51 protein-coding genes and 1 tRNA gene (2 of these 52 running past the window's edge) are annotated in these 56954 nt (G+C 71.5%); 24 read left to right on the top strand and 28 right to left on the bottom strand.

Annotation, left to right across the window (positions count from 1 at the left end):
- The 6 genes in view from LY12_RS08710 to LY12_RS08685 are tightly spaced (at most 30 nt apart) and all read right to left on the bottom strand, a layout consistent with a single transcriptional unit that may run on beyond the window.
- On the bottom strand, positions 1-733 hold the 5' portion of the coding sequence (locus LY12_RS08710; protein ID WP_253854661.1) for an ABC transporter permease. It extends 224 nt beyond the left edge of the window; 733 of the gene's 957 nt are visible here — the first part of the coding sequence; its start codon is at positions 731-733; its stop codon lies beyond the left edge, outside the window.
- A gap of 15 nt (positions 734-748) precedes the next feature.
- The gene (locus LY12_RS08705; protein ID WP_253854659.1) at positions 749-2314 is read right to left on the bottom strand and encodes an ABC transporter substrate-binding protein; all 1566 of its coding nucleotides are present in this window, start codon (positions 2312-2314) and stop codon (positions 749-751) included.
- 30 nt (positions 2315-2344) lie between these two features.
- Positions 2345-2782: a thioesterase family protein gene (locus LY12_RS08700; protein WP_253854657.1), complete on the bottom strand. Its 438-nt coding sequence runs from the start codon at positions 2780-2782 to the stop codon at positions 2345-2347.
- Positions 2775-3746, bottom strand: a complete 972-nt coding sequence (locus LY12_RS08695; protein ID WP_253854655.1) for a 3-hydroxyacyl-CoA dehydrogenase NAD-binding domain-containing protein — start codon at positions 3744-3746, stop codon at positions 2775-2777. Before LY12_RS08695 ends, LY12_RS08700 begins: the two co-directional genes overlap by 8 nt.
- On the bottom strand, positions 3739-4632 hold the full coding sequence (locus tag LY12_RS08690) for a beta-keto acid cleavage family enzyme (protein WP_253854653.1): 894 nt from the start codon (positions 4630-4632) through the stop codon (positions 3739-3741). The genes LY12_RS08695 and LY12_RS08690 overlap by 8 nt, the downstream gene beginning before the upstream one ends.
- Positions 4633-4640: 8 nt before the next feature.
- Positions 4641-5495: a TetR/AcrR family transcriptional regulator gene (locus tag LY12_RS08685; RefSeq protein ID WP_253854651.1), complete on the bottom strand. Its 855-nt coding sequence runs from the start codon at positions 5493-5495 to the stop codon at positions 4641-4643.
- 201 nt (positions 5496-5696) lie between these two features.
- Between LY12_RS08685 and LY12_RS08680 the strand changes: the two genes are divergently transcribed.
- Positions 5697-7259, top strand: coding sequence for a deoxyguanosinetriphosphate triphosphohydrolase family protein (locus LY12_RS08680; protein ID WP_253854649.1), 1563 nt, complete (start codon positions 5697-5699; stop codon positions 7257-7259).
- 163 nt (positions 7260-7422) lie between these two features.
- Here the strand turns inward: LY12_RS08680 and LY12_RS08675 are convergent, their stop codons facing one another.
- Positions 7423-8238, bottom strand: a complete 816-nt coding sequence (locus LY12_RS08675) for a hypothetical protein (RefSeq protein ID WP_253854647.1) — start codon at positions 8236-8238, stop codon at positions 7423-7425.
- Positions 8239-8799: 561 nt separating this feature from the next.
- Here LY12_RS08675 and LY12_RS08670 point away from each other — a divergent pair.
- The 3 genes from LY12_RS08670 to LY12_RS08660 all read left to right on the top strand — a co-directional run bounded on the left by LY12_RS08670 (position 8800) and on the right by LY12_RS08660 (position 11743).
- Complete coding sequence (locus tag LY12_RS08670) at positions 8800-9465, top strand: acVLRF1 family peptidyl-tRNA hydrolase (RefSeq protein WP_253854645.1); 666 nt, start codon at positions 8800-8802, stop codon at positions 9463-9465.
- Between the two features lie 194 nt (positions 9466-9659).
- A complete protein-coding gene (locus LY12_RS08665; protein WP_253854643.1) occupies positions 9660-11288 on the top strand; it encodes an ABC-F family ATP-binding cassette domain-containing protein in 1629 nt (542 codons plus the stop codon).
- A gap of 245 nt (positions 11289-11533) precedes the next feature.
- The gene (locus LY12_RS08660) at positions 11534-11743 is read left to right on the top strand and encodes a helix-turn-helix domain-containing protein (protein WP_030530550.1); all 210 of its coding nucleotides are present in this window, start codon (positions 11534-11536) and stop codon (positions 11741-11743) included.
- Between the two features lie 21 nt (positions 11744-11764).
- Here the strand turns inward: LY12_RS08660 and LY12_RS08655 are convergent, their stop codons facing one another.
- Positions 11765-13135: a glycosyltransferase 87 family protein gene (locus tag LY12_RS08655; protein WP_253854641.1), complete on the bottom strand. Its 1371-nt coding sequence runs from the start codon at positions 13133-13135 to the stop codon at positions 11765-11767.
- Between the two features lie 170 nt (positions 13136-13305).
- Here LY12_RS08655 and LY12_RS08650 point away from each other — a divergent pair, with 170 nt between their 5' ends.
- The 3 genes from LY12_RS08650 to LY12_RS08640 all read left to right on the top strand — a co-directional run bounded on the left by LY12_RS08650 (position 13306) and on the right by LY12_RS08640 (position 17417).
- On the top strand, positions 13306-15225 hold the full coding sequence (locus LY12_RS08650; protein WP_253855010.1) for an ABC transporter ATP-binding protein: 1920 nt from the start codon (positions 13306-13308) through the stop codon (positions 15223-15225).
- Positions 15222-15953 (top strand): alpha/beta hydrolase, encoded by a 732-nt coding sequence (locus LY12_RS08645; RefSeq protein WP_372493464.1) that lies wholly within the window; start codon positions 15222-15224, stop codon positions 15951-15953. The genes LY12_RS08650 and LY12_RS08645 overlap by 4 nt, the downstream gene beginning before the upstream one ends.
- Positions 15954-16340: 387 nt before the next feature.
- Positions 16341-17417 carry an LCP family protein gene (locus tag LY12_RS08640; RefSeq protein ID WP_253854639.1) on the top strand — a complete coding sequence of 359 codons (1077 nt, stop codon included), beginning with the start codon at positions 16341-16343 and terminating at the stop codon, positions 17415-17417.
- A 78-nt stretch (positions 17418-17495) separates the two neighbouring features.
- Here the strand turns inward: LY12_RS08640 and LY12_RS08635 are convergent, their stop codons facing one another.
- The 4 genes from LY12_RS08635 to LY12_RS08620 form a co-directional block, all read right to left on the bottom strand.
- Complete coding sequence (locus LY12_RS08635) at positions 17496-17948, bottom strand: peroxiredoxin (RefSeq protein ID WP_253854637.1); 453 nt, start codon at positions 17946-17948, stop codon at positions 17496-17498.
- Positions 17945-19813 carry a diguanylate cyclase domain-containing protein gene (locus LY12_RS08630; protein ID WP_253854636.1) on the bottom strand — a complete coding sequence of 623 codons (1869 nt, stop codon included), beginning with the start codon at positions 19811-19813 and terminating at the stop codon, positions 17945-17947. The genes LY12_RS08635 and LY12_RS08630 overlap by 4 nt, the downstream gene beginning before the upstream one ends.
- Positions 19814-20084: 271 nt before the next feature.
- A complete protein-coding gene (locus LY12_RS08625; protein ID WP_372493485.1) occupies positions 20085-21485 on the bottom strand; it encodes a cytochrome P450 in 1401 nt (466 codons plus the stop codon).
- A gap of 278 nt (positions 21486-21763) precedes the next feature.
- Positions 21764-23275, bottom strand: coding sequence for a flavin-containing monooxygenase (locus tag LY12_RS08620; RefSeq protein ID WP_253854634.1), 1512 nt, complete (start codon positions 23273-23275; stop codon positions 21764-21766).
- Between the two features lie 90 nt (positions 23276-23365).
- Here LY12_RS08620 and LY12_RS08615 point away from each other — a divergent pair, with 90 nt between their 5' ends.
- Positions 23366-24403, top strand: a complete 1038-nt coding sequence (locus LY12_RS08615; RefSeq protein WP_253854633.1) for an AraC family transcriptional regulator — start codon at positions 23366-23368, stop codon at positions 24401-24403.
- Here the strand turns inward: LY12_RS08615 and LY12_RS08610 are convergent.
- Together LY12_RS08610 and LY12_RS08605 are read right to left on the bottom strand one after the other, a co-directional pair.
- Positions 24360-25046 carry an acetoacetate decarboxylase family protein gene (locus tag LY12_RS08610; protein WP_253854632.1) on the bottom strand — a complete coding sequence of 229 codons (687 nt, stop codon included), beginning with the start codon at positions 25044-25046 and terminating at the stop codon, positions 24360-24362. The genes LY12_RS08615 and LY12_RS08610 overlap by 44 nt on opposite strands.
- Complete coding sequence (locus tag LY12_RS08605) at positions 25046-25894, bottom strand: enoyl-CoA hydratase-related protein (protein ID WP_253854631.1); 849 nt, start codon at positions 25892-25894, stop codon at positions 25046-25048. Before LY12_RS08605 ends, LY12_RS08610 begins: the two co-directional genes overlap by 1 nt.
- Positions 25895-26176: 282 nt before the next feature.
- On the opposite strand from LY12_RS08605, the gene LY12_RS08600 reads away from it, so the two are divergent.
- From LY12_RS08600 to LY12_RS08585, 4 genes are all read left to right on the top strand, one after another.
- Positions 26177-27019 (top strand): TIGR03084 family metal-binding protein, encoded by an 843-nt coding sequence (locus tag LY12_RS08600; RefSeq protein ID WP_253854630.1) that lies wholly within the window; start codon positions 26177-26179, stop codon positions 27017-27019.
- Positions 27020-27021: 2 nt separating this feature from the next.
- The gene (locus LY12_RS08595; protein ID WP_253854628.1) at positions 27022-28170 is read left to right on the top strand and encodes an acyl-CoA dehydrogenase family protein; all 1149 of its coding nucleotides are present in this window, start codon (positions 27022-27024) and stop codon (positions 28168-28170) included.
- Positions 28171-28261: 91 nt separating this feature from the next.
- Positions 28262-29422, top strand: coding sequence for an acyl-CoA dehydrogenase family protein (locus LY12_RS08590; protein ID WP_253854626.1), 1161 nt, complete (start codon positions 28262-28264; stop codon positions 29420-29422).
- Between the two features lie 43 nt (positions 29423-29465).
- A complete protein-coding gene (locus LY12_RS08585) occupies positions 29466-30134 on the top strand; it encodes a TetR/AcrR family transcriptional regulator (RefSeq protein WP_253854624.1) in 669 nt (222 codons plus the stop codon).
- 173 nt (positions 30135-30307) lie between these two features.
- Here LY12_RS08585 and LY12_RS08580 read toward each other — a convergent pair whose 3' ends face one another.
- From LY12_RS08580 to LY12_RS08565, 4 genes are all read right to left on the bottom strand, one after another.
- Entirely contained in the window at positions 30308-31936 is a 1629-nt protein-coding gene (locus LY12_RS08580; protein ID WP_253854622.1) for a response regulator transcription factor, read from the bottom strand.
- Positions 31937-32126: 190 nt separating this feature from the next.
- Positions 32127-33227, bottom strand: coding sequence for a flavin-containing monooxygenase (locus tag LY12_RS08575; protein WP_253854620.1), 1101 nt, complete (start codon positions 33225-33227; stop codon positions 32127-32129).
- 227 nt (positions 33228-33454) lie between these two features.
- Positions 33455-33952: a nucleoside deaminase gene (locus LY12_RS08570; RefSeq protein ID WP_253854618.1), complete on the bottom strand. Its 498-nt coding sequence runs from the start codon at positions 33950-33952 to the stop codon at positions 33455-33457.
- Between the two features lie 227 nt (positions 33953-34179).
- A complete protein-coding gene (locus LY12_RS08565; protein ID WP_253854615.1) occupies positions 34180-34818 on the bottom strand; it encodes a TetR/AcrR family transcriptional regulator in 639 nt (212 codons plus the stop codon).
- 46 nt (positions 34819-34864) lie between these two features.
- Here LY12_RS08565 and LY12_RS08560 point away from each other — a divergent pair, with 46 nt between their 5' ends.
- The 3 genes from LY12_RS08560 to cutA all read left to right on the top strand — a co-directional run bounded on the left by LY12_RS08560 (position 34865) and on the right by cutA (position 36884).
- Positions 34865-35635 carry an SDR family oxidoreductase gene (locus tag LY12_RS08560; RefSeq protein WP_253854614.1) on the top strand — a complete coding sequence of 257 codons (771 nt, stop codon included), beginning with the start codon at positions 34865-34867 and terminating at the stop codon, positions 35633-35635.
- Positions 35632-36426 carry an SDR family oxidoreductase gene (locus tag LY12_RS08555; RefSeq protein ID WP_253854612.1) on the top strand — a complete coding sequence of 265 codons (795 nt, stop codon included), beginning with the start codon at positions 35632-35634 and terminating at the stop codon, positions 36424-36426. The genes LY12_RS08560 and LY12_RS08555 overlap by 4 nt, the downstream gene beginning before the upstream one ends.
- A gap of 137 nt (positions 36427-36563) precedes the next feature.
- The gene (cutA, locus tag LY12_RS08550; protein WP_253854609.1) at positions 36564-36884 is read left to right on the top strand and encodes a divalent-cation tolerance protein CutA; all 321 of its coding nucleotides are present in this window, start codon (positions 36564-36566) and stop codon (positions 36882-36884) included.
- 66 nt (positions 36885-36950) lie between these two features.
- Here cutA and LY12_RS08545 read toward each other — a convergent pair whose 3' ends face one another.
- From LY12_RS08545 to LY12_RS08515, 7 genes are all read right to left on the bottom strand, one after another.
- On the bottom strand, positions 36951-38069 hold the full coding sequence (locus tag LY12_RS08545) for an acyl-CoA dehydrogenase family protein (protein WP_253854607.1): 1119 nt from the start codon (positions 38067-38069) through the stop codon (positions 36951-36953).
- Complete coding sequence (locus LY12_RS08540; protein ID WP_253854605.1) at positions 38066-39265, bottom strand: acyl-CoA dehydrogenase family protein; 1200 nt, start codon at positions 39263-39265, stop codon at positions 38066-38068. Before LY12_RS08540 ends, LY12_RS08545 begins: the two co-directional genes overlap by 4 nt.
- The gene (locus tag LY12_RS08535; RefSeq protein ID WP_253854603.1) at positions 39262-40473 is read right to left on the bottom strand and encodes an acyl-CoA dehydrogenase family protein; all 1212 of its coding nucleotides are present in this window, start codon (positions 40471-40473) and stop codon (positions 39262-39264) included. The genes LY12_RS08540 and LY12_RS08535 overlap by 4 nt, the downstream gene beginning before the upstream one ends.
- Entirely contained in the window at positions 40473-41495 is a 1023-nt protein-coding gene (locus LY12_RS08530; RefSeq protein WP_253854601.1) for a phosphotransferase family protein, read from the bottom strand. The genes LY12_RS08535 and LY12_RS08530 overlap by 1 nt, the downstream gene beginning before the upstream one ends.
- A gap of 66 nt (positions 41496-41561) precedes the next feature.
- A complete protein-coding gene (locus LY12_RS08525; RefSeq protein WP_308292086.1) occupies positions 41562-42047 on the bottom strand; it encodes a MaoC family dehydratase in 486 nt (161 codons plus the stop codon).
- The gene (gene fabG, locus LY12_RS08520; protein ID WP_253854599.1) at positions 42044-42838 is read right to left on the bottom strand and encodes a 3-oxoacyl-ACP reductase FabG; all 795 of its coding nucleotides are present in this window, start codon (positions 42836-42838) and stop codon (positions 42044-42046) included. Before fabG ends, LY12_RS08525 begins: the two co-directional genes overlap by 4 nt.
- Before the next feature lie 264 nt (positions 42839-43102).
- The gene (locus tag LY12_RS08515; protein WP_308292085.1) at positions 43103-44293 is read right to left on the bottom strand and encodes a DnaJ domain-containing protein; all 1191 of its coding nucleotides are present in this window, start codon (positions 44291-44293) and stop codon (positions 43103-43105) included.
- A 195-nt stretch (positions 44294-44488) separates the two neighbouring features.
- On the opposite strand from LY12_RS08515, the gene mmuM reads away from it, so the two are divergent.
- Complete coding sequence (mmuM, locus tag LY12_RS08510; protein WP_253854597.1) at positions 44489-45406, top strand: homocysteine S-methyltransferase; 918 nt, start codon at positions 44489-44491, stop codon at positions 45404-45406.
- 86 nt (positions 45407-45492) lie between these two features.
- Complete coding sequence (locus LY12_RS08505; protein WP_253854595.1) at positions 45493-46323, top strand: mechanosensitive ion channel family protein; 831 nt, start codon at positions 45493-45495, stop codon at positions 46321-46323.
- Between the two features lie 187 nt (positions 46324-46510).
- On the opposite strand, the gene LY12_RS08500 is transcribed toward LY12_RS08505, so the two are convergent.
- Positions 46511-46876, bottom strand: a complete 366-nt coding sequence (locus tag LY12_RS08500; protein WP_253854593.1) for a DUF6401 family natural product biosynthesis protein — start codon at positions 46874-46876, stop codon at positions 46511-46513.
- 223 nt (positions 46877-47099) lie between these two features.
- Between LY12_RS08500 and LY12_RS08495 the strand changes: the two genes are divergently transcribed.
- Positions 47100-48713, top strand: a complete 1614-nt coding sequence (locus LY12_RS08495) for a serine/threonine-protein kinase (RefSeq protein WP_253854591.1) — start codon at positions 47100-47102, stop codon at positions 48711-48713.
- A 172-nt stretch (positions 48714-48885) separates the two neighbouring features.
- The gene (locus LY12_RS08490; protein ID WP_253854588.1) at positions 48886-51429 is read left to right on the top strand and encodes a VanW family protein; all 2544 of its coding nucleotides are present in this window, start codon (positions 48886-48888) and stop codon (positions 51427-51429) included.
- 46 nt (positions 51430-51475) lie between these two features.
- Here LY12_RS08490 and selD read toward each other — a convergent pair whose 3' ends face one another.
- Complete coding sequence (selD, locus tag LY12_RS08485) at positions 51476-52468, bottom strand: selenide, water dikinase SelD (protein WP_253854586.1); 993 nt, start codon at positions 52466-52468, stop codon at positions 51476-51478.
- A 77-nt stretch (positions 52469-52545) separates the two neighbouring features.
- On the opposite strand from selD, the gene LY12_RS08480 reads away from it, so the two are divergent.
- From LY12_RS08480 to LY12_RS08470, 3 genes are all read left to right on the top strand, one after another.
- Positions 52546-52637: transfer RNA gene (locus tag LY12_RS08480), tRNA-Sec, on the top strand.
- A 24-nt stretch (positions 52638-52661) separates the two neighbouring features.
- Positions 52662-53966: an L-seryl-tRNA(Sec) selenium transferase gene (selA, locus tag LY12_RS08475; protein ID WP_253854584.1), complete on the top strand. Its 1305-nt coding sequence runs from the start codon at positions 52662-52664 to the stop codon at positions 53964-53966.
- A complete protein-coding gene (locus LY12_RS08470; RefSeq protein WP_253854583.1) occupies positions 53954-55741 on the top strand; it encodes a SelB domain-containing protein in 1788 nt (595 codons plus the stop codon). The genes selA and LY12_RS08470 overlap by 13 nt, the downstream gene beginning before the upstream one ends.
- Before the next feature lie 41 nt (positions 55742-55782).
- Here LY12_RS08470 and LY12_RS08465 read toward each other — a convergent pair whose 3' ends face one another.
- Entirely contained in the window at positions 55783-56490 is a 708-nt protein-coding gene (locus LY12_RS08465) for an alpha-ketoglutarate-dependent dioxygenase AlkB (protein WP_253854582.1), read from the bottom strand.
- Between the two features lie 112 nt (positions 56491-56602).
- Between LY12_RS08465 and LY12_RS08460 the strand changes: the two genes are divergently transcribed.
- Both LY12_RS08460 and LY12_RS08455 read left to right on the top strand, forming a co-directional pair.
- Positions 56603-56878 carry a PASTA domain-containing protein gene (locus tag LY12_RS08460; RefSeq protein ID WP_253854581.1) on the top strand — a complete coding sequence of 92 codons (276 nt, stop codon included), beginning with the start codon at positions 56603-56605 and terminating at the stop codon, positions 56876-56878.
- Positions 56875-56954, top strand: partial view of an NUDIX hydrolase gene (locus LY12_RS08455; RefSeq protein ID WP_253854580.1) — the start only. 394 nt of this gene lie beyond the right edge of the window; 80 of the gene's 474 nt are visible here — the first part of the coding sequence; it begins with the start codon at positions 56875-56877; its stop codon lies off the right edge, out of view. Before LY12_RS08460 ends, LY12_RS08455 begins: the two co-directional genes overlap by 4 nt.

The following is a 56954-nucleotide window of genomic DNA, read 5'->3' as shown; positions in this document are numbered from 1 at the left end:
CGATCACCTGCGCCACGGGGCCGATCGCGTGCGGCACGGCGTGGCGAGTGATGACGACGCGCTCGGGCAGGCCTTTGAGGCGGGCCATCTCGACGTAGCCGCTGTCGAGCACCTCGCTCATCGTCGCGCGCATCATGCGCGTGATGTACGGGGTGACGACGAGGGTCAGCGTGAGTATCGGCAGCACCAGTTGGATCGGCTGGGACCACACCGGTTCACCGGGCGGCGCCAACGTCACGGAGGGAAACAGCGGCAGCACCGTCGTCGACAGCACGACGATCAACGCGACACCGATGACGAACTCGGGCAACGCGGCGACGACCAGGCTGAGTCCGGACACGGTGTGGTCGACGGCGCGACCGCGCCGCAACGCCGACCACGTGCCGAGCGCGAGGCCACCGGCCGTGCTGATCACGGCGGCGCCGACGAGCAGCACCAGGGAGGCGCCGATGCGCCCTCCCAGCAGCTCGGTCACCGGCCCCTGGGAGGCGGCCGACGTGCCCAGATCCCCGGTGAAGACACCGCCGAGCCAGTCGAGGTAGCGCTGCCACACGGGCGCGTCGAGGCCGAGCTGGTCGTTGAGCGCGGCGATGCGCTCGGGGGTGGCCTGCTGGCCGAGGATGGCGCGGGCCGGGTCGCCCGGCAGCAGCAGGGTCGCGACGAACACGAGCAGTGTCACCAGCCACAGCACGGCGACGCTGATCGCGAGCCTGCGCAGAATCAGTCGAAACACGAAATCCTCACCTCCTCAGCCGAGCCAGACCTGGCCGAACGAATAACCGGACAGGGGAAGGCCGGTGCGGTCCGGGACGAGCCCGGCGACGTAGACCTGATGTGCGTCGACCTGGTTGACGAAGCCCCAGATGATCAGACCGCCGCGTTCGTGCTCGATGCGCTGCGCCCGCTTGAGCAGGCGAGTGCGCCTGCCGGTGTCGCTCGTGCGGTTGGCGGTCTGGACGAGCCGGACGAACTCCGGGTCCTGCCAGTGGGTCTCGTTGTAGGGCGAGTCCGGCAGTGAGCCGTTCGCGGCCTGCGGCAGATAGTTGCGCGTGTACCAGAAGTCCTGGGCGAAGTCCCACTTCAGGTAGTTGTCGCCGTAGAAGGTGGTGGTGTCGACGCGGCGGAGGCGGACGTTCACGCCCGCGGCCTTCGCCTGTTGCTGGAACACTTGCGCGGCCTCGACCGCACCGGCCTGGATCGGCGCGGTGACGAGTTCGACGTCGAGGTTCGGCTTGCCCGCCTCGGCCAGCAGCCTGCGCGCCTCGGCGATGTTCTGCGTGCGCTGCGGCAGTTCGGAGGCGTACGCCGGGTCGAACGGTGCGTAGAGGTCGTTGCCGACCCGGCCCTGACCGGACAGCACCTGGTTGATCATCTGTTCGCGGTCGACGACGAGGCGAAGGGCCTGCCTGACGCGCACGTCGTCGAACGGCGGGCGGTCGACGCGCATGGTGAACGGCAGCCACGTGCCCGTCTCGGACGAGAGGATGCGCATTCGTTCGTCGCTGCGCAGCACGTCGACGAGCGCGACGGGCACCTGGTCGATCGCGTCGACCTGGGAGGCCAGCAGCGCGTTGATCCGCGCATCGTCCTCGGTGAAGTTGATGAGGACGAGCTCGTCGAGATACGGCCGCCCGGACCGCCAGTAGTGCGGGTTGCGCACGAATCGGCTCTGCAGGCCCGCGGTGAACGACTCGGCACGGAACGGGCCGGTGCCGACCGGGTTCTCGAGGTCGAAGTCGGCGGGCACGATCCCGAGCGAGTACTGGCCGAGGTAGTCGGCGAACACCGCCGAGGGTTCGCTGAGGTGGAACTCGACCTGCCGGTCGCCTGCCGCTGTCACCTCGTCGAGCATGGAGAGGCTGGCCGCACCGGACTTCGGGTCGTCGGGGTCCATGATGCGGCGGAACGTCGCGACGACATCTGCGGGGGTCACCGGCCTGCCGTCGTGGAACCGGATGCCGTCGCGGAGGGTCGCGGTCCAGGTCGTCGCGTCCGCCGAGGGTTCGAGCTTCTCGGCGACGAGGTAGGAGACCTCGAAGTCGTGATCGCGGTAGACCAGCGGTTCGTAGAGGTTGCGCACCCGCGCGATGTCCGGGTTGGTGACGGGCGAATGCGGGTCGAGCGAGTCGGAGGCGCCACCGCCGGTGACGCCGACGCGAAGCGTGCCGCCGCGCTTCGGGGGTCCGGTCGGGGCTGCGGCGGCGTCGCTGCGCCCGCCGCAGGCCGACAGGAACGGGACGGCGCCGGCCAGTGCGGCGCTACCGAGCAGGAACTTCCTTCGAGAGATGCGAGTGTCGTGGTTGTCGAGGGACATGAAGGGCTTTCTGTCGGGGACAGGGGCGGGTCATGAGCGGATCGCTCTCCCCGCGTACTCCGGCGCCGGCTGGAGCAGGCGGCGGAGCTTGTCCGCCACGTGGTCCGGGAACGGCGCGGCCCCCTCGTCGGCGACGTGGATCGCCGTCAGCTCCTCGGTCGCCACGAGTTCTCCGCCGACGCGGAGTTCGTGGCACAGCACGGCCTTCTTGGCGGCGACCGAGGTCACGAACGTGGTGACGTGGAGGTCGGCGCGGGGGCCGACCTCACGCAGGTACCGCACGTGCGCCTCGACGGTGTAGAGCGAGCACCCGGTGTCGGTGCGGTACGTCTCGTCGAGACCGACGTGGTCCATCAGGTTCGTCGTGGCGAAGCCGAACACCATGACGTAGAACGGCTCGCTGAGGTGGCCGTTGTAGTCGATCCAGTCGTCACGGACCCGGTCGCGGTATTCGAGAACGTCAGCCATCGGTGCGTCCCCGTGATTCGGCGACGGCGCGTTGCACGGCGATGACCGCGCGGTCCCGCTCGGCGACGAGCTCGGCGATGCTCCGGCCGTCGGCCTCGGACTCGCAGCCGTCGACCATGTCGTCGCGCAGCTGCGTCGTGAGTTCGGGTGCGGTCAGCCGTGTCCAGGGCGCCTCGAGGGACGGTCCGAAGTGGTCCAGCATGTGCGCCATGCCGCCCTCGCCGCCCGCGAGGTGGAAGGTCAGGCACGGGCCGTGGACCGGCCAGCGCAGGCCGGGACCGTCGGTGATGGCGGTGTCGATCTGCTCGACGGTCGCCTCGCCCTCGGCCACCATGTGCAGCGCCTCGCGCCAGAGCGCCTCCTGCAGGCGGTTCGCGATGAACCCCGGCAGTTCCTGGTCCATGGTGATGACGGACTTGCCCACGTGCCGGTAGAACGCGCTCGCGTGTTCGACGGCCCAGCGTTCGGATTTCTCCCCGCCGACCACCTCGACGAGCGGGATGAGGTAGGGCGGGTTGAACGGGTGGCCGACGACGAGCCGTGTCGGGTCTGCGGCCGAGGTGGCCATGTCGGTCATCGGAAAGCCCGATGTGGACGATGCGATGACGACGTCCGGTGGTGTGACGGCGTCGATGTCGGCCAGCAGCGTCCGCTTGAGGTCGAGGTCCTCGGGTGCGCTCTCCTGCACGAACCCGGCGCCGTCGACGGCGCCGGCCAGTGTTGGCAGCACGGTCAGGTTGTCCTGGGACGCGCCCTCGGCGAGGCCGAGTTCCGTCAGCGCGGGCCAGGCGCCCGCGACGACGCGGCGCAGCTTCGCCTCGGCGTCGGGAGCCGGGTCCCAGGCACGTACCCGGTAGCCGCGGGCGAGGAAGTGGGCCGCCCAGCCGCCGCCGATGACGCCGGCGCCGATGCAGGCGACCGTGGTGATGCCGGTGAGGTCGGTGTCGGTGGGAGCGTCAGCCACGGTCGGTTCCCTTCAGGTTCAGCTGGGCGCGTGCCTCGTCCGGGGTGGCGACGGTGCCGCCGAGGCCCTCGACGATGCTCACGGCGCGTTCGACCAGCTGGGCGTTGGTCGCCTTGACCCCCTTGGCGAGGTACAGGTTGTCCTCGAGGCCGACGCGCACGTGCCCGCCGAGCAGGGCCGACTGAGCCACCCACGGCAGCTGGTTACGGCCGATCGCGAACGAGGCCCACTGCGAGCCCTCGGGCAGCATGTTCACCATCGTCTGCAGCAGCTCGGGGTTCGCAGGGGCGCCGTAGGGGATGCCCATGCACAGTTGGAACAGCGGGGGCGCGTCGATCAGGCCTTCCTCGATCAGCTTCGTGGCCAGCCACAGCTGACCGGTGTCGAAGATCTCCAGTTCGGGTTTCACGCCGAGTTCCTGGATCCGCTTCAGTCCGGTGCGCAGCATGTCCGGGGTGGACACGTAGAGCTGGCTGCCCTCGCCGAAGTTGAGCGAGCCGCAGTCCTGGGTGCAGATGTCGGGCAGCAGCTCCTCGACGTGCGGCAGCCGGTCGGTCGCGTTCACCAGGTCGGTGCCGTCGACGGGCTTGAGCGGGTCCTCCTGATCGAGGAACAGGTCGCCGCCCATACCCGCGGTCAGGTTCACGACGACGTCCACATCGGACTCGCGGATGCGGCGCACGGCCTCGCGGTACAGCGAGACGTCACGGGAACCCTGGCCGGTGTCGATGTCGCGTACGTGGATGTGGACGACGGCGGCGCCCGCGTGCGCGGCGGCGACGGCGTCGTCGGCGATCTGCTCGGGCGAGACCGGCACGTGCTCGCTCTTGCCCACGGTGTCGCCCGCGCCCGTCAGGGCGGCGGTGACGATGACTCTGTCCTGCATGGAGGGTGTCACATTCCTTTTCCGGCGATGGTGCGGTCGATGAAGTCCTTCAGGTGCTCCCGCATGGCCTCGACCGAGCTGCCCGGTTTGCCGGTGAGCACCTGGATGCCGAGCCCGTCGACGAGCGCGCTCAGCTGTGTGGTGATGGCATCGGGGTCCTGCTCGGCGAAGACCCCTTGCTCCTGTCCACGTCGGATGGTCATGGCGATCGTGTGGAACCACCGGTCGTAGGAGTCCCAGTAGAGTTCGCGCATCTCGGGGTTGAGCGCCGACTCGTTCCACACCTGGAGCCAGACCGACCACTCGTCGTGGAGCAGTCCGTCGGTGGGCAGCTGCAGCTCGACGAGCCGCAGCAGCCGGTCGTGTGCGTTGTCGATGGTGTGCAGCTCGGCGACCTGCCGGTCGAACGCGAGCTTCACGTTGCGCCGCAGCGCTTCGGTGAGCACGGCCTTCTTGGTGGGGAAGTGGTAATGGATGCTCGCCGTGCTCTGGCCGCACGCCTTGGCGATGTCGGCGATGCGCACGTGGTGGTAGCCACGCTCGGCGATGAGCTCCCACGCGGTTTCGAGGATTCTCCTGCGGGTCTCCGGCTGTGGACCGTCCTGTGTGGAGCTCGCCGACGGGGCGGGCACCGCGGTGACGGTCGCGGCGTCGTCGCTGCCGTTCAACAGCCAGTTCACCGTGGCCCCGGAGTGTTCGGCGATGCGGACGAGTTCGTGGGGCGAGAACCTGCGGGTTCCCTTCAGCGATTTCGACAGTTTCGTTTCGTCGAGTCCGATCGCCGTGGCGAACTCCCGCTGCGCGCCGGGCTTCGCGGGGAGCAGTCCCCGGACTCGGTCGCGCAGTCCATCCGTGTCGGCCATGTCGCTGGACCGTAGTAATTGCTTGCGGTGATCGCAAGGGGCTGACTGGCACATCAGTCAGTCGCAAGCCTGTGAACTGGAAGTATGTGCGCAACGAGGTGTGGGTCACCGGTTCCGGTGCATCGGGTTGCGACGGGCGGGTGCCGAACGATTCGGCCGGCACACCCCATCGGCCGCCGGTGGTCACATAGTGTGTCGCGCATGGGAGCTGCAGACACCACGCGCACGACACGACGGAACGCCGAGATGGAGGCCGGAGGCTTCGCGGACCTGGTGAGCAGTCCCTTCCGCATCGACCGGGACCGCATCGCCGGTTCGCCGTTCTTCGCTCGGCTGTCGGGTGTCACGCAGGTCGTCAGCACCGGTGGCTCGGGGCTGTTGCACAATCGGCTCACCCACAGCCTCAAAGTCGCGCAGGTGGCGCGGGCGATCGCGGAACGTCTCGGAGCGGACGCGGAGGCTGCCGCCGTCATCGGCAAGCTCGGCGGGTGCGATCCGGACGTCGCGGAGGCCGCCGCGCTCGGCCACGATCTCGGGCATCCGCCGTTCGGGCATCTCGGCGAGCAGGTCCTCGACCGCATCGCGCGGCGCCGGTACGGCTTGTCCGACGGGTTCGAGGGCAACGCGCAGACGTTCCGCATCGTGACGACCACGGAGGTGGGTGGCCCGACGCCCGAGGGTCTGAACCTGACGGCGGCCACGCGCGCCGCCTTGTTGAAGTACCCGTGGTTGCGGCTCCATCGTCCCGAGCCGCATCCGGCGACGATGGACGAACCGCCGCGGGGTGCCGCCGAAGGTGAGGAGCCGGGCACCGGGTCGGCGAAGTTCTCGGCGTACGTCACCGAACTCGACGATGTCGACCAGGCCCGCGCGCCGTTCGCCGATCTCGTCGAACCGTGGCAGCAGACCGTCGAGGCCTCGGTGATGGACCTCGCCGACGACATCGCCTACGCCATTCACGACCTGCAGGACTTCCACCGGATCGGGGTGCTGCAGCACGCCTCCGTCGCCACGGAGCTGGGCCGATGGCTCGCCGAGCCGGGCGCGTTCGCCGCGCTGTCGGACGAGACGTTGCGGGAGGTGCACGGCCACCCCGGCCGGTCACTGGAGGCGCTGCGGCGGCGGCTGCATGCCAAGGACGCGTGGATCGCCGACGATGCGGTGTTCGCCGGTGCGGTCGCGCGGGTTCAGCACCAGTTGGTGGACGGCCTGCTGGCGAGTCCGTTCGACGGGTCGGTCGAGGCCGAGCAGGCGATGGCGGCGTTCTCGGCGCGCTGGACGGCGCGGCTGGCGGACGGGGTGATCGTGACGCCGTCGCCGACGACTCGCAGCGGGCACGTGACGTTGCGGCAGCCGCAGTGGCACGAGGTGCAGGTCCTGAAGTTCGTGCACCGGCAGTTCGTCTTGCAGCGGCCGGACTTCGCGTTGCACCAACGTGGGCAGGCGGCCTTGTTGACGTCACTGGTGGATGCGCTCGACAGCTGGCTCGGCGACCGCGACGAGGCAGACAGGCTGCCCCGCAAGCTGCACGACCTGGTGGCGTTGGCGAGCGGCGAGTACGGCCGGCTGGTCAGGGAGGACCCGGGCCTGCTGGTCGGAGCGGCGGGGGAGCGGGTCGAGGGCGCCGACGCCGTGCGCGGACTCGCGCGCGGCCGTGCGGTGGTCGACTTCGTCGCCTCGCTGACCGATGCGCAGGCGTCGACCATGCTCGAGGCCATCACCGGCCGCGGCGGCCAGCCGTGGTCGGATTCGTTCGTGCTGTGACGCCGGTTTCGCGGGGTCATTGGGCGCCGGCTGTCTCGTGAGGCGATGCCATCCATCGCGGACGGGGGGGTGGAGCGCCGCGTCGCGGGTGGCGGCGCAACGACGATCGACCACACAACACCGCCGGCCACACACTGCTGCGGCCGGAGAACAGCCCTGCGCGTTACGACTCCACGCCGGTGTCGTGGCCGCTCCGTGCGGCACCTGCTGGCCGAGTACGGCTAGAACGGTGGTTCGTCGAGGAGCGGCGATGTTCGTGGTCCCGGCTGTCGTGACGGTCCCGGTTGTCGTTGTGATCCCGGTTGTTTCGGCCGCGGCCGCCGCGATGGGCGTGGTGTGAGGACGGGGTCTTGGTGTCCGGTGTGGGTGGTGCGGTTGGGTGTGGTGACGGTGGTGGTGCTGTGGGCCGGCCGGTGGCGGGGTCGCAGAGCACGGCGCGCCAGGTGCTGTTCGAGTTGGTCATGATCTCGCGCGCGATGGCGGCGGGGATGGGTCCGTAGCCGTCTAGTTCGCAGCCGGTCTCGGAGGTCGACAGGGCGGTATCGATGGGCAGGTGCAGATACACCATCGCCGCCGCTTCCGGCACGTGTGCGCCGGAGTCGCGGCCGAGTAGTAGGTCGGCGGTGATGTCGGCGCGGAGTTGGTCGAGCGTGCGGTTTTCGCCGTCCCACCGCAGCGCCCGGGCCATCGCGTCCACCCGGGCATAGCACGCGATGGGCGCCGTAGAGCTCGACCTGCCCGCGTTGCATGGCCGCCAGAACGTCGGGCATGCGCCGGGTCGGATCAACCGATTCCGGATCCGCCGCTCGACCTCCAGAGGTGACACACGAAGCTCCGGGGCCAGTTCGTCGGCGATCTCCCGCCACTCGCGCTCACCCGAGGTCAGCGAGGCGAGCAGCACCATCTCCTCGGCATCAACCTGCGCCCGCCGGCATCGCAGCGACACGGCCGTGGCAGCACCATCCCCAGAACCAGTCACACCACGTATAGTACCGAACTATAGTTCGAAACAGTATCACCGACAGGTGCGCGCCTGCAGCGAAGTGCCCTCCCGTCGACCTGCCCCGGACAACATCACGCTGCAGGCAGGGCGCAACCCGCGAACCTCACCGGAGCAAACCAACGCAACCTTGCGCCTGGATGCAGCGCGATACCCACAACGCCAGGTCGACGGGAGGGCACGGAGCCGGTGCCCATCCCGGAGACCTGCCCAGCCGGCAAGGCGAAAAACCCCGAGAACCCCAAGCTTCTATCTCGAGGTGAACCAGCCGGGCAGTAGTTTTCCAGATTCGTGATCGTCCCGGACTGTCCGTCCGACGTGGCGCCACATTCGGAGAACGGGGCGCGCCCGAAAGGGGAACGAGCTCCGGGAGCGGCACCAGCCCAGCCCGCCGGCCGTGATCCAACGCCGGCCGACCGTGTGGCCTCCCGCCGGGCGACCGAAACCACGCCAGACCGAAACCACGCCACGGCGAACGCGGCCCCTCCGAAGGCGGCACCTCCGCACACATCCACGGGGATGTCGGCATACGGTGACGCCATGGCGCGCGTGCGGCAGGTCAGCGGTGGCGGGAAGGCCGTCGAGGTGGAGCCGGAACGCCTCGCAGGGTGGTTCGACAGGTTCGCCGCGCGCAACGGCGGTGCGGCCTCGACAAGCGTGACACCGACTCGGGTCGTCGTGACCGCGGGTGACGGCACCACGGCGACCGTTGACGTGCCGTTCGCCCCGCTGGAGGCGGGCCACGGCCACCGCGAAGGGCTCGCCGTGGCCGACCTCGTCGAGCACGTGGCCGCGCCGCGGCGGATCGGCCTGCTGCTGGTCCGGCTCGGCGCGCACAGTGTCGGCATCGCCGAGGGGTCGTCCGTCGTCGTCTCGCGCACCGACCGGCATCTCGTGCACGGCCGCAGCGCGGCGGGTGGCTGGTCGCAGCAGCGCTTCGCGCGGCGCAGGGACGGCCAGGCGCGGCAGGCGCTGCGTGCGGCGGCCGACGACGCGGCCGACGTCCTCGCCCCGGCCGCGTCCGAACTGGACGGTGTCGTGCTCGGCGGTGACCGTGCGGCCCTCGACGAACTGCGGGACGATCCGCGCCTGCAGCAGCTGTTCGACCTCGCCCTGCCCCGCGTGCTCGACGTGGCCGAACCCCGCAGGGCCGTGCTCGACGAGGCGGCGAGCCGGGCGCGGGCCGTCGAGGTCGTCCTGCGGTGACCGCGGTCACCGGGGCGGAAAGTCCGTTGCGGGTGGCCCGTACACTCGGGCCCGTGGTCGTTCTGCTGGAGTAGCCCCGCGCCTCTGCTCGTGCTTCTGCGCCGTGCCGTGCGCCTGCACCGCGTGTGCGCGCCGGATGGGCAGCGGCATGCACGGACGTCTCCACCTTCCGAACCGACGCCACGGAGTTCCCTGTGATCACGGCTACCGGCCTGCAACTGCGCGCGGGCTCGCGCATCCTGCTCGACGACACGACCCTGCGGATCCAGCCCGGTGACCGCATCGGACTCGTCGGCCGCAACGGCGCGGGTAAGACCACCACGCTGAAGGTCCTGGCAGGCGAAGGTGAACCGTACGCGGGAGACGTCACCGTCGGCGGTGAGGTCGGCTACCTGCCGCAGGACCCGCGAGAGGGCGACCTGTCCGTCCTCGCCAAGAACCGCGTCCTGTCCGCCCGCGGGCTCGACAAGATCCTGCGGGACATGGAGAAGGCGCAGACCGCGATGGCCGAGCTCGTCGACGACGGTGAGCGGGACAAGGCCGTGCGCAAGTACGGCAGGCTCGAAGAACGCTTCTCGTCACTGGGCGGGTACGCCGCAGAGAGCGAGGCCGCGCGCATCTGCGCCAACCTGGGACTCGAAGAACGCATCCTCGACCAGCCGCTGCAGACGCTGTCGGGCGGCCAACGCAGGCGCGTGGAGCTCGCACGGATCCTGTTCGCCGCCTCCGAATCCGGCGCGGGCGGCAAGTCCGGCACCATGCTGCTGCTCGACGAGCCGACCAACCACCTCGACGCCGACTCGATCAGCTGGCTGCGCGGGTTCCTCAAGGCCCACGAAGGCGGGCTCGTCGTGATCAGCCACGACGTCGACCTGCTCGACGAGGTCGTCAACAAGGTGTGGTTCCTGGACGCGACCCGTAGTGAGCTCGACGCCTACAACATGAACTGGAAGCGCTACCAGGAGGCGCGTGCGACCGACGAGAAGCGCCGTCGCCGCGAACGCGCCAACGCCGAGAAGAAGGCGAGTGCACTCCAGCAGCAGGCCGCCAAGCTCGGGGCGAAGGCCACCAAGGCCGTGGCCGCGAAGAACATGGCACGCCGCGCCGACGAGATGCTGTCGAACCTCGACGAGGAACGGCAGGCCGACAAGGTCGCGAAGATCAAGTTCCCGGCGCCGGCATCGTGCGGCAAGACGCCGCTGACCGCGGAGGGGCTGTCGAAGTCCTACGGCTCGCTGGAGATCTTCACCGGCGTCGACCTTGCGATCGACCGGGGTTCGAAGGTGGTCGTGCTCGGTCTCAACGGTGCGGGTAAGACGACCCTGCTGCGTCTCCTCGGCGGGATGGAGACGCCTGACACCGGGTCGATGGTCCCGGGTCACGGCCTGCGGCTCGGCTACTACGCACAGGAACACGAGACGCTGGATCACGACGCGTCGGTGTGGGAGAACATCCGCCACCTCGCCCCCGACACGGGCGCACAGGAGCTCCGCACGCTGCTCGGGTCGTTCCTGTTCTCCGGTGAACAGCTCGAACAGCCCGCCGGCACGCTGTCCGGTGGGGAGAAGACCCGACTCGCCCTGGCAGGCCTCGTGTCCAGCGCCGCGAACGTGCTGCTGCTCGACGAGCCGACGAACAACCTGGACCCGGCGAGTCGTGAACAGGTGCTCGACGCGTTGCGCAGCTACTCCGGCGCCGTCGTGCTCGTGACCCACGACCCGGGCGCCGTCGAGGCGTTGGAACCGGAACGGGTGATCCTGCTGCCGGACGGCACGGAAGATCATTGGTCGGCGGATTATCTGGAACTGGTCCAGCTGGCATGACGACAATCGCCGTGCAGGGGCGGTTTTCGGCCCGATTTCGGGGTCTGTGACCTGTCGTTGACGGACGGCCAAGAAAGCTGGCCGATCGTTAGTTGACGTGCGCAAATACCGGATCGGCGCAACATTTCCGTGCTTCCACCGCCTTTTCCCGTTCTCGTCTGGCATTCCGGCCGCTGGTGTTCGATCATTGCGACCACGGGGGCCGAATGTGGCCCAGAACACGAACAGGCGGAAGGTGGATCGACGTGGTTGACCTCAAGAAGGGCGCGCGTATCACCGGGAACACGCGTGACAAGCTCGCCGCCGACCTGAAGAAGAAGTACGAGAAGGGCGCGAGCATCCGTTCCCTGGCCGAATCGACCGGCCGGTCCTACGGCTTCGTGCACCGCGTGCTGTCCGAGTCGGGTGTGCAGCTCCGGGGTCGCGGCGGCGCCACGCGCGTCAAGAAGAAGTAGCGCCGAGCAGCAGCAGGAGCGTCACGACGAAGTAGGTGCAGCAGAACTCCGCGCCTCGTGACCCTCACCTCGGTCGTCCCGTGCGGAGGTGCCGGCCGAACGCCCACGTGCGTCCTCATGGGCACGGAGACGCTCTCGGTCACGAAGACACACCATCGCGCCGAGCAGCACGGCCGGATACAGGAGGTACCCGAATCTCGTCGCCGGTGTGAGCAGGGTGAATGCGCCCAGTCCGACGGCGATGCGGAGCATCGCGTCCGCGCCGCCGGTCGGCGGACGAACGAGCAGCCAGCAGGTGATCGCGACGGCTGCGAGTCCGAGCAGCACGAACGCGATCACCTCACCCGTCGCGCCCGTGGCAGCGATGAGATGACCCGGTAGCGGGCTCGCCGCCGGTGACGACACCGCGCCGAGCCCGGCCGGGAACCTGAGCACGTGCTCTGCCATGGCCTGCGGGTCGATGAGCACTGCCGGCAGGTGCACCGCCGCACAGGTGCCGAGGAACACGACGCAGAACCGGGCGAGTGCGCCCGCGCCGAGGCGTGCGCACACGAGCGTGCCCACGACCACCGCGGCGGGGAGCACGATGAGCTTCGCACTCGTCACGAGCGCGAGGGCGAGCGCGGCCCACAACGGTCGGTCGACCGCGGCCAGGGTCGTACCCAGGATCAGCAGGCCGGCGATCGCCAGATCCGGGCCTGCCGTGGCCCACGTCAGGGCTGTCAGCGGGAACACCGCGGCGAGCTGCGCGGCGCGGACGGGGATGCGCGGACGGCCGAGCAGCCGCCACGCCCCCCAGGCGCACACCACGGCCGTGAGCGCGAACAGCAGCCTGGCGTCGGTGAGCAGATCGCCCACCGGGGTACCGCCGAACCACGCCCGCGGCAGCCCGAACAGCGGCATCACGGGGCCGTACGGCGTGTAGTCGTCGACGACGGGTGGACGGCCGAGTGTCGTGACGTCGACGTACGGTGTTCCCGTCGTGGTGAGCAGGTCGGCGGAGCGTTCGATCACCCACACCTCGGGCTGGGCGGACCACTGGTTCGGGTCGGGACTCCAGTCGCCACCGGTGAGCCGCCGGGCGAGGAGGGTGCCCAGCGGGGCGAGCATGCCGACGGCGCCGATGACGCCGACACCCGTCCAGCGGGACGCCCACCGTCCGCTCGCCCGTGGCGAGAGTCGCAGCCACAGGGTGTGGGCGAGGGCCAGTCCGTAGGCGGCGACCGCGAACCCGGCCCACACGCGGAACCCGTAGTGCTTGTCGGTGAGGGCCAGCGCCAGGGCGTAGCCGCCGCACAGGGCGTAGAGCACGAGATCGAGCCGCAGCGGCCGACCGGACGGACCCTCGTCCCAGCCCGCGCGTATCCAGTCTCCGACGAGGCGGCTGCCCATGACGTGTCAGGTTAGGCGACAGGTCACAGCGTCGGGGAGGCAGCCGGGAATCCGTGTCGGAAATCGGGAAGGATCATGTGTCCGGCGGTGTTGTGCAGGACATATGCCGACCATAGCTCGACTAATGTCGAGGGTTGGCGCGGTTGCGAAGGGCGGACGGAGACGCGGTGATGGACAGCAGCTGGTCATTGATGAGCGGCGCGATGCGCGCGGCGGATGCCCCGAAAGGCCTGCGGGCGGGCACGGTACGACGGGTCGCGGCGTTCGCCCGGCCGCACTGGCGGCGCCTGGCCGTCTTCCTCGCCCTGACGGTCGTGGCCGCGGTGATCGCGGTGTCGACGCCGCTGTTGGCAGGCCGGGTGGTCGATCAGATCGTCGGCGGCGGCGCCGTCAGCGCGGTCGTCTGGCTGGCAGTGGCCATCGCGGGGCTGGCCGTCGCCGACGCCGCCATCGGGCTCGCCGAACGCTGGCAGTCGGCACACATCGGGGAAGGCCTGATCTTCGACCTCCGCCGCGCCGTGTTCGAGCACGTCCAGCGCATGCCGATCGCCTTCTTCACCCGTACCCGCACCGGCGCGCTGGTCAGCAGGCTGAACAACGACGTCATCGGCGCCCAGCGCACGTTCACCGCGACCCTGTCCGGCCTCGTGACGAACGTGATCCAGCTGGTGCTGTCGGTGGCGGTGATGGTCACCCTGTCGTGGCAGGTGACGCTCCTGGCGCTCGTCCTGCTGCCCATCTTCGTGATCCCCGCCCGCCGGATCGCCCGGCGAATGGCCGACCTGCAGCGCGAGTCGGCGGAACACGACGCCTCGATGACGACGCAGATGACCGAACGGTTCTCGGCACCAGGGGCCACACTCGTGAAGCTGTTCGGCAGGCCGCGCGAGGAAGCCGGCCAGTTCGCCGAGCGCGCGGGAAAGGTCCGGGACCTCGGGGTGCGCACCGCCATGCTCACCCGCTGGTTCATGACGACGTTGACGCTCGTCTCGGCGCTGGCGCTCGCGCTGGTGTACGGCCTGGGCGGCTGGCTCGCGCTCGACGGCCAGCTGGCCGCGGGCACGGTCGTGTCCCTCGCGCTGCTGCTCACCCGCCTGTACACACCGTTGACGGCACTGGCCAACGTGCGGGTCGACGTGATGACCGCACTCGTGTCGTTCGAGCGCATCTTCGAGGTGCTGGACCTCGACCCGATGATCACCGAGAAGGAGCGGCCGCGGGAACTGCCCGCCGGTGCCGTGTCGGTCGAGTTCGACGCGGTGCGGTTCGCTTACCCGTCCCCGGATTCGTACTCGCTGGCCTCGCTCGAGGACGTGGCCGCACTGGACCAGCGCGGCGGCGAGGAAGTGCTCCACGGCGTGAGTTTCCGAGCCGAGGCGGGGGAGATGGTGGCGCTCGTCGGGCCGTCCGGCGCGGGCAAATCGACGATCGCGGGCCTGGTGCCGCGGCTCTACGACGTCGACGCGGGCGCGGTCCGCCTGTCGGGCGTCGACGTGCGGGACCTCGGGTTCGACACGCTGAAATCGGCGGTCGGCGTCGTCACGCAGGACGGGCACCTGTTCCACGACACGATCCGCGCCAACCTGGCATACGTGCGTCCGGGAGTCGCCGACGCCGACATCTGGCATGCGCTCGACCGGGCGCGGCTGGCCGATCTGGTGCGGTCGCTGCCCGACGGACTCGACACGGTCGTGGGTGAGCGCGGCTACCGGCTCTCCGGCGGCGAGCGACAGCGGCTGACGATCGCCCGCCTGCTGCTGGCCCAGCCGCGCGTGGTCGTGCTCGACGAGGCGACCGCGCACCTGGACTCCGAGTCCGAGGTGGCGGTGTCGGAGGCGCTCGGCGAAGCTCTCTCCGGCCGTACCTCGCTGGTGATCGCGCACCGGCTCTCCACCATCCGGGCGGCCGACCGCATCTGCGTCGTCGCCGAGGGCCGCGTCGTCGAACAGGGCACGCACGACGAACTGCTGGCCGCGGACGGCAGGTACGCGCAGCTCTACCGCACCCAGTTCCGCGACCGGGACGGCGACGAGCCGGACGGCGCCCCGTCCGCAGCCGCGCCCGCAGGTGACGAAGCGGTCGTGGCGTGAGCGGCGCGGACGGCGGTGCCGGTGGGGCGGGCCGCGCGGAGCCGGTGCTCACGGTGCGCCGCGGCCACGGCCCGGCCCAGGGCGTGGCGCTCGTGCTGCACGGCGGGGCCGAGCACGGCGCCGCGGCGGTGCCGCCGTGGCGCACCGCGTACCTGCGGATGGTGCCGTTCGCGCGTGCACTGGCGGGCTCCTACGGCCGGCACGGGGTGGACGTCTACCTGCTGCGCAACCGGGTCCGGGGGTGGAACGGCACCGCACAGGACCCGGTGGTCGACGCGCGACGCGCCCTGGCTCGCATCCACGACGAGCGGCCCGGCCTCCCGGTGGCGCTGACCGGGCATTCGATGGGCGGCAGGGTGGCGCTCCACGTGGCCGACGACGACGCCGTGCGCTCGGTGTGCGCGCTCGCACCGTGGACGCCCGAGGGCGACCCGGTGGACGCGGTGCGGGGCCGCAGGCTGCTCATCGCCCACGGGACCGGCGACGAGCGGACCAGCCCGGCTGCGTCCCGCGCCTACGCCGAGCGCGCCGCGGCGGTCGCCGAGCACGTGGCGTGGGTGGGTCTGGCCGGTGAGCGGCACGCGATGCTGCGCAGGCCGGGCCTGTGGCGGCGGCTGGTGCTCGACACGACGGCGCGCGGCCTGCACCTGCCCGTCGGCCCGCGGGTGGCCGATCTCGACGACACGTCGTGTGAGCCTGCTCCCACCTGCTGGTCGATCACGCTGTGACGTACGGTGACCTGCGGTCGGACCGTGCGCCGACGTGAGCACGCGGGTGGTCCGCGCAACCGAATCGGGGACACGTGCGTCTCCGGCAGTGGGTGTGCGGTTTAGTGGACCCCTGGCGTCTTGGGCGAGAACACCGCCTTCGGCGCCGGACCGAGCAGTAGTCGCGAGACGGACCGGGAGACGGCCATGACGCAGGGCGGGCAGTACGGCGGGGGACGGCCGGAGGGCCGGCCGCCGCACGGACACCGGCGACCGCCGCGTGGTCCGGCCGGTCCGCCACCCGGCCCCGGCGGCCGTGGTGGCCCAGGTGGCCCCGGTGGGCCGGGCGGTGGTCCGCCCGGCGGCCGTCCCGGTCCGCGTGGACCGCGCGACCACCAGCGGGCGCAGATGATGCCGCTACCGGGCAGCGACCAGGCCCGGCACAGACCGCCGCAGCAGGACACGCGCATCGCCCCGCCGGAGGAGCCGCCCCGGGAACGGCCGGCAGGCCCGGAACGCCGCCCGGAAGGCCGCCGCAAGCGCCGCTGGTCGTTCGGCAGGATCGCCGGATCGCTGGCGATGGTCATCGTGCTGTTGCTGGCCGGCGTGTGGCTGTACCTCGAGTTCTCGATCAACCGCATCGACGCGATCCAGGACTACGACGGCCGTCCGGCCGCCGGTGCGGGCACCAACTGGCTGATCGTCGGGTCGGATTCGCGGGAGGGCCTCGATCAGGATCAGAAGGACGCGCTGGCCACCGGCGACGCGGGCGGTAACCGCACCGACACGATGATGATCGCGCACCTGCCGGACAACGACACGAAGCCGACGCTGCTGAGCCTGCCGCGCGACTCGGTCGTGGAGATCCCCGGCCACGGCTCCGGGAAGATCAACTCGGCGTTCGCGATCGGCGGCGCACCGTTGCTGGCGAAGACGGTCGAGCAGGCCACCGATCTGCGCATCGATCACTACGCCGAGATCGGCTTCGGCGGGTTCGCCGGCATGGTCGATGCGATGGGCGGTGTCGAGATGGACATCGCGGAGAAGATGCACGACCCGAAGACCGGGATCACCATCCCGGCGGGCAGGCAGGAACTCGACGGCTCGCAGGCGCTCGGGTTCGTCCGCATGCGCTACAGCCCGGCGACCCCGCGCTCGGATCTGGACCGGGTGGTCAACCAGCGCCGGTTCATCGGCGAGATGGTCAGCCAGATGGCCAGTCCGGGCACGCTGCTGAATCCGTTCGCCGTGGTGCCGCTGCTGGCCGAGGCACCGGACGCGCTGACGATGGACGACGAGGATCACCTGCACCACCTGGTCGCACTGGCCTGGGCCATGCGCGGCATCTCCGACGGCGGTGTGGTCAGCACGACGATGCCCACCACGTCCGCGTCGGCCGAACAGTGGGACGAAGCGCGCTCGACCGCGCTGCTCGACGCGCTGCGCAACGACGACCCGGTACCGGAGAACGCGATCGTCGAATGAGCGGTCGCCCGGGCGGTGTGCCGCAGGCGGCGTACGAGCCACCCGGGTGACCGGTTCTCGGCGACGACCGGGCGGCCGTCAGGCCGCGCTGCGGAGGACCTCGAGGGCGCGCTCCGCGTGGACCGCCATGCGCAGTTCGCTCTTGACGACCGCGAGCACCTTCCGGTCGGTGCCGATGACGAACGTGTGCCGTTTGGTGGCCAGTGGTCCGAACGCCCTACGCACGCCGAACTGCCGCGCGACGGTGCCGTCGGCGTCCGACAACAGGGGAAAGCCCAGGTCGTGGGTCGTGTCGAACGTCCGCTGCTTGTCGACCGGATCGGGGCTGATGCCGACCCGGTGCGCGCCGATCGCGGCGAACTCCGCCGCGTGGTCGCGGAAGTGGCAGGTCTCGGCCGTACACCCCGGAGTCATCGCGGCGGGGTAGAAGAAGAGCACCACAGGGCCGGTGTCGAGGAATCCGGTGAGTGACCGCGGTGAGCCGCTCTGGTCGGGCAGGGTGAAATCCGGGGCGAACTCGTCGCTGTTCATGCCGGGGAGTATCGCTGATCGAGCACAGCGGCGATCTCGGTGCCCGTGGCCGAACCGCCGTAGTGGTCGCCGCGGCCCGCGAAGATCCCGATGTCACGCAGCCGCTGGGCGTGGGCGGCGTCGCGTACCCCGTCCGCACCGACCCGCTTGATGCCGAGCTCACGGGCGCGTTCGAGCAGCGCGTACAGGTGCGCACGCGCGTTGTCGGCCTCGGTGCCCTCGGTGGCGAGGCCGTCGACGAGCGGGCCGGACAGGATCGCGAACCCGACAGGCAGCCGGTGGGTGTGGACAAGTTCCAGATCCGAGGCGCCGGACACGGCGAGGGTGATCTTCACGTCCAGGTCCGACAGGACGGACAACGTGTCCACCACCTCGCCGCGCGGATCGAACAGCGCGAGGCTGTCGGTGCAGATGCGCAGCTTCTGGTGCGGCAGGCCCGTCCGCTCGAACTCGTCGCGGATGATGCGGACGAGATTCGGGTCGACGGCCAATCGCGTCGGAAGCCGTACGCACAGATCGGGCGCGGTGGGGAAGTCGCGGTACCACTCCGCGGCGTCCGACATCGCTTCCGTGAGCAGCAGCGTGCCGAGACTCGGTGTCATGCCGGTGGTGTCGGCGAGCGGGAAGAAGTCGGCACCGTTGAGTGTGCCGTGCTCCGGATGGTTCCACCGCAGTACCGCGTTCACGACGGCGATCTCGTCGCTGCCGTCCAGCTTCACCGTGGGCTGGTACTCGACCTCGAACTCACCGTTCTCCATGCCACCGCCGATGCCCGCACCGATGTTGTAGCGCCTGCGGTCGCCGGAATCCAGCTCGGGCTCGAACAGCATCCACTGGGCGCGGCCGGCCTCCTTGGCGCGGTGCAGCGTGATCTCGGCGGCACGCTGGATCTCCTCGGTCGTGCCGGTTCCGGCGTCCTGGACGACGATGCCTGCGCTGATGCTGACCGCCACGCCCCGTTCGCCGAGGTAGACGGGTTCGGCCAGTTCCGCCATCGCCGTCTCCACCAGTTCGATCACCGCGGCGGCCGTGACCCGGCCACGGTGCAGTACGCCGAATCCGTCGCCGGAGAGCCGGGCGACGACCGTGTCGGGACCGCGGAACACCGTCTCGAGTTTTCCCGCGGCGTAGCGCAGGACCTCGTCCGCCGAGCCGGGGCCGAGGCCGTCGTTGATGACCTTGAAACCGTCGATGTCGAGGTACACGACGGCGATCCGGTCTGATTCCGGGGAACCGAGCCAGGTTTCGAGCGTCGTGTGGTAACTGCGCGAGTTGGGCAGACCGGTCAGCTGGTCGTGGGTGTTCTGCCGCCGCAGTGCCTCCCGCAGCAGTTGCAGCTCGTTGATGTTCTCCGCGAGGAGTACCGGGTGCGGCGGGTCGCTCTCGCCGCTCGGCAGCGCCGTGACGGTCACGTTGGTGAGTGCGGAACTCTCCGCGGCCCCGAGGTGTACCTGCTCGCGCTTGCGAGCGCGGCCGTCCTCGGCGAGGTCGGCGAGCGCGGTCCGGAGGGCGGCGACGTCGCGCTCCTCCGTGCCGAGGCCGGTGAGGGTGCGGCCGACGAGTTCGTCGAGCGTCGTGTCGAGCAGTTCGAGCATGGCCGGGTTCGCGTCGAGGACGCCTCCGTCGGGGTCGGCCAGAACGACACCGCACGGTGCGGCCGCGTAGAGCGCGGCGAAGCGTTCCACGGCGGAGTCGTGCCGGGTGCGGCACCGGGTCGCGCCGGCGTCGGCCCCTTCGCGGACCGCGGCGGTGACGGCGCGGTCGAGTTCGTCCGAAGGCACGGCCGATCCGGCCGCGGCGGCGATCTCGGCGGCCCAGCGGCGGGCGATGTGGGACAACCCTGGTGTGTCACCAGGCTCGGGCACCGTGCACCTCTCTCAACACCGATGGCACAGCCGTGCGATTCAGCTGCCCCGACTGAGCTGGGGCACGGCCTCGACAAGTGGAAGGCCGGCTCGTCCGGATGCCAGCCTGCGGAGCTGTCCACCATGGCGCACGAAGAACGAAACATGGCGCACCGCAGACTAGGCACCGATGGTCGAGTCGGCCGTCGGCATGCAACATCATCATGCCAGCCACGCAGTGTCCACCGACTGTACGGGTGGTTCTACAGGCAGTATGCGTCACGCTCCGTAGTTAGACCGGTTGGAGGTGCACCGGCAGCCCGTCCACGGGTACTGGGAGCGAGACGTAGTCCCACCGCACCTCGTAATCGCGCGGCACCGTGATCCGGTACGAGCGGACGAGTTCGTGCAACAGCGCCTTCGTCTCGAACATGCCGAAGTGCAGTCCGATGCACTTGTGGGCACCGCCGCCGAAGGGCATCCACGCGAACCGGTGCGACTTGTCCTCCCGGCGCCCCTCGGCGAACCGCTCGGGATCGAACCGGCGCGGGTCGGTCCAGCACGCCGGGTCGAAATGGTTCACCGCGGGCGCGACCCCCACGAGCGATCCCTTCGGGATGAAGTGCCCGAGCACCTCGGTGTCCTTGACGGCGGTGCGCGACAGGCTCGGCACCGGCGCGACGAGCCGGAGCGCCTCCTTGATGACCAGCTCCAGTGACGTCAGCGAGTCCAGCGCGGCCGTGTCGGGAGGGTCGTCCCCGAGCGCGCGGGACTCCTCCCGGACACGTTCCTGCCACTCCGGGTTCTTCGCGAGGTAGTAGGCCGCGGCCGTGGACGTGATGGTCGTGGTGTCGTGTGCGGCCATCATCAGGAACACCATGTGGTTGATGACGTCGGTGTCGGTGAACCGCTCGCCGTCCGGTGTCGTGGCGTGGCACAGCGCGGAGAACAGGTCGTCGCCGTCGCCTGCTCGTTTCGCGGGCAGGTTGTCGGCGAAATACCGTTCCAGCCGCTTGCGTCCTTCGAGGCCCGCGCGCCACCGTCCGCCGGGCACCGGGACGCGAACCAGGGCAGTGCCGGCCCGCACGCAGGCCACGAACGCCCGGTTGATCTCGCGTGCCTCGTCGTCGCTGCGCATGTCCATGAACACGCGGGTCGCGACGTCGAGGGTCAGCTGCTTGAGCGTCCAGTACAGCCGTGGCGACGACGGAAAGGCCGCGACGCCCTCCCGCAGCGTCGGTCCCATGCTCGCGACGTAGCCGGCGAGCCGGTCGCGGGTGAAGGCCTCCTGCATGATCCGGCGGTGCATCCGGTGCTCGTCGAAATCCAGCAGCATGAGTCCGCGATGGAAGAACTTGTCGATGAAGAACCGCCAGCCTTCCTGCGAGAAGGCCTTGTCCCGGTTGACCAGGGCCGCCTGGGTGGCATCGGCGCCGGTGAGGGTGACGATGCGCCTGCCGAACGCGCCCGTCCACGACACGGGGCCGTAGCGCTCGAAGCGGCGGAGGCCGAACTCGACGCCGAAGCGCATCTGGGTGAGCGTGTTGCCCACGAGCGGCGGGCCGGCGTCGCCGAGCACGGGGGAGAGCCCGCTGTCGTCGGGTGGGGCGGCGAGCTCCCGTGCCGGCCAGCGCTGTTCGAGTAGTCGCTCGTCGACCGCGTTCGGCAGCGGCCACGCCGTGAGCGGTGGCATGCGTTCCCGCAGTACCGTGCTGACCCGGTCGATCGCGGCGGTGGTCGCACCGCGCGCGGCGTTGACTGGTGTGACGACCATGGCGGCACCATCTCCTCGTCGAGACCCTGCCTCCCACCGTGCCGCACGTGTTGGCAGGACGACAAGTGCGTTCGCCCGGCTGCGGGGACCGCGCCGGGACGAGGGCGCGCACGCAGCTGCCCGCAGGCCGGCCCGGCCCCGCGCAGCGTGCGAGGGCCGGTCGGCCCAGTGCCCCGACGGGAACCTTCGGGGCGTCGTCAGTCGGCCGGGGCGGTGCGGGTGCGGGCCGAGTGGGTCGAGGCGGAACCGATGCGGAAGTCGGCGAGGTCCACGCGCCGGGTGCGGGTGCGGTACTCGCGTGTCCGGCCCGGCCAGTTCGACACGACGCGACCGCCCGCCGTCCGGTACCAGCTCCGGCAGCGGGTCCACACCGAGCGGGCGAGCCTGCGCTGCACCGACTCGTCCCAGGCGCGCTCGGCCTCGGGCCGGACGTCGAGGTACCGGCCGGGCCGGCTGCGGAGCTCCCCGACGGCGTCGCGGATGTAGCGGGCCTGACTCTCCAGCATGTGGACGATCGATCCGCCGCCGAGATTCGTGTTCGGCCCGTACATGAGGAACATGTTGGGAAAGCCGGGGACCGTGATGCCGAGATGAGCGCGGGCGCCGCCGCGCCAGGCCTCGGCCAGGCGCCTGCCGCCGAGGCCGTGGATCGCCATCGGGGCGAGCAGGTCCTGGGTGGCGAAGCCGGTTCCGTAGATGATCACGTCGGCCTCGTGGAGTGTGCCGTCGGCCGTCCGCACCCCGTCGGGCGTGATCTCGGTGATGTCGTCGGTCACGAGGTCCACGGTGGGTGAGGCGAGCGCGGGCAGGTAGTCGTTGCTGAACAGGATGCGCTTGCAGCCGAGTGCATAGGCCGGCGTGAGCTGCTCGCGCAGCCGCGGGTCGGTGACCTTGTCCCGCAGGTGCTTGGCGGCCTGCCTGCCGAACAGCGGGGTGAACACCTGCCACCGGGAGAGACACTCCTGCGCGAATTCGGAGTAGAGCCAGAAGCCGAGCCGGTCGAGCTTCTGCAGCCAGGGCACGGTCCGCAGCGGTGCGTGGTACCAGCGGTCGTAGGCATGGTCGCGTTTGGGCAGGATGTACTGCGCGGACCGTTGGAACACGGTCAGGTGCCCCGTTCTCGGGCGGATCTGCGGCACGAACTGGATCGCGCTGGCGCCGGTGCCGACCACGGCGACCCGCTTGCCGGTGAGCTCGCAGCCGTGGTCCCACTCGGCGGAGTGGAACGCCCTGCCGCGGAACGTCTCCCTGCCGGGGATGTCCGGAAGGGCGGGCCGGGAGAGCTGGCCGACGGCGGGGATGAACGCGGTCGTCTCGTACTCCTCGCCGCCGGTGGTGCGCACCAGCCAGCGGGCCGTGGTCTCGTCGAACTCGGCGGCGGCGACCTCACGGCCGAACCGGATCCGGCCGGTGATGTCGTACTCGCGCGCGACCCGTTGCAGATAGGCGAGGATGTCGGGCTGCCGGGCGTAGCGCCGTGGCCACCGCGTCGTTCCCGCGAAGGAGAACGAGTAGAGCGGCGAGGGTACGTCGCAGCCCGCGCCAGGGTAGGTGTTCTCCCGCCACACGCCGCCGAGGTCGGAGGCCTTCTCGAGGACGACGATGTCGTCGATTCCGTGTCGCTGCAGCTCGATGGCCATGGCGATGCCCCCGAAGCCTGCTCCGACGATCAGGGCGGTGCTGCGCGTGGTCCGAGCGGGAGTGATCATGGCGGCAGCCTAGGGATCGGACCCGCGGTCGTCCCATTGCCGAGACGGACACATTATTGACATTTTCGGACAGTTGCTAGTTTCGGACACGTGGCCGGATGGGACTTTCCTCGCGGTGTGGCGAGCACGTCGCTGCTGGCGGGGTTCGCGGCGGAACTCGGCCAGCCGGTCGGCGACGTGCTGACCGGAACGGGTCTCGATGCGGCCACCCTGCGCGATCCGCAGGCGCAGGTGGCCGCCGAGCAGGAACTGACCGTGGTGCGCAACCTCGTGCGACGCCAGGACGCCGGTGATCCCGGTGTGCTCGGGTTGCAGGCGGGCGTGCGGTACCACGCGACCTCGTACGGAATCTGGGGCTACGCGGTCACGAGCTGTGCGACCGTGCGGGAGGCGGTCGAGCTGGCGCTGCGGTACATCGAGCTGACGTACGTCTTCTGCCTGCCGGAACTGCGCACCGGCGGCCGGCTCGCCGAACTCCGGTGTCACGACGACGAGGTGCCCGCCGACGTGCGCGACTTCCTGGTGGCACGCGACGTGGCCGCGATCGTGACCCTGGTGCGCGAGCAGGCGGGCGCCGACCTGCGGCCCGCGGCCATGTCCCTGCGGATGCCCGAGCCTGCGGACACGCGGCCGTACCGCGAGGCCCTCGGCGTGACGCCGGAGTTCGGCGACCGCACCCGGATCACCTTCCCGCACGCCGTGCTCGACCAGCCGATGCCACAGGCCAGCGTGCACACCCTGGCGTGGTGTGAACGGCAGTGCCGGGAGCTGCTCGTCGCGCGGCGGCGGGACACCGACGTCGCCACCCGGGTCCGACGGGCGCTCGCGGACGCGGGCCCCGCCGCGGGGATGGCGGCGATCGCCGCTGCGTTGTCGCTGACCGAACGCACCCTGCGGCGCAGGTTGGCCGCCGAAGGTGTGAGTTACCGCGACCTGGTCGACGGGGTGCGGCGCCGGTGGGCGGAGGAAATGCTCACCGACGGCACGCTCACGGTCGAGCAGATCTCCCATCGGCTCGGCTACAGCGAGCCGTCGAGCTTCCTCCACGCATTCGCGCGGTGGCACGGCGTGCCGCCGCGCGAGTTCAGGCGCCGAACCGGATCCGTGCGCCGGAAAGGTGTGCGCTGAACAGCGGGGAACGTTCCGCGAGGTAGCCCAGCGGACCGTCCGGGTTGATGTTCCATGCCGCCGCGGCCGCGCCCGGTTTCGCCGCCGACCGTACCGCGCTGGTCAGCGGGCCCTCGGAGGATTCCTGCCGGATCGCGAAGGATGCCGGTAGCCGGGTGGGCAGGCACGGCCGTGGCGAGAACGCCGCGGTGGCGATCCAGCCTCCCCCGTCGGTGCTCGCCGTGGCGGTGAAGGCGTGGCCGCCGGTGAACTCGAGACGGGCGAGATCCTTGGGAATCGCCCACAGCGCACGGCCGCCCGCCAGTGACGCCGGGCTGTCGACCCAGATCTCCGTGATCGTCGCGGTCGGCGTGAGGCCACCGCGGACGACGACGGCGCTGAGCAGCTCGCGGTACGACATCTGCCCGGACGGCAGGTAGTCGAACCAGGCGGTGACCACGAACGCCGTGCCGCTCGCCGTCACCGGTCGTTCCGCGGCGGGCAGTCGCGGCAGGCTGGCGACCGGGACCGGCCACAGCGACAGGTAGGCGTTCGCCGCGAGGTGCCACGGCGCGGGCGGATACTGCGGCGGCGCGCTGCGTTCCGGTGTGCTGTCGGCCGGTGTGCTGTGGTCCGGGGTGCGGGTCGGCTGCGATGAGGCCATCAGTGGCTCCAGGGGAGGAAGTCGGGCAGGTCCTGTTCGGGGCTGAGGGTGAACTGCGGTGGGCGTTTCTCCAGGAACGACAGCACGCCCTCGACGGCGTCCGGGTTCGCCCCGATGCCCGCGATGAGCTGCGAGTCGAGCGCGTGAACCGGCTCGGGTGAGTCGAGCGCGGACATGCGGTACAGCAACTGCCGGGTCACGGCGACCGACACGGCGGCCGTGTCGGCGGCGAGGTCGGCCGCGAGGGAGTAGACCGCGTCGAGGAGGTCGGCGGGTTCGTGGACGCTGTGGACGAGTCCGGCCCGCTCGGCCTCGGCGGCGTCGAAGAGGCGCCCGCTGATCATCCAGTCCATCGCCCGTCCCATGCCCACGAGCCGGGGCAGGAACCACGCCGAGGCGCCCTCCGGGTAGATGCCACGGCGGGTGAAGACGAAACCGAAGCGGCTGTCGGTGGCCGCGAGGCGGTAGTCGGCGGGCAGCGTGATGGTGAGCCCGCCGCCGACGGCGCTGCCGCGCAGGGCGGCGATCACGGGCTTGTCCATCGCGAAGATGCGTTTCGAGCAGCGGCCGGCCGGTTCCTGCCAGTCCGCGGGCGGGCCGGCGTCGGGGTCGAAGTCGAAACCGCCCTGGGACAGGTCGGCGCCGACGGAGAAGTCGTCGCCCTCACCGGTGAGTACGACGACGCGGACGCCGGGGTCCCGGTCCGCCCGGTCGAAGGCGGCGGCGAGCTCGTCGGCCATCCGCACTGTGTATCCGTTGCGGGCCTCGGGGCGGTCGAGCGTGATCGTCGCGACCCGGTCCGCCACGCGGTAGGTGATCTCGGTGTAGTCGGTTGCGGTGTCACCCACGAGTGCTCCCGGTGTCGTCGTTGGGATGCCGGCGCCGCGTGCGTGGGGCGCCGGTGGCGGGGCAGGGCTCCTGGTGACCTGACTACGGGGCTTGCTGGCAGTATGTCAACAAGGTAAAAACAATCACGCGTGCTTGATTTGGTGTGCGACGGCGGCTTACGGTGCTGCCGCGCGCCGCGAAGGCGGCCCCGCCACGGGTGCCGACGGGGCGCTGACGACGGAGGACCCGCCGGTGACGGGACGACCAGTGACGGGCGGGATCTGGGACAAGGAGGTACCCGGGTGGCGGACCTCGAGGCGATCCTCGACGACCTCGACGCGGAGAGCGCCGACCTCGACGCGCTGGTCGCACCACTGCCGGCCGGGCAGTGGCAGCGGCCCACACCGGCCGAAGGCTGGACGATCGCGCATCAGATCGCCCATCTGACCTGGACTGACGACAAGGCGTTGCTCGCCACGCGGCATCCGGACGAGTTCGGTGCCGAACTGACCCGCGCGATCGAAGGCGGCGAGGACTACGTGGACGCGGGCGCCCACGAGGTCGCGGAGACCACGCCGCCCGCCGAGCTGCTGCGTCGTTGGCGCGAGGGCCGGACCGCGCTGCGGGAGGCGCTCGCCGCCGTGCCCGCCGGGCAGAAGCTGCCCTGGTACGGGCCGCCGATGAGCGTGGCGTCCATGGCCACGGCGCGCCTCATGGAAACCTGGGCGCACGGGCAGGACGTCGCCGACGCGCTGGCCGTGGTGCGCACCCCCGCGCCGCGGCTGTGGCACGTCGCCCGCATCGGCGTGCGCACCCGGGACTTCGCATACCTCGTCCGTGACCGGACGCCCCCCGGCGCCGAGTTCCGGGTCGAGCTGACCGCACCCGACGGCGATGTCTGGACGTTCGGCCCCTCCGACGCCGCCGACCGCGTCACCGGCAGCGCGATCGACTTCTGCCTGCTGGCGACCCAGCGCAGGCATCGCGACGACACCGACCTGCACGCGACACCGGGTGCCGAGGAGTGGCTCCGGATCGCTCAGGCGTTCGCCGGACCGCCCGGTGGCGGCCGGGCTCCCGGCGGATTCGCCACCGACGCGCCGCCGGCAGCGGGAGACGCGCCGCCGGCCGGACCGAAGGAGTGACCGTGACCGACCCCCTGCGGACGCCGGAACGCACCGCGCTGCGCGCGACCGTGCGCGAGTTCATGGCGCGTGACGTGCTGCCCCACCTCGACGAATGGGAGGCCGCAGGCGAACTGCCGCGGTGGCTGCACAAGAAGGCGGGTGAGGCCGGACTGCTCGGCGTCGCCCTGCCGGAGGCCGCCGGCGGGGGCGGTGGGAACTTCCTCGACGCGCTCGTCGTGACCGAGGAGATCCACGACGCGGGAGGTTCCGGCGGGCTCGTGGCGTCACTGTTGACCTGCGGAATCGCGGTGCCGCACATGGCGGCCGTCGGCGATCCGGACCAGCTGGCGAAGTGGGTCGCACCCGCACTCGCCGGCGACAAGGTGTGCTCGCTGGCGATCACCGAGCCCGACGGCGGGTCCGATGTGGCCGGTATCCGCACCACGGCGCGACGGGACGGTGACGAGTACGTCGTCAACGGTGCCAAGACGTTCATCACCTCCGGCTGCCGCGCCGATTTCGTCACCACTGCGGTGCGGACCGGCGACGAGGGCGCCCACGGTCTGTCGCTCATCGTCGTGGAGAAACCTGCGCCGGGACTGACGGTCGGCCGCAAACTCGACAAGATGGGCTGGCGGTGCTCCGACACCGCCGAACTGTTCTACGACGACGTCCGCGTCCCCGCGGCGAATCTGATCGGGCCGGAGAACAGCGGCTTCTTCCAGATTGCCACGCAGTTCGTCAGCGAACGGTTGTCACTGGCGATCCAGGCCTACGCGACGGCCCAGCGCGCACTCGACGTCACCGCCGAGTGGTGCCGCGTGCGGGAGACGTTCGGCCGCCCGCTGATCTCCCGGCAGCTGGTGCAGCACAAGCTCACCGACATGGCGCGGAAGACGGACGTGGCCCGCACCTACACCCGCGAGATCGCGAAACGGCACGCCGCGGGCGAGGACGTGATCGCCGAAGCGTGCTTCGCCAAGAACACCGCCGTCGAGACCGGCGAATGGGTCGTGAGCGAAGCGGTGCAGCTGCACGGCGGACTCGGCTACCTGAGCGAGTCCGAAGTGGAACGCCACTACCGCGACGTCCGCATCCTCGGCATCGGCGGCGGCACCACCGAGGTCCTGACCGGGCTGGCTGCCAAGCGGCTCGGTTACACGAGCTGAGCATGCCGAGGTCCGCGCACGCCCAGCAGCACGACACTCATCCGCACGGGCCCGGTCGCCGGTCCGTCGCACCGCAGGAAGGACAGCACACATGACGGGCTTCACCGAAACCGAGGAGCGGCAGGCGCTGCGGCAGGCCGTCTCGGAGCTGGCGCACAAGTACGGCCACGAGTACTACACGGAGCGGGCGCGCGGCGGCGGGAAGACGACCGAGCTGTGGGACGAGGCGGGCGGCCTCGGCTACCTCGGCGTGGCCGTCCCCGAGGAGTACGGCGGTGGCGGCGGTGGCATCGGCGACCTCGCCGCGGTGTGCGAGGAGTTCTGCGCCGCCGGCACACCGATGCTGCTGATGGTCGTGTCACCGGCGATCTGCGCGACGGTGATCGCCCGCTACGGGACGGACGACCAGCGCGCGCGGTGGCTGCCCGGATTCGCCGACGGCAGCGTGCGCATGGCGTTCGGGATCACCGAACCGGACGCGGGGTCGAACTCGCACCGCATCACGACCACGGCCGCCCGGGACGGCGCGGATTGGATCCTCAACGGCCGCAAGGTGTTCGTGTCCGGGGTGGACGAGGCCGATGCCGTACTGATCGTCGGCAGGACCACGGATGCCAGGACCGGCAAGCTCAAGCCGGCGCTGTTCGTGGTCCCCACCGACACGCCGGGGTTCGAGTACAAGGAGATCCCGATGGATCTCGTCTCGGCGGACAAGCAGTTCGGGCTGTTCCTCGACGACGTGCGTCTGCCCTCGGACGCGCTCGTCGGCTCGGAGGACGCCGCCCTCGCCCAGCTGTTCGCCGGGCTCAACCCGGAACGCATCATGAGTGCGGCGTTCTCCGTCGGCATCGCCCGGTACGCCCTCGACAAGGCCGCGGCGTACGCGAAGGACCGCAATGTGTGGGGCTCGCCGATCGGCTCGCACCAGGGCATCGCGCACCCGCTCGCCGAGGTCAAGATCGAGACCGAGCTGGCCAAACTGATGGGACAGAAAGCCGCGGCACTCTACGACGCCGGTGACGACCACGGCGCGGGAGAGGCGGCCAACATGGCCAAGTACGCGGCCGCCGAGGCCGCAACCCGCACGGTGGACCAGGCCGTTCAGACCCACGGCGGCAACGGTCTGGCCTCCGAGTACGGTCTCGGCACGCTGCTCGGTGCGGTGCGGGTCGGCCGGATCGCACCGGTCAGCAGGGAGATGGTGCTGAACTTCGTCGCCCAGCACAGCCTCGGGCTGCCGAAGTCGTACTGAACCCGCAGCGGTCACACCGGCGGGAGACGAGGAGCGGATGCCGATGAACGCGGCGGCCGAGCCCGGGCGGGTCCCGGCGGACGGCGTCCCGGACGACGGGACGGCCGGCCGCGACACGACCGCGGCCGGCGGGCGCAGGCGGCAGGCTCGCGGCCGCACCACCCGGCGCAAACTCCTCGGCGCGGCCGTGGAATCGCTCGCCGAACGCGGCTGGCACGCCACGACGATGCTCGAGGTCGCCGAGCGCGCAGGGGTGTCACGCGGCGCGGCACAGCACCATTTCCCGACCCGGGAGTCGCTCGTCGTCGCCGCCGTCGAACAGCTGGGGGAGGAGCAGATCACGGAGCTGCGCCTGCGGGCCGACGAGCTGCCGCCGGGGCGGGCGCGGACGCCGGCCGTGGCCGAGATGCTGCTCGACCTCTACACCGGCGTGAAGTTCCGCGCCGCGCTGAACCTGTGGGTGGCGGCCTCGCACGACGCGGGGCTGCGGGAGGTGCTGGTTCCGCTGCAGGCCCGCGTCGGCAGGGAGGCGCACCGCGTCGCCGTGGAGCTGCTGGGCGCGGACGAGTCGCGGCCCGGCGTGCGCGAGGCCGTGCAGGCCACGCTCGACCTGGCCCGCGGTCTCGGGCTGGCGAACCTGCTCACCGACGACGCGCCCCGCCGGGCGCAGGTCGTCCGGCAGTGGGCCCACATGCTCGACGCGGCCCTGTGACCGCTGCCCTGTGACCGCGGCGTGATCGGCAGGATGCGGAGGTTCCCGGCTCGATTCCCGGCGGATCCTGGACGATCGGTGCCGAACGCGTGCCGAAGCTCGGGCCGCCGGCGGTCGGTTCGGGCGCGTTCCCAGCGCTGCCTCCACCCGCTGCCGCGGCCGCCAGCTCATCCTCAGACCAGGTGGTGCCGGAATGCGAACGCCGCGGCCGCGGTCCGGGACCCGACGTCGAGCTTGGCGAAGATGTTCGACAGATGCCGGGCGACCGTCTTCTCCGACAGCACCAGCGCCGCCGCGATCTCGGGATTGCTGTTGCCCACGGCGACGAGCCGCAACACCTCGATCTCCCGCGGACTCAAGCCGCCGGGCGCCCGCGCATCCCCCAGGAGCTCGGCGACGTCGTGCTCGGCCGGTGCGGCACCGAGACTCGCGAACGCCCGCCGGGCCTCGTCGAGATCGGCCACCGCCGAGTCCGCGTCACCGAGGAGGCGCAGCGCTCGTCCGATCAGTACGCGACACCGGGCCACCTCGTACGGCGCGGACAGCCGGGACCAGCCGTCGGCGGCGTTCCGGGCGGCCGCGAGCGCCTTCTCGCCGTCACCGGCAGCGACGGCGACCGATGCGGTCGCGTACTCGCCGGCTGCTCGGAGCGCGGTGCACCCGAAAGCCGATCCGAACCCGCGGAGCTCGTCGGCCAAGGACGCGGCGTCGTCGAGCTCACCCACGGCTGCCAGCACGTCGACGCCGGCCGGCAGTATTTGTGAGCGGTGCACCGGATCCCGCACCTCGGCCAGCACACGGTGGATCGCGGCCGACGCCGCATCGGGCCGGCCGCGAGCCAGCCACAGCAGCGCCCGGCCGGGCTGGGCCGGGTGCCCGTGCCCGGCCGCTTCCGCGTAGGCGGCCTCGGCCGCGTGGTGCTCGCCGCTGATGCGCAGCGCCTCGCCGCACTCGTAATGGGCCTGTCCGACCGCGGGGCTGCCGCCGGCCGCGGCATACCGTCCAGCGGCGTGCTCGAGCTCATCGATCGCGTCCCGGTAGGCGCCGTGCAGCCGCATCAACTGGCCGCGGTGGACCGCACATTGGCCGGTGAACGCGACCAGGCCGGGCTGGCTGTCGCACCAGTTGGCCAGCGCGTGCGTCCACTCGCTCATCCGGCCGAAGTCGGAGATCTGCTGGCAGGCTTCCACCGACGAGCAGTAGATCATCCCGGAGAGGATGGGGGAGACCTCCCCGGCCAGGACCGAGACCATCGCCTCATCGAGGAGGCGCAGCCCGTCGGCGACCCGGCCCGAGAAGATGGTCATCCGGCCCTCGCAGTGCAGACCCGTGGCGGTCAGGTCGGGGTCGCTGAAGCGTCGGCCGTACTCGGTCACGCCCGGCGCGGTGGCGGCGGCCTCCGCGAACTCGCCTTCGGCGACATGCCCGAGCGTGGCCAGGTGCAGCAGATAGCCGCGCTCCACGACATCGCCCTCGACGCCCCCGAGCAGTCGATCACCCCGGGCCAGCCAGCCGCTGCCGATGGTGGCCTCGCCGCCCAGCCACAAGGTCAGCGCCAGCCAGTACGCCGCTCGGACGGCTCCGAGGGTGTCGCCGCCGTCGAGTTCGGCCTGGTAGGCGCGCTGGAACGCCTGGTAGCAGTCGTTGCGGCGGCCCAGCAGGAACGCGGTGACGGCCAGGGCGGCGAAGTCGTCCGCCCGCAAGTGGGTGTCGTCCAGGTCCGCCAGCGCGCGGTACGCAGCCACCCACTCGCGGCGCTCGTAGGCTTCCCGCGCCCGGTGCAGATCGTCGACCAAGCCCATCGCGCACCACCTCGACTCGAGGTTAGTCGTGCGTGGGTGCGGTGCGCAGCCGCGCGGTGGTCAGCAGCTCCGGGCCGATGGCGACGACCCGCGGCGACCAGAGCTCGGCCGTTGGCCCAAGGGATCGTGGTCGGGGTCGGTTCGTGAGTGCGGCAGTCCTCGGCTGCTCCTTCGTGCTGGGCGGACGTTGTCAGGCGGCGACTGCGGCGCCGGCGCCCGTCCGGGCCACGATCCGGTCGGCGAGGTACGCCGCGTCGCGGCCCACTCCGTTGACCTCGCCCGAGGCGAAGCAGTACTGGAAGGCCAGGCCGCAGAAGTAGAAGCCCGGTACCGAGTCGACGACGCCGCGGTATTCCACCGGCCAGCCGTCCTCGATGGGCAGCGGGAGGTCGATCCAGTCGTAGGCCTGCCGGAATCCGGTGGCCCAGACGATGCTCGCGACGTCGAATGTGCGCCCGTTGCCGAGGCACGGCCGTCCGTCCGTGACGCCCACGACGTGCTCGGTGATCCACTCCGCGCCCCGTGCGGCGAGGTGGTGGCGCTTGACACGTAGCTGCGGGACACCGTGGTGGCGAACCTGCCGCATGGTCTTGCGTCCCATCGGTGTACGCCGGGTGAGTACGTGGTGGAAGGCGAACTCGATGGCCGGGAACATCATGCGGAATCGCCGCGAGCCCCACTCGAGCGGAACGTTCCCGCGGACGGGTCCGACCAGGGTGGTGGGACGCGTCTCGGCCAGTTCGTAGGCGATGTCCAGCCCGCTGTGTGAAGCGCCGACGACCAGCGCCGGCCCGTCGGGCAGCTGGGTGGGCCGGCGGTACTCCCCGGAGTGGACCTGCTGGATCCGGGGATCGATCTCGCCGGCGAAAGCCGGGACGTGCGGCGTACGGCCGAAGGTCCCGGTGGCCACGACAACGTTGTCGCAGGTGAGCTCCTCGGCCCCCAGCGTGGCGGTGAACCCGCCGCCCGCGCGCGCGGTCAGCCGGTCGACCCGGGTCCGCATCCGCACCGGGAGGTCGTGCTCGACGGCGTACATCTCCAGGTACGCGGCGAACTCGTCCTTGCTCGGGAACGCCCACTTCTCGCCGGGGAACGGCATGCCGTCCAGGCTGTTGGCATGCGCCGGGGTGAACAGCGTGAGGCTGTCGTAGTGCCGGCGCCAGTTGTCGCCGATCCGGTCGAGTCCGTCGACGATCAGGCAATCGCGGTCGCGCTGCTTCAGGTGGTAGGCGATGGACAGGCCGGCCTGGCCGGCGCCGATGATCAGGGTTTCGATGTGCTGTGTGGTCATGCCGTTGACGCTAGGTACGGCGTGCCGCACAGCCATCGGTCAGCACACCCAACCGCTTGAACGCGCCGATGGGTGGATCCACCCATCGGCGCCGTTGGGTGATCAACACACAACGCACCCCTGGCCCGCCCCGGTTGGCCGCACGGCTCCGGGCAACGTCGTTCGTGCGGGACCCGACCCGAGATCAGCTCTCACACAACGCGGGAGATTCGGGTCTGAGCCCGGCGTCAGCTCTCGTCGGCCGGTGTTCCGATGTCTTCGAACCACAGGGCGGGCCGCTCCCGGATGAACGTCTCCATCATGGCGGTGCAGTCCGCGTCGTCGAGGATCGTGACGGAGACACCCGCCTCGGCGAGCCAGTCGTGGCCGCCCGCGAAGGTGGCGGCCTCGCCGATGACGAGGCGGCCGATGCCGAACTGGCGGACGAGGCCGCTGCAGTACCAGCACGGAGAGAGCGTGGTGACCATGATCGTGTCGCGGTAGTGGGGCCGCCTGCCCGCGTTCCGGAAGGCCGCGGTCTCGGCGTGCATGATCGGGTCGTCGTCCTGGACACGGCGGTTCCGCCCGCGGCCGAGCAGTGTGCCGTCGAGGCCGAACAGCGCGGCGCCGATCGGTACCCCGCCCTCGTCGGCACCGGCTCGGGCCTCGGCCTTCGCCGGGGCGAGCAGGGTGTGCGGGTCGGGCAGGGTGTGCGGGTCGGGCGGGGGAACGGTGGGCGAGGGCATGGGGTCCTCCTCGTGGGTCGGCGTGTTGGTTGTGTCCATTTCGGACGGCGAATCGGGTGCGTTCGGCCGAGGTGGCCGCGCGGCCGATGCGCGCGGGCGGATCGGGTCGCACTCGGCCCTGGTGCATCAGGTGAGCGGTTGCTTAGGATGGGTTCGCGAGGACGGTGCTGTCGCGGAACCCGGAGGTGATCGGTCGTGGCCTTGGCCCGTGCGATCGGCCACCGTGGTCACGACCGCGGAGCGGTCGCCGCGCCGAGCATGCGCAGGGCGAGGTCGCCGTACTGTCGGCCCAGTTCCTCCGGGGTGAGCCGCGTCCGGTCCGTGTACCACCGCGCGACGTCCACACCGAGCGACAACACCGCCCGCGCCGCCGTGTGCGCATCGCCCACGGTGAACAGCCCCTCGGCGCAGCCGTGTTCCACCACGTCGCGCACCAGCCGTTCGATGTCCTTGCGCAGGCCGGCGACGACGTCGAACTGCTGCTCCGGCAGCGCCTCCAGTTCGTACTGCACCACGCGCGCGATCGTGTGCCGCCTCGCGTGCCAGGCGGTGAACCGCACGACGAGGTCGCGCATGGCCGCGGCCGGGTCGCCCGCCTCGTCGACGGCCTGCTGTGACAGGGCCAGCACCTGCTCGTGGCCGCTGCGGCTGATCGCGAACAGTAGCGCGGCCTTCGACGGGAAGTGCACGTACAGCGCCGCGGGGCTCATCCCCGCCGTCGCCGCGATGTCCCGCGTCGTGGTGGCGTGGTACCCGCGCCGGGCGAACGATTCGACACCGGCGAGCATCAGCCGCCGCGCCGCATCGGGCTGCACCTCCGGCCACAGGTCGGCCGGTTGCGGACCGGCCGGCGAGATCCCAGACATGTCAGCAGTGTAAGCGAGCGCTCAGCGCGGATTGGAGTACGACGACATGACGAGCACCGCAGGGCCGGGCGATCTCACCGGCACCGTCGCCCTGGTGACGGGCGCGAGCAGGGGAATCGGCCTCGGGATCGCGCAGGATCTGGTGCGTCGCGGCGCGAAGGTGTGCATCACCGCGCGCAAACCCGATCCGCTGGCCGAGGCGGTCACCCAGCTCGGCGGCGACGACGTCGCACTCGGCGTGGCAGGCAGGGCCGACGACGCCGAACACCGGCAGGAGGCCGTGGACCGGACCATGGAGAAGTTCGGCCGCATCGACTACCTCGCCAACAACACCGGGATCAACCCGCACTTCGGTTCGCTGCTGGACTGTGACGAGCAGGCCGCCGCGAAGATCTTCCAGGTCAACGTCCTCGCGCCGCTGGCATGGACGCGGGCGGTGCGCGACGCGTGGATGGGCGAGCACGGTGGTGCGATCGTCAACGTCGCGTCGGTCGCCGGTATCCGCACCTCGCCGGGCATCGGCATGTACGGCGTGAGCAAGGCCGCGGTGATCCGCGCGACCTCGGAGCTGGCCGAGGAACTGGGCCCGCAGATCCGGGTCAACTGCGTGGCACCCGCGATCGTGAAGACCCAGTTCGCCACCCAGCTCTACGAGGGCAGGGAGGCCGAGATCGCCTCGTCGTATCCGCTGAAGCGGCTGGGCGTGCCCTCGGACATCGCGGGCGCGGTGACGTTCCTGCTGTCCGAACAGGCCGCCTGGCTGACCGGCCAGACGCTCGTGCTGGACGGCGGCGTCACGCTCGGCGGTGGCCTGTGAGCGTCGTACTGGACGGTGCGGGCGTCGTGATCACCGGCGCGGGCCGGGGGATCGGTGCGGCGCTCGCCAGGACGTTCGCCGCCGATGGCGCCCGCCTCGTGCTGGCCGATCGGGACGGTGCGGCCGTCGAGGCCGTCGCCGCGGAGCTCGGCGCCGAGCCCGTCGCGGGCGACGCCGCGAGCGAGGACGGCGTCCGTGCCCTCGTCGCGCGCGCCGGCGAAACGCTCGGTGAGATCGACCTGTACTGCGCGAACGCCGGTATCGCCGAGCACGGCGGCCCCGAGGCCCCTGAAGAGGCGTGGGCCCGCTCCTGGGAGGTCAACGTGATGGCCCACGTGCGGGCGGCCAGGGAGCTGGTGCCGCACTGGCTGGAGCGGGGCAGCGGGCACCTGCTCGTGACGGCCTCGGCCGCGGGGCTGCTCACGAACCTCGGTTCGGCGCCGTACTCGGTCACCAAACACGGTGCGGTCGCCTTCGCCGAATGGCTCGTGGCCACCTACCGGCACCGCGGCATCGGCGCGCAGGTGGTGTGCCCGCAAGGGGTGCGGACGGCGCTGCTGGACGACGCGGGTGCCGCGGGGCAGGCACTGCTCGGCGCCGAAGCCATCGAGCCCGAGGACGTCGCCGCGGCCGTCATGACCGGGCTGCGGGACGGGCGGTTCCTCATCCTGCCGCACCCCGAGGTCGGCGAGTACTACGCGCGACGCGCCACCGACACCGGCCGCTGGCTCGGCGGGATGAACAAGCTGCAGCAGCGGATCGAGGACGCCGTCGGCGGACCGACCTCGTGACCGGGTTCGCGACGCGAGCGCGCCGGCGGGCTGCGTCACCGGTGGTGGCCTTCCGCCGGTGACGCGGGCCGGCGACCGGGTCCGCGGGACGGGGATCGGCCGCCGTTCCCCGTCCCGCGGCCTCCTAGGGTGGGCGCATGACTCAGGAACACGTCGTCGTCGTGACCACCACGGATTCCGAGGAGGCGGCCAGGGGACTGGCGGCCGCGGCCGTCGAGGCGCGACTCGGTGCCTGCGCGCAGATCGTCGGCCCCATCACCAGCGTCTACCGCTGGGAGGGCGCGACCGAGACCGACACCGAGTGGCGGGTCGAGGTCAAGACGGCGGGGGACCGCGCGGAGCGCCTCGTCACGTTGCTGACCGAGCGGCACACCTACGACGTGCCCGAGGTGATCGTCACGCCCGTCGAGGGCGGCCACCCGGCCTACCTGTCCTGGCTGGTCGACGAGACCCGCTGACCACCCGGACGCGCGGGTGGAGACGCCCCACCTCCCGGAGCGCCTCCACCCGCGACCGCGGACGGATCAAGCAGGCAGATCCACGAGATCGCCCAGCACCGCCCGGTGCCTGCCCGGTGCGCCGAAGGCGACCTGGGAGGCCTTGGCCCGCTTGAGGTACAGGTGCGCCGGGTGCTCCCACGTCATGCCGATCCCGCCGTGGAGCTGGATGCACTCCTCGGCCGCGTGGACCGCCGTCTGCGCGCAGTACGACTGGGCCACCGCCACGGCGACGGGTGCATCGGCGTCCCGGCGGGCCAGCGTGTCCGCGGCGTACCGCGCCGCCGCCCGCGCGCCGACGAGTTCGAGCCACAGGTCGGCCAGCCGGTGTTTGAGCGCTTGGAACGAGCCCACCGGCCTGCCGAACTGGTACCGGCCCTTCAGATACTCCACCGTCTCGTCGAGACACCACTGGGCGAGGCCGAGCTGTTCCGACGCGAGCAGTCCGGCGCCGGTGCGCAGGGCGCCGGACACCGCGGCGGGCGCGTGATCCGGTCCCGCCAGCCGGGTCGCAGCGGCACCCTGGAACGTGACGTCCGCGATCGGGCGTGTCAGATCGAACGACACCGGGGCCGAGACGTCGGCGGCCGCCGCGTCGACCGCGTACAGGCCGTGGCCGCCAGGGCCCGTTGCCGGGACGACGAACACGTCCGCGGCCGTGCCGTCGGCGACCGACCTGACGGTGCCGCTCAACGTGCCGTCGGCGGCGGCCGTCACGTCACCGGGGAACGCGGCGTCGGTCATCGTCGACAGTGGCACCGCGAGCGCGCCGGTGGCCTCGCCCGAGGCGAGCCTGCGCAGCAGGTCCGACACCTCCGTCGAGGCCGTGTCACAGGACAGCAGCGCCGACGTGGCGAGCACGGCGCTGCCGAGGAACGGAACCGGCGCCACCGACCGGCCGAGCTCCTCCAGTACGAGCGCCACCTCACGCAGCGACGCGCCCTGACCGCCCAGCTCCTCCGGCACCGCGAGCCCGGCGGCGCCGAGTTCCCCCGCGAGGGTCTGCCACAGTGCCCGGTCGTACGGCTCGTCGCTCTCCGCCCTGGCCAGCAGCGATGCGGGCTCGCAGCGGTCGGTGAGCAGGTCGCGCACGCTCGCGCGCAGGTCGGTCTCGACGTCCGAGTAGAGCAGGTCCGCGTTGGTCATCGGGGCAGGTCCTTCCAGGCGACGTCCTTGTCGGTGCGCGGTTCCGAAGGCAGGCCCAGCACCCGCTCGGCGATGATGTTGCGCAACACCTCGGAGGTGCCGCCCTCGATCGAGTTGCCCTTGCTGCGCAGATACCGGTACCCGGCCTCACGTCCGGTGAAGTCGACGAGTTCCGGCCTGCGCATGGACCAGTCGTCGTAGCGCAGCGCGTCCTCGTCGAGGATCTCCAGTTCGAGCGAGGCCAGTTTCTGCGCCACCGTGGCGAACGCCAGTTTCATACCCGAGCCCTCCGGCCCCGGCTGGCCCACGGCGAGCTGCTGGCGCAGTCTGCTGCCGGCGAGCCGGAACGCCTCCGCCTCGGCCCACAACGCCAGCAGCCGGTCACGCAGTTCCGGGGTGCGCAGCTCGGGACGCTCGCGCCAGGTCTCGGCCACCTTACCGACCATGCCGCCCTCACGTGGCTGGGCGTTGCCGCCGATCGCGACCCGTTCGTTCATCAACGTGGTCTGCGCGACCTGCCAGCCCGCGCCGACCTCACCGAGGCGCTGCGCGTCGGGGATCCGCACGTCGGTCAGGAACACCTCGTTGAACTCGGCCTCGCCGGTGATCTGCCGCAGCGGTCGCACCTCGACACCCGGCTGGGTCATGTCCAGCACGAAGTAGGTCATGCCCCGGTGTTTCGGCACGTCCGGATCGGTGCGCGTGACGAGGATGGCCCACTGCGCGGTGTGCGCACTGGAGGTCCACACCTTCTGCCCGTTGACGATCCAGTCTCCACCGTCCGGCACGGCCCGCGTGGCGAGTGCCGCCAGATCGGAGCCCGCTCCCGGTTCGGAGAACAGCTGGCACCACACCTCCTCGCCGGTCCACAACGGACGGAGTAGGCGCTTCTTCAGCTCCTCGCTGCCGAACTTCAGGATCGTGGGCGCGGCCATGCCGAGTCCGATCCCGATGCGCCGCGGGTTGTTGTCCGGCGCACCGGCGGCGGCGAACTCGGCGTCCACGACGGACTGCAGTTCCCGGGGAGCGTCGAGCCCGCCGAGTCCGACGGGGAAGTGCACCCACGCCAGGCCCGCGTCGAACCGGGCACGCAGGAACTCGAGGCGGTCGGCCGTGGCCGGGTCGTGGGAGGCGAGGACGTCGGCGACGCGGGCGCGCAGCCCGTCGGCGTCCAGGCTCTTCTCGGAGGTCGTCATGACTGGTACCTCTTCAGCTCTCGGCGGGCGAGGGATCGCTTGTGCACTTCGTCGGGGCCGTCGGCCAGCCGCAACGTGCGCGCGGAGGCCCACAGCGACGCCAGCGGGAAGTCCTGGCTCACGCCACCCGCTCCGTGCAGCTGGATCGCCTTGTCCAGAATGGATTCGACGGCCTTCGGCGTGGCGATCTTGATCGCCTGGATCTCCGTGTGGGCGCCCTTGTTGCCCGCGGTGTCCATGAGCCATGCCGTCTTCAGCACGAGCAGCCGCAGCGACTCGATGGTCACGCGGGACTCGGCGATCCACTCCTGCACCACGCCCTGCTTCGCCAGCGGGGAGCCGAACGCCTCCCTGCTCACGGCGCGGGTGCACATCAGCTCGAGTCCCCGCTCGGCCATGCCCAGCAGCCGCATGCAGTGGTGGATCCGGCCCGGGCCCAGGCGGGCCTGGGCGATGGCGAAACCGCCGCCCTCCTCGCCGACGAGGTTCTCGGCCGGAACCCGCACGTCGTCGAACACGACCTCGGCGTGTCCGCCGCCGGAGCTGTCGTCGTAGCCGAACACCTGCATCCCGCGCTTGATGTGCAGTCCCGGCGTGTCACGGGGCACCAGGATCATGCTCTGCTGCCGATGCGGCTCGGCGTCGGGATCGGTCTTGCCCATCACGATGAGGATGCGGCAGTTCGGATTCATCGCCCCGGAGATGAACCACTTCTTGCCGTTGAGGACGTACGTGTCACCGTCCTTCTCGATCCGGGTCCCGATGTTGCGGGCGTCGGACGAGGCGACATCCGGCTCGGTCATGGCGAACGCCGAACGGATCGTCCCGTCCAGCAACGGTTCCAGCCACGTGCGCTGCTGTTCGGCGGAACCGAACATGTGCAGCACCTCCATGTTGCCGGTGTCCGGCGCCGCACAGTTCAGCGCGGCCGGTGCCAGCTCGGGACTGCGGCCGGTGATCTCCGCCAGCGGTGCGTACTGCAGATTGCTCAGCCCGCCGCCGTCCGGGCCGGGGAGGAAGAAGTTCCACAGGCCCCGCTTGCGCGCCTCGGCCTTCAGGTCCTCGACCACCGGCGGGACCGACCACGGATCGCTGCGCTCGGCGAGCTGCTCGTGGAACACCGGCTCGGCCGGGTACACGTGGGAGTCCATGAACTCCCGGAGCCGCCCCGCGAGCGCCTCGGTGGTGCTGTCGACGGCGAAGTCCATCAGTTCCCCTTCAGTGCGGCGTTGCCGAGTGCGACGAGCGGAGCGACGCCCGCTCCGATGCGGTCGAACCCTTCGCCGACCGTCTGCCCGTGGCTGTACCGGTAGTAGATGCCTTCGAGGATCACCGCGAGCTTGAACAGCGCGAACCCGAGATACCAGCCCAGCGCGGACACGTCGCGCCCGGACGCACGGGCGTAGGTGTCGGCGAGTTCGTCGGGCGACGGATGTCCCGGCGCGGCGCCGACGTCGCTGACCGTGTCCAGGTCCAGGGTGTGCAGCTGGGAGTACGCCAGGAGCAGCGCCAGGTCGGTCAGCGGGTCGCCGAGCGTCGACATCTCCCAGTCGAGGACCGCGCTGATGCGGTCTTCGCTGCCGACGAGCACGTTGTCGAGGCGGTAGTCGCCGTGCACGATCGACGGTGCCGGTGAGACGGGAATACGCGCCGCGAGCCGCTCGTGGAGCTCGTCGATGCCCGGCACGTCACGGCTGCGGGACGCGGCCAGCTGCTTCGACCAGCGCCGGAGTTGACGTTCCAGGAATCCGTCCGGTTTGCCGAAATCGCCGAGGCCCACCTCGTGCGGATCGACGGCGTGCAGGTCCACCAGGGTGCCGACCAGCCGGTCGACGATCGCCCTCGTCCGTTCCGTGCCCCGCGGCCGCAGCTGTTCCGCGGTGCGCAGGGGCGAGCCGTCGACGAAGTCCATGACGTAGAACTGCGCACCGAGGACGTCGTCGTCGGTGCACAGCGTGCGGGCACGGGGGACCGGCACGGCGGTCCCGCTGAGCCCGCTGATGACGCGGTACTCCCGTCCCATGTCGTGAGCCGTCGGCAGGACGTGGCCCAGCGGCGGGCGCCGGAGCACCAACCGGTGACTGCCGTCGTCGAGGACGTAGGTGAGATTCGACCGGCCGCCTTCGATCAGCCGTGCCGTCAGCGGACCGGTGACGGCGCCGGGCAACTCCCGGTCCAGATAGGTGCGCAGGCGCGCCAGGTCCACGCCAGGGGGATCTGCGTCGCTCATCGGACCTCCTTGTCGTGAGCGGGGCGGTGTCGGCAGGGCACCCGGGCCTCCGGGCACCCGGGCGCATCACGGCACCAGGACGGTGACCGTCTCGGCGATGCAGGCCGGTTTCGCTTCGCCGTCGATCTCCAGGGTCCACCGCACGACGGCCTGTGTGCCCTGGCTGGCGGGGCTGGTCTCGGCGAGCTCGGCGCTCGCGCGGATCCGCTGGCCGACCTTGACCGGTTGCGGGAAACGCACCTTGTTGAGGCCGTAGTTGATGCCCATGCGCAGCCCGTCGACCCGGTAGATGTCCTTGGCGAGCCGGGGGATGAGCGAGAGCGTGAGGAACCCGTGGGCGATCGGGCCGCCGAACGGTCCCGCCGCGGCGCGCTCGGGATCGACGTGGATCCACTGGTGGTCGAGCGTCGCGTCGGCGAACAGGTCGACCTGTTCCTGCGTGACGGTGTGCCACGCACTGTGCCCCAGGTGCTCACCGACGGCGGCGACGAAGCTGTCCAGGTCGTCGAAGACCCGGGCGGGTTCCGGCTCGGGGGACTCGGCTGTGCTCACGCCTTCGGCCCTCCCGCGACGTAGATGACCTGGCCGGACACGAACCCGGCGCCGTCGCTGACGAGGAACGACACGGTGTGGGCGATGTCCTCGGGCTCACCGACCCGGCGCACCGGGATCTCCTTCGCCGCCGCGTCCTTGAAGTCCTCGAAGCCCATGCCGAGCCGCTCGGCCGTCGCCGCGGTCATGTCCGTCGCGATGAAGCCGGGTGCGATCGCGTTGGCTGTGACGCCGAACTTGCCGAGCTCGACGGCGAGCGTCTTGGTGAAGCCCTGCAGCCCGGCCTTCGCCGTCGAGTAGTTCGCCTGGCCACGGTTGCCGAGTGCCGAGGTGCTCGACAGGCTCACGATCCTGCCCCAGCCCTGGTCGGTCATGTGCTTCTGCACCGCGCGCGACATCAGGAACGCACCGCGCAGGTGCACGCCCATGACCGAGTCCCAGTCGGACTCGGACATCTTGAACAGCAGGTTGTCCCGCGTGATGCCGGCGTTGTTCACCAGCACGGTCGGCGGCCCCAGCGCGTCGGCCACCTCGGCGACGACCCGGTCCACCTCCTCGGCGTCGCTGATGTCCGCGGCCAGGCCGACCGCTGTGCCGCCCGCGGCGGTGATCGCGTCCGCGCCCGCCTTGGCGCCTGCCTCGTCGAGATCGATCAGGCCGACCGCGAAGCCGTCCTCGGCGAGCCGCCGGGCGACCGCGGCTCCGATCCCGCGGCCGGCGCCGGTCACGACGGCGACACGGGACGGTGACTCCGGAACAGGTTTGTCCACCGACACGAAGGTCCTCCTCATCGAGTAAGCGTGCGCTTAGGAAGCTACCAGCCGGAAGGTCCGCGCGGGAGACCGATGGCGACGGAACCGGCAGGCGGCGTGGTGGCGCCCGGCACGGGCACCGGACGCGATCCGTGTCGCCGGGGCACGGTCCGGGGCAGACTCCGGACTCCGCGTCCGGGCACCGTGCCCGGGCTCCGGCTCTCACTCCGGGCTCTCACTCCGGGCTCTCGCTCCGGGTGCGGCTCGGTAATCAGGCCACGGCGGGTCGGTTCACGGCGGGGGTCAGCTCACGACCTGGGCGAGTACCGCACGGAAGGCGCGGACATCCACAGTGGACGGATCTTCCGCCAGCCACGTCCCGGCGTCGCGGACGAACTGCTGCGGGGTCAGGACCGCGACGTCGGTGCCTGCGGCGCCGAGACACCCTGCCGGGCCCACGGTGATCGTGCCTGCGCGGCTGGGATACAGCACCAGCGCGCCGCGGATCTCGATACCGGGAAGCAGACCTTCGAACGCGTCGAGTGCCTCGGCGAGCCGGCTGCCGCCGCCACCGAACCGGCGTCCGTTGCGGTGGAGCACGTCGTCCTCGCCGACGGTGTAGTGCCCGGGCAGCCAGCGTTTCGACTCGACGAGCAGCAGCCGCCTGCCGCACAGGACGGCGTGGTCGACGTCGGCGAACACCGAGCCCGGCCAGGCCAGGCCGTGGAAGATGCGCGCGCCGGGCAGCCGGGTCAGATACCGGTCGAGCAGGTCGGCCGTTCGGCGTTCGGCGATCTGGTCGTCGTCGGCCCCGGGACTGCCGAACACGACCTCGCGCACCTCGGCCCTGGCGGTCCGCAGCGCCGTGTGCCTCCGGTGGAGGTGCACCGCGACGCAGGCGATCGCCGCCACCGTCGCAGCGACGCCCGCGGCGACCACCGGAGCGGGTGCTCCGGCGAGGACGAGCAGCAGTGTGACCGCGCAGGTCACGGCCGGGGCGAGGGCCGGAACCGCGTGCCCGGGCGCACGACCCGGTGACACCTGGGTACGCGGTTCCGCGGCAGCGGCGTCCCACCACGGGATGGCCTCGGGGTCGAGCCGCACCCTCGGCGGCCGGAACGACGGGTCGTCGCCGAAGGCGCGGGTCCGTGGCCTGCGCGGCGGCACCGGATCGGGATCCGCCGTGGCGAGCGGGCCTTCGGGTGCGGCAGGTTCCCCGTCGTCGGTGCCGCCGGGAGCGTCCGTGCCGTCGTAGGCCGCGCGGAGTGCGGGGTCGGTGAGGGTGTCGTAGGCCTCGCGCAGTAGTGCGAACCGGCGGGCATCACCGCCGGCGTCGGGATGCCAGTTTCGCGCCCGGGCGCGAAACGCGGACTTGATCTGCGACGACGTGGCGTCGTCGGGGACGCCGAGCAGATCGTAGAAGTCGACCTCGCCGCCGGCCGGGTCGTCCGCCACGGCGTCCGGCCGCGGGTCACGCCGGTCGTCGTCGCGCACGCTGCTCCTCCTCCGTGGGCTTGTCGGGTGCCGTCCCGTCGCGCGGCTGAGGGCACCGTCGGCGCCATACTGTAGGCCGTCCGATGCGGTGCGTGACGCGATCCCCGGCGGCCGCGGCTCGCGGGCGAGCTCCGGGGAACGGGCCGTCCCGGGCAACGAGGCCGTTCGGGACGTGGGCCGCAGTAGCCTGGCCGCATGGACGAGACCGGGGACGCGGGCGGGGACCCGGTCGTGGTGCTGGACGGCGGCCTGGCCACGGAACTCGAAGCGCGCGGGCACGATCTGTCGGGTTCGCTGTGGTCGGCGAGCATGCTGGCCGACGCTCCAGAGGAGGTCGTCGCAGCCCACGAGGCGTTCTTCCGGGCCGGAGCGACCGTGGCGATCACGGCGAGCTACCAGGCGAGCGTGCCGGGTTTCGCCGCGCACGGTCTGTCCGAGAGCGAGACGCGGCGGCTCCTGCGGCGCAGCGTCGACCTCGCCCGGCAGGCCTCCGATCGTGCGGGCGGAGGACGGGTCGCGGCCTCGGTCGGCCCCTACGGCGCCTACCTGGCCGACGGGTCGGAGTACCGCGGCCGGTACGGGCTCACGACGCGCGAGCTGACGGCGTTCCACCGGCCCCGGGTGGCGACTCTCGCCGAGGCGGGTCCGGATCTGATCGCGTTGGAGACCGTGCCGGACGTCGACGAGGCCGTCGCACTGCTGACCGCGCTCGACGCGGTGGACGTACCGGCATGGCTGTCGTACACCGTGGCCGGCGGCCGCACCCGGGCCGGACAGTCGCTCGAGGAGGCGTTCGCGGTCGCCGCGGGCGACGACCGCGTGGTAGGCGTGGGGGTGAACTGCTGCGCGCCCGACGAGGTGGTCCATGCCGTCGAAGTGGCGCGTGCGATCACCGGGAAACCCGTCGTGGCGTATCCGAACAGTGGTCACGGCTGGGATGCGAGCGCGCGTCAATGGACCGGGCGAGCGACCTTTTCCCCCGAGCAGGTGAGGCACTGGATTCGTGCCGGGGCGCGATTCGTGGGTGGATGTTGCAGGGTGTGCCCTGCGGAGATCGCGGAAATTGCGAGAATCGTCCGAGAATACGAAACCTCACCCGATCGGGGTCATTAGTCGATCTCGAAAGGCGCTACGTCGATGCGCGTGTGAGCCTCATTTTCCGGGTAGTCCGCAACCACCCGGAAAGGATGGTACCGGCGATGAACATTGGTGATTCATTCCGCAACGTCTTGGACACGGTGATCAACTTCTTGCCCAACCTCGCCGTGTTCCTGGTGATTCTCGTCGTCGGCTGGATCGTGGCGAAGGCGCTGCGCAAGGTCGTCGACATGGTGCTCGAGCGGCTGCATTTCGATCGCGCGGTCGAACGTGGTGGTATCAAGCGGGCGCTCGAACGCTCGAAGTACGACGCGAGTGATCTGATCGCCGCCATCGTCTACTACGCGGTCCTGCTGATCGCACTCCAGATGGCCTTTGCGGTCTTCGGTCCGAACCCCGTGAGCACGCTCCTGGCCGACGTGGTCGCCTGGCTGCCGATGGCCGTGGTCGCGATCGTGATCGTGGTGGTCGCCGCCGCGATCGGCAACGCGGTGAAGGACATCGCAGGCGCCGCGCTCGGCGCGTTCAGCTGGGGCAACTTCGTGGCCAGGGTGGCGCAGGTCTTCATCGTCGCGCTGGGTGTGATCGCCGCACTGAACCAGATGGGTGTGGCCACCACGGTGACGACGCCGGTCCTGATCACGGTGCTCGCGACCGTCGGCGGCGTGATCGTCGTCGGCGTCGGCGGTGGCATGGTGCGCCCGATGCAGCAACGGTGGGAGCGGTGGCTCGGCAGGGCCGAGTCGGAGCTGCCCGCGGCGGCCGGGTCGGACGAGGCCTACCAGCGTGGCCGCGAGGACACGATGCGTGCCCAGTCCGGTGCCGCGACCGCGCAGCAGGAGCCGTCGACCGGGCCGATTCCGACGGCTCCGGGCGCATCGGGCATGCAGTCCGAGCAGCCCCGGCCCGACACGGGCGACTACCCCAGGTGAACGCCCACGAGTAGTTCCATCGCCGCGGCGGGTGCGTCCCCGAGGACCTTCGGGGGCGTACCCGCCGTCGTGTGTGCGACCGCGGGTGTGCCGGGTCCCGGGAGCCGCGGCGAGACGGCCGGTCACGGCGGCCTGATCCGCCCGGCCGGCAGGTTCGGCCGGCGTGCATTCGGCGGTGTCGAGTGGGTCAGAAGAACAGGGCCGGGTCGAGGTCCGCACCTGCGGCGGCGCCCGCGGTCGCCAGCAAGCAGACGGCGGCCAGCCGGAGCGTGACCCAGTCCGCGGTGGCCCCCTCGTCGGCGGGCGGCGTCCAGCCGGAGTCCCTGGCCGCGTCATGGACACCGCGGGCGTAGTAGGCGAGTTGGGCCTGGGAGAGTCCGCCCGCGCCGAGTGTCAGAATGTCGCGGATCGCGGCCGCGTGCTGATCGACCGCTGCCAGCCGGCCCACCGGCAGCAGCGAGGGTGCGGCGCCGATGCGGCCGAGCCGGTCGGTGAGCGCGGTGAGTTCCCGCCTGGCGGCAGACTCCCGCCACGTGTTCATCAACCAACCCATGGCGCATAGTCTATCCACCCGTTCGGGTGGATCTTCAGGCACTTCGTGACTTGGCGTCGCCAGCGGATGGGGGATCGCGGGGTTCGGCCGGACGAGTGATCCGCCCGCGCACGATGTGATCTTCCGCGTGCTTGCCCGGTTGTTCCGTGCGCCGAGGCAGGGGCCTCTACGCTGTCCGGACCATGCAGATCCCCGTAGCTCGCCGGAACCTCAGGAGCCGCCGTTGAGTGACGACGAAGGCCGTTTGATTGCGGACCGTTATCGTCTGCGTTCCCGGATCGGCGCCGGTGCGATGGGAGTGGTCTGGCGGGCGGTCGATGAACGGCTGGACCGGACGGTGGCGGTCAAACAACTCCTGCTGCCGCCAGGGCTGAACCAGCGCGAGGCCGAGACGGCGCGGCAGCGTGCGTTCCGCGAGGGGCGCATGGCCGCAAGGCTGCAGCATCCGAACGCGATCACCGTCTACAACGTCGCCGAGGACGAGGGCCAGCCGGTGCTGGTGATGGAGTTCCTGCCGTCCCGCAGCATGGCCGACCTGCTCGCCGGTGGGCGGCTGCTCCCGCCCGCCGAGGTGGCGCGACTCGGTGCGCAGGTGGCCTCGGCGCTCGGTGCCGCGCACGCCGCCGGGGTCGTGCACCGGGACGTGAAACCGGGCAACGTGCTCATCGCCGAGGACGGCACCGCGAAGATCACCGACTTCGGTATCTCGCGCGCCGCAGGGGACGTCACGTTGACCAGCACCGGCCTGTTCGCGGGCACGCCCGCGTACCTGTCGCCGGAGGCGGCGCGAGGAGCAGACCCCGGGCCGCCTTCCGACGTGTTCTCCCTCGGCGCGACGCTGTACTCACTGGTCGAGGGCGGCCCGCCGTTCGGCACCCTGGACAACGAGATCGCGCTGCTGCACAAGGTGGCCACCTCTGCCGCGACGCCGCCGCGCCAGGCGGGGCCGTTGACGGGGCCGCTCCAGGCGATGCTGCACCAGGATGCGGCCGAGCGGCCGGCCATGGTGGAGGTCGAGGCCGCACTGCGCGCGGTGGCGGCCGGGGCGGCTCCGCAACTCGAACCTGCCACCGTGCCCGCGGTCGCTCCGGTGACCGCGCCGATGCCCGCCACGCCCGCGGTCGCCCCGGCAGCGACGACCGTGTCCGCCGCGCAGCAGCGACCGGCGACCCGCGTCGGGCTACCCACCGTCGAGCCGGAGCGACCGGGACGGGATCGCACGCGGATCGCTCTCGTCGCCGCCGCGGTCCTCGCGGCCGTGGCCGCCGGCGTGCTGGTGTCCGAGATCCTCGTGCGCACGGTAGGCGCATCCGGTTCGGAGGCGGGAGCGTCGCCGGGGACATCCGCTCCCGCCTCGGTATCCCGGTCCGTGGAGACGCCGGCCACGAGCACGCGGCCGCAGCCGTCGCGGGCCGAGTTGGAGGCGGCCGTCGCGCGTTACTACGCGCTGGTGCCGGACGATGCCGACACCGCGTGGGGCTCGCTCGGCCCGACGTTGCACGCCCAGGGCAAGGAGCAGTACGGGGAATTCTGGGACGGCATCGAGAAGGTCGAGATCAGCGGCGGCCCTCGCGCCGTCGGTGACGAGACCGTCAAGGTCCGGCTGGACTTCGAGACCACCGACGGCGACCGGACCCGCGAGATGCACCGCCTGGGGATGACCGTGTCCGCCGCCGGCGACCCGCTGATCGACACCGACGAGGTCCTCAGCACCCGCGACCTCAAGGGGAAGGGTGACGGCGGGAGCGGCGAGGGCGAGAAGGACGAGAAGAAGCGCGAGAACAAGAAGGGCGAGGACAAGGCCGACGAGAAGAAGGACGAGAAGGACGACGAATGAGGGGTGCCCAGCGGACGGGCGGGGGCGCATCCGCGGGCCTCGGACCTGGTGGCGTCCCGTGGGCACGGCCCGTGCTCGCGGACGGCCGGGGAGTGAGGTCCCTGGCGGTGGGTGTCACGCACTGCGGTAATTTTGTCGCGATTGCTGCAGCTGACTGTCTCAGAGGAATGCCTTGGCTCAGGACGACGACTCCGCGACGCCCGACCCCGCCACGTCCGAAACCGGCGACGTGCCGGACCAGGCCTCGGGCGCCGAGTCACCGTCCGCCGACCCCGCTGCCGCTGACACCTCTGCCGACGAGGCTGAGACCGCCGACCCCGCTGCCGACGAGGGGCACGACGCGGACGACGCGACGCCGGACGTCCACAGCGGGCAGCTGAGCACCGATACGAACCCCGGCGGCCGCCGTGACGACCCGCCCGAGCCGGCGTGGCCTGCCGAGAGCCCGGCGTGGCCGTCGGAGAGCGACGCCGCCGCGCTCGGCGGTCAGGGCGGTGCAGGCGCAGGGATCGGTTCGGACGTCACCGACGAGCCCGAAACCGTCGCGGGTGATTCCCGCACTCCCGGCACGGCGGCGCTCGGCTCCGCGGGGACCGACGCGGCGGAAACCAACTCCGTGGACCCCGATGCCGTGGACCCCGATGCCGTGGAGACCGACGACGCGAACGCCACCGACCGCGCGCCGGACCGGACGGAGCGTGGTGCAGCCACGTCCGGTACCGCCGACGCCACCACTGCAGAACCGGACACCACGACACCCGACACCACAGCTGCGGACGACGCGGCACCGGACGACGCGGCCGCGGGCGGTGTGCTGCCGTTCGACGTGCGGTGGCGCAGGGTCGGCGTGATCGCGGCCGCCGTGGCGGGCGTGCTGGTGGTGCTGTACGGCCTCGACCTGCTGATCAGCCAGGGAGACGTGGCGCGTGGCCGTACGGTCGCGGGCATCGACGTGGCCGGGCAGAGCCGCGAGGAGGCCGAACGGACGTTGCGCGGTGAACTGGACGAGAAGTCGCCGGTCCGGCTCACCGGGGGTGGTGAGCACACGCTCGACCCGGCGTCGGCCGGCCTGGCCGTCGACTGGCGGGCCACGCTCGACGCGGCGACCGACCAGCCGCTGAACCCGTTCACGCGCCTGTCCTCACTGTTCACCAGTGAGGACATCGGACTCGTCTCGAACGCCGACACGGCGCAGCTCGACGCGGAGATCGAGCGCGTCCGCGCCGACATCGACAGGAAGGCCGCCGAGGGAACGATCCGGTTCGAGGGCACGACGCCCGTGGCGGTCGACCCGGTGAAGGGCCGCAAGCTCGACGTCGCGGGCGCCAAGTCGGCGATTCTGGCGCGCTGGGCCGCGCCGGGCGGAGTCGCGCTGCCCGTGCGGACGTTGGAGGTGCGTTCGACGCCCGACACCGTGCGCGCCGCGGTGACGGAACTCGCCGAACCCGCCGTGTCCGCGCCGGTGACCATCCGTGGCGAAGGGGCCGCCGCCACGGTGCGACCGCGCGGTATCGCCCGGTCGCTGACGTTCGACGTACGTGACGACGGATCGCTCACCGCCGGAATCGACGAGGAGATCCTGCGCGAGGTCGCGGGGCCGCAGCTCGCCTCGACCGAGGACCCGGGCCGGGACGCGCGGTTCACGTTCGCCGGCGGGAAGCCGAAGATCGAGCCGTCGACGGACGGCTACGGCGTCGACTGGGCGGCCGTGGCGAAGAAGCTGCCCGGCGTGCTCACCGGCGACGGTGAGCGGGCCGTGACCGCTCCCTACGGCGAACAGCCTGCCGAACTGACCACGAAGGAAGCGCGGGACCTCGGGGTCGAGGAGGTCGTCGGCGAGTTCACCACGGGCGGGTTCGCCTACGACTCGGGGCTGAACATCAAACAGGTCGCGAAAGAGGTGAACGGCGCGGTCGTCGAACCCGGCGAGACGTTCAGCCTGAACGAGTACACCGGCCCGCGGGGCCTGGAGCAAGGCTACGTGTCGGCGGGCGTCATCTCGGGCGGCCAGCCCGGCCGAGCCGTGGGCGGGGGGATCTCGCAGTTCGCGACGACGCTGTACAACGCGTACTACTTCGCCGGCTTGAAGGACGTGCACCACCAGGAGCACAGCTACTACATCAGCCGCTACCCGGTGGGCCGCGAGGCGACGGTGTTCCAGAACCCGGACGGCTCGAGCGTCATCGACCTGGCGTTCAAGAACGACTCGCCGCACGGTGTCGTCATCCAGACGATCTGGACCCCGACCAACATCACCGTGAAGCTGTGGGGAACCAAGCGGTACGAGATCGAATCGGTCAACGGGGGCCGGTACAACTACACGTCGCCGCCCACCGAGGTGGTGCCCGCGAGCGAGTCCTGTGTGCCCAGCAGCGGTTCCAGCGGTTTCAGCACCAACGACACGCGCATCTTCAAGGATCCGCAGACCGGTGAGGTGATCCGTCGCGAGCGGCGGGACGTCAAGTACCAGGGTCAGACCGCGGTCGTGTGTCTCGAACCGGAGCCGGAACCCGAGCCGCCGTCGGACGGCTCCGGGGACGACTCGGGCAACGGCAACGGCAACGGCTCCGGCAACGACGGCGGCGGTTCGGGGAACGACTCCGGTGGTGGTGGCGACGACGGCGGCTCCGGGGACGGTTCCGGCGGTGGTGACGGCGGCTCCGGTGACGGCGGCGGTTCCGACGGTGACGGTGGCGGCTCCGACGGCGGCCGATAGCGCCGGGCGAGGGTCGAGCCGCGGGGCGTGCCGGAGCTCGGAGCGGTCAGCGCACGACGACGGTGTGTTCGCCGCGCGGGCGTAGTTCGCCGACGACGGGCGCGCCCGGTACCTCGCCCGCGACGACCAGACCGCCCGACGTCTGCGCATCGGCCAGCAGCAGGGCCGTGTCACCGTCCACACCGGAAAGGTCGACGTGGGGGCGTACCCAGTCGAGGTTGCGGGTGCTGCCGCCGGGGACGTACCCGTCGGCCAGCCCCTGCCGCGCACCCTCCACATAGGGCACCGCCGCGGCGTCGATCACCGCGGTGACGTCGCTGGCGCGCGCGAGCTTGTGCACGTGCCCCAGGAGTCCGAACCCCGTGACGTCCGTGGCGCAGCGGATACCCGCATCGACGGCGGCCCGCGACGCGGTGTCGTTCAGGGTGGTCATGACGGCGATCGCGGCCTCGTTGCGCTCACCGGTCGCCTTGTGCCGCGCGTTGAGCACGCCCAGGCCGAGCGGTTTCGTCAGCGACAGCGGCAGGCCCGGCGCGCCGGTGTCGTTGCGCAGCAGTCGGTCCGGGGCGGCGAGGCCGGTGACGGCGAGGCCGTACTTCGGTTCCGGATCGTCGACGCTGTGCCCGCCCGCGAGGTGGCAGCCCGCCGTCGCACAGACGTCGGCGCCGCCGCGCAGCACCTCGGTCGCCAGGTCAGGTGACAACTGCTCGCGCGGCCAGCACAGCAGGTTCAGGGCGAGGAGCGGGGCCGCGCCCATGGCGTAGACGTCGGACAGCGCGTTGGTGGCGGCGATGCGGCCCCAGTCGTAGGCGTCGTCGACGACGGGCGTGAAGAAGTCCGTCGTCGCGACGACCGCCCTGCCACCGTCGATCCGGACCGCTGCGGCGTCGTCACCGGTGTCGAGGCCGACCAGCAGCTCGCCCGTCGCACCGGGCGGGGTGACGGCGCCGAGGCCGCGGACCATGTCCTCGAGTTCACCGGCTGGAATCTTGCAGGCGCAGCCGCCGCCGTGGGCGTACTGGGTCAGTCGGGGTGTCATACCCCGATCCTGCCTGTGCGCGTCGTGATCGTCCTTGCGAGGATGACGGCATGTCGGCGATCGCGGCATTGCTGCAGGGAGGCGCTTCCGGCCTGGTGACCGGCCCGGTCTTCAACACCGTGGAACGGCAGGCACTGCCGTTGGCGGGTTCGATTCCCGTTCGCCTCCGCCGGGACCGGTGCGGGGGTGCGTCGTGAGCGACCCACGGCGGCGCATCCCCCGCACCGACGTCCTGCTCGCCGAACCACGGCTAGCCAAGGCCGTGGAAGAACTGGGCCGCGACCGGGTGAAAGCGGCGATCGTGGCGGCGCAGGATCGTGCCCGGGCCGGTGCGATGGCGCCGGAGGACGTGGCCGAGGCGGCGCTCGCCGAGGTCGACTCGCCGGTGACCCGGAGGGCGGCGAGCCTGGCTCCGGTGGTGAACGCGACCGGCGTCATCGTGCACACCAATCTGGGCAGGGCACCGCTGTCCGGCTCCGCACTCGAGGCCGTGCACACGGCGGGCGGTTACACCGACGTCGAGTTCGAGCTCACCGACGGCAGGCGTGCCCGGAGGGGCAGGGGAGCGCTCGCGGCACTCGCCGAGGCGGTGCCGGACGCCGGCGACGTGCACGTGGTGAACAACAACGCCGCGGCGCTGCTGCTGTGCGCGCTGACGTTGGCGCAGGGAAGGGAGATCGTGCTCGGCCGGGGTGAGCTCGTCGAGATCGGCGACGGGTTCCGGATCCCGGAGTTGCTGACCGCTGCGGGTGCGCGGCTGCGGGAGGTCGGCACGACGAACCGCACGAGCGTCGCCGACTACGCCGCGGCGATCGGGCCGGACACGGGGTGCGTGCTGAAGGTGCATCCGTCGAACTTCCGGGTCACCGGTTTCGCCGCGGAGGCCGGCATCGCCGAGTTGGCGAACTTGGGCGTACCGGTGGTCGCGGACATCGGCTCCGGCCTGCTGCGGCCGCATCCGCTGTTGCCGGACGAACCGGACGCGACGACGGCGCTGCGTGCGGGTGCGGCCGTGGTCACCGCGAGCGGGGACAAGCTGCTCGGCGGTCCGCAGGCAGGCCTACTGCTGGGGGACACCGCGCTGGTCGAACGGCTGCGGCGGCATCCGGCCGCGCGAGCGTTGCGGGTGGACAAGCTGACCCTGGCCGCGCTGGAAGCCACGCTACGGGGAGACGTACCGCCGGTGGCCGCGGCGCTGGACGCCGACGTGGGCGACCTGTGGTCGCGGGCGGAGCGGCTCGCGGTCGAACTGACGACCCGTGGGGTGCCGGCCACGGCCGTGGAATCGGTCGCCGCCGTCGGAGGTGGTGGAGCACCCGGCGTGGAACTGCCGAGCGCCGCGGTGAGTCTGCCGGAGCACTACGCCGATCTGCTGCGCGCGGGTTCGCCCGCCGTCGTCGGCAGGCTCGACCACCGGCGCTGCCTGCTGGACCTGCGGACGGTGCAGGAAGGCGACGATCGCAGGCTGGTGGAGGCGGTGATGCGGTGCACGTCGTAGCCACGGCGGGCCACGTCGACCACGGCAAGTCGACGGTGGTGCGCGCGCTGACCGGGATGGAGCCGGACCGGTTGGCCGAGGAACAACGGCGAGGCCTGACGGTGGATCTCGGATTCGCCTGGACCCGGTTGCCGGGTGCCGCTACCGACGGCGACGACGGTACTGCCGGTGACGTCGGCAGTACCGGTGACGTCGTGGCGTTCGTCGACGTGCCCGGTCACGAACGGTTCGTGCCGAACATGCTCGCGGGGGCCGGTCCGGTGGCGGCGGCGATGGTCGTGGTGGCGGCCGACGAGGGGTGGCAGGCCCAGTCGGCGGAACATCTCGCGGCGCTCGACGCGTTCGGCGTGTCGCGGGGCGTGCTGGTCGTCACGAAGACGGACCGGGCCGACCCGGGCGAGGTGATCGCGGACGCCCGCGCGCGGGTCGCCGCCACGACGCTGGGCGAGGTGCCCGTGGTGCCGGTGAGCGGGCGCACCGGGGCGGGGCTCGGCGATCTGCGCCGCGCTCTCGGGGACCTCGTGCGTACTCTGCCGGCGCCCGACGCTGCGGCCGATGTCCGGTTGTGGGCCGACCGGGTGTTCACGATCCGCGGAGCGGGCACGGTCGTGACGGGAACGCTGGGTGCGGGCCGCATCGCCGTGGGCGACGACCTCGAGCTGTCCGGCTCGGGCAGGCGCGTCACGGTGCGCGGGCTGCAGGCACTCGGACGCGACCGGGATTCGGTCGACGCGGTCGCCAGAGTGGCCGTGAACCTGCGCGGCGTCGACCGTTCCGGGATCCGGCGGGGTGAGGCGCTGCTGACGCCGGGGGCGTGGCGGCCCGCTCGGGAGGCCGACGTGCGCCTGCGTGGCGACAAGGCGGGCGAACTGCACCGGGACCTCGTCCTGCACGTGGGCGCGGCCGCCGTGCCGTGCCGCGTCCGCCCGCTCGGTCACGACACGGCGCGGGTGACGCTCCGCGAGCCGTTGCCGTTGCGTCGCGGTGACAGCGGACTGCTGCGGGACCCCGGCGAACACCGCGTACCCGCGGGCGTGGAGGTCCTCGATCCCGATCCGCCCGCCCTGCGCAGGAGAGGAGCGGCTCGGGAACGAGCGAGCGAGCTGGACGGGGCCGACCCGGCCGTGGCGTACGTGCGCCGGTGCGGGGTCGTGCCGGTGGCCGAGCTGCGGTCGCGCGGGTTCCATCCGGACGTGCCCGTGCTCGACGGCCTGCACGTCGACGCGGACCTGCTTGCGGCGCTGCCCGGGCGGGCGCGTGAGCAAGTCGCCGACTTCGCCGCGTCGGACCCCCTCGCGGCGGGCATGCCGGTGGACGCGCTGCGGCGGGACCTGGGTGTGCCAGCGGTGCTGATCCCCCGCGTCGTCGAGCGCGCGGGGCTGGAGTGCTCCGACGGGCTGGTCCGCAGCCCAGGGGCCGGCGGGCTGCCGCCCGCGGTCGACCGGGCCGTGGCCGAGCTCGAACGGCGCCTTGCGGCCGAACCGTTCTGCGCGCCGGACGCCGACGAACTCGCCCGGCTGGGGCTGGGGCAGCGGGAACTGGCCGCTGCGGAGCGGGCCGGCAGGCTCGTGCGGCTCACCGACACGGTCGTGCTCGCCGCAGGGGCGCTCGAACACGCCGCGGCGGAACTGCGGCGCGTCGAACCGCCGTTCACCGTCAGCCAGGCCCGCCGCGCGTGGGCCACCACACGGCGCGTCGCCGTGCCGTTGCTGGAACTGCTCGACGCCCAGGGCGCGACGCGGCGGCGGGACGACGGTTCGCGCGAGCTGGTGTGACCCCTTTGCCGACGTGCGGTGCCGCCCGGCACGGCGGCGGGTCAGCGCACGCCTCGGGGGCGGAACTGGATGCTGACGCGCGGTCCGACGGGCTTCGACGTCTTGGGTACGGCGTGTTCCCACGTGCGCTGGCACGCACCACCCATCACGACGAGATCGCCGTGCCCCAGCCCGTAGCGCATGGTGGCACCGCCGCCTCGCGGCCGCAGCAGTAGTGGCCGAGCAGCGCCGACGGACAGGATCGCCACCATCGTGTCCTCCGTGCGCCCGCGGCCGATCGTGTCGCCGTGCCAGGCCACGCTGTCGGAGCCGTCGCGGTAGTAGCACAGGCCCGCGGTGCGGAACGGCTCGCCGAGCTCGCCGCCGTAGTGCGCGGACAACGCGTCCCGCGCTTCGGCCAGCACGGTGTCGGGCAGGGCGTCGTGCTCGTCGTAGAAGCTCAGCAGCCGTGGCACGTCGACCGTCCGGTCGTACATCCGCCTGCGTTCCGCGTGCCACGGGACCTGCGTCGCCAGCGTGCGGAACAGTGTGTCGGCGCCGGACAGCCACCCGGGCAGGACGTCGATCCACGCGCCGTGGCCGAGCTGCGTGCGGCGCACGCCGGCCAACGGCCGGAGCGCCGGAGCGGCGTCGGTGTCGCCGATCCCGGCGTTGCCGATCCCGGTGTCGCCGGCCGCCGAGCCGCGACCCGCGGGGTCGGCACCGGCGGCCGGTGTGTCGAAGAGCGATCCCTGAAGCGCCAGGTCCATGAGGCCGACGGTACGGCATCTCGAACGGGTGTTCTACCCGTGTCCGGTGGTGGCTGCCGATCATTTCCGCTTCGGCGACCCACGGGGCGGACCGGGCGCCTACAATCAAGCCATGCATCGACCTCGACCGGTCACCGAGGTCCCCGACGTGGTCGGCCTCGGAGCCGAGGACGCGTGTGACATCGTGCGGCGCGCGGGTCTCGTTCCCGTCGGGCCGGACGGCGCGCCGGCGCCGGGCACGGGTGTCGTCTCCGCGCAGCGGCCGATCGGGGCGGCCGGAGCCGAGGAGGGTGCGAAGGTCGCCCTGTGGACCCATCCCGGCAAGGATTCGGCCGAGGCGCTCGTGGGTCCCAGCCCGCGGGAATCGGCCGACTTCGACCCGGCGTGACCGGGTCGGCCAGACGCAGTGCCGGCATCCTGCTGTATCGCCGCCGGTCGGGCGCCGTCGACGTACTGATCGGGCA

Origin of the sequence: Prauserella alba, from assembly GCF_024171735.1 — a bacterium.
GTDB classification, from domain to species: Bacteria; Actinomycetota; Actinomycetes; order Mycobacteriales; family Pseudonocardiaceae; genus Prauserella; species Prauserella alba.
Note: the sequence above shows the minus strand (reverse complement) of the source record. Positions and strands in the feature narration are given on the sequence as shown.

What these genes read in the sequence shown, in the direction of transcription:
- LY12_RS08575 (WP_253854620.1), bottom strand. Translation starts at nt 33,227, where the DNA reads ATGACCACACAGCACATCGAAACCCTGATCATCGGCGCCGGCCAGGCC.
- mmuM (WP_253854597.1), top strand. Translation starts at nt 44,489, where the DNA reads ATGGACGAGACCGGGGACGCGGGCGGGGACCCGGTCGTGGTGCTGGAC.
- LY12_RS08465 (WP_253854582.1), bottom strand. Translation starts at nt 56,490, where the DNA reads ATGGACCTGGCGCTTCAGGGATCGCTCTTCGACACACCGGCCGCCGGT.
- LY12_RS08680 (WP_253854649.1), top strand. Translation starts at nt 5,697, where the DNA reads ATGGGAGCTGCAGACACCACGCGCACGACACGACGGAACGCCGAGATG.
- LY12_RS08685 (WP_253854651.1), bottom strand. Translation starts at nt 5,495, where the DNA reads ATGGCCGACACGGATGGACTGCGCGACCGAGTCCGGGGACTGCTCCCC.
- LY12_RS08690 (WP_253854653.1), bottom strand. Translation starts at nt 4,632, where the DNA reads ATGCAGGACAGAGTCATCGTCACCGCCGCCCTGACGGGCGCGGGCGAC.
- LY12_RS08545 (WP_253854607.1), bottom strand. Translation starts at nt 38,069, where the DNA reads ATGACCAACGCGGACCTGCTCTACTCGGACGTCGAGACCGACCTGCGC.
- LY12_RS08560 (WP_253854614.1), top strand. Translation starts at nt 34,865, where the DNA reads ATGACGAGCACCGCAGGGCCGGGCGATCTCACCGGCACCGTCGCCCTG.
- LY12_RS08505 (WP_253854595.1), top strand. Translation starts at nt 45,493, where the DNA reads ATGAACATTGGTGATTCATTCCGCAACGTCTTGGACACGGTGATCAAC.
- LY12_RS08655 (WP_253854641.1), bottom strand. Translation starts at nt 13,135, where the DNA reads ATGGGCAGCCGCCTCGTCGGAGACTGGATACGCGCGGGCTGGGACGAG.
- LY12_RS08620 (WP_253854634.1), bottom strand. Translation starts at nt 23,275, where the DNA reads ATGATCACTCCCGCTCGGACCACGCGCAGCACCGCCCTGATCGTCGGA.
- cutA (WP_253854609.1), top strand. Translation starts at nt 36,564, where the DNA reads ATGACTCAGGAACACGTCGTCGTCGTGACCACCACGGATTCCGAGGAG.
- LY12_RS08565 (WP_253854615.1), bottom strand. Translation starts at nt 34,818, where the DNA reads ATGTCTGGGATCTCGCCGGCCGGTCCGCAACCGGCCGACCTGTGGCCG.
- LY12_RS08535 (WP_253854603.1), bottom strand. Translation starts at nt 40,473, where the DNA reads ATGGACTTCGCCGTCGACAGCACCACCGAGGCGCTCGCGGGGCGGCTC.
- LY12_RS08570 (WP_253854618.1), bottom strand. Translation starts at nt 33,952, where the DNA reads ATGCCCTCGCCCACCGTTCCCCCGCCCGACCCGCACACCCTGCCCGAC.
- fabG (WP_253854599.1), bottom strand. Translation starts at nt 42,838, where the DNA reads ATGAGGAGGACCTTCGTGTCGGTGGACAAACCTGTTCCGGAGTCACCG.
- LY12_RS08670 (WP_253854645.1), top strand. Translation starts at nt 8,800, where the DNA reads ATGGCGCGCGTGCGGCAGGTCAGCGGTGGCGGGAAGGCCGTCGAGGTG.
- LY12_RS08590 (WP_253854626.1), top strand. Translation starts at nt 28,262, where the DNA reads ATGACGGGCTTCACCGAAACCGAGGAGCGGCAGGCGCTGCGGCAGGCC.
- LY12_RS08705 (WP_253854659.1), bottom strand. Translation starts at nt 2,314, where the DNA reads ATGTCCCTCGACAACCACGACACTCGCATCTCTCGAAGGAAGTTCCTG.
- LY12_RS08625 (WP_372493485.1), bottom strand. Translation starts at nt 21,485, where the DNA reads ATGCCACCGCTCACGGCGTGGCCGCTGCCGAACGCGGTCGACGAGCGA.
- LY12_RS08585 (WP_253854624.1), top strand. Translation starts at nt 29,466, where the DNA reads ATGAACGCGGCGGCCGAGCCCGGGCGGGTCCCGGCGGACGGCGTCCCG.
- LY12_RS08700 (WP_253854657.1), bottom strand. Translation starts at nt 2,782, where the DNA reads ATGGCTGACGTTCTCGAATACCGCGACCGGGTCCGTGACGACTGGATC.
- LY12_RS08540 (WP_253854605.1), bottom strand. Translation starts at nt 39,265, where the DNA reads ATGACGACCTCCGAGAAGAGCCTGGACGCCGACGGGCTGCGCGCCCGC.
- LY12_RS08640 (WP_253854639.1), top strand. Translation starts at nt 16,341, where the DNA reads ATGATGCCGCTACCGGGCAGCGACCAGGCCCGGCACAGACCGCCGCAG.
- LY12_RS08580 (WP_253854622.1), bottom strand. Translation starts at nt 31,936, where the DNA reads ATGGGCTTGGTCGACGATCTGCACCGGGCGCGGGAAGCCTACGAGCGC.
- LY12_RS08650 (WP_253855010.1), top strand. Translation starts at nt 13,306, where the DNA reads ATGGACAGCAGCTGGTCATTGATGAGCGGCGCGATGCGCGCGGCGGAT.
- LY12_RS08500 (WP_253854593.1), bottom strand. Translation starts at nt 46,876, where the DNA reads ATGGGTTGGTTGATGAACACGTGGCGGGAGTCTGCCGCCAGGCGGGAA.
- LY12_RS08460 (WP_253854581.1), top strand. Translation starts at nt 56,603, where the DNA reads ATGCATCGACCTCGACCGGTCACCGAGGTCCCCGACGTGGTCGGCCTC.
- LY12_RS08635 (WP_253854637.1), bottom strand. Translation starts at nt 17,948, where the DNA reads ATGAACAGCGACGAGTTCGCCCCGGATTTCACCCTGCCCGACCAGAGC.
- LY12_RS08530 (WP_253854601.1), bottom strand. Translation starts at nt 41,495, where the DNA reads ATGAGCGACGCAGATCCCCCTGGCGTGGACCTGGCGCGCCTGCGCACC.
- selD (WP_253854586.1), bottom strand. Translation starts at nt 52,468, where the DNA reads ATGACACCCCGACTGACCCAGTACGCCCACGGCGGCGGCTGCGCCTGC.
- LY12_RS08610 (WP_253854632.1), bottom strand. Translation starts at nt 25,046, where the DNA reads ATGGCCTCATCGCAGCCGACCCGCACCCCGGACCACAGCACACCGGCC.